Here is a 57671-nt window from a genome sequence, read left to right as displayed (position 1 = left end):
TGTGGCGGCTTCGCTCGGAAGAGGTTGTGTACGTGATCATCCTCGCCGTCGAGGTTCGTCAGTTCGACACCGTAGTTGTCCGTGAACTCGCTGATGATTCCGCGAATAAATTGGGTTCGCTCCTCGGTTAGCGCTCCACGCCGATACTTCGTGGTGAGTATCAGGTGGTAATGCAGGGAGTACGTTGAGTGCGCTCCCGAATCGAGGTCGTATTCCATTGGGTTCAGTAGATATCATGCTACCCTAAAAAATATTACGATTGCGTGGGCCTGTAGGCCTACAACCGGAGAGTATATGAGAACCGTGCGGCGCTGTATCCCCCTGCTCGTGCCTTCGGCGCTCGGTGAGGAGAGGGCTTAGCGCCTCAATCCAGATAAAGCGACCTATTATGTAGTTCTATCTCTATAATATGGTGAAAAACGGAAGGTATCTGAAACAAACATCTTTGTCATATAGAATTACATATCATAACATGGTCCAGACTACCCTCCCCGGCGGCCCACGGCAGTATCTCAGGATCTTCAGACACCACGTTGTAGAGCCGATATCGGACGCACAGAGCAGAGTCTCCCGGGAGCGCGAGGAGGTCGCCGCCGAGCGATCGGCCTTCGAATCGTTCAGGACAGCCGTCTCTGACCTCCGTCCCGCCACGGCGACGCCATCGAACCGACAGCGGTCCGTGGTCAGCGGTGATGACTGTCTCAATCAGGTTGAGCGCCTGGCCGATGCCTTCGAATCGACCGTGATGAGTGTCCCACACTACGAGGCGGTCTACGGCGAGTCGCTGTCAGAGCACATGCTCGCCGAACTTGGCGACTTCACCGCGGCAGTAGTCGACTCATCCACGAGCACGGTCACGCCACACCAACGCTCGGCCCTGCTGACCGCCGTCGATTGCGCGATCGACGATCGGACTGCCTACGCCGACGTGCTCGACGAGGAAGCCACCGCGCTCGCGACAGCTGGCAGTGCCATCAAAGAGATCGTCGAATCCCTCGACGACGTGATCATCCAGGACTGGTACAAAGAGGAATTCGAAGTCCGACTCGACGAGATCGTCCGGGACCGACAGTCGGTGATCCACAGTCGGATCTCCCCGTCACCGGTCGACGGCCGTTCGCTTTGTATGCACCTCTATGCCGATCAGCCCTGGACGTTCCCGGTTCTGACCGCCGTCACCCGGTTGCACGACGCCGTCGTAGTCGAGTGACAGAAAGCTAGCGGAAGCCCACCCCTTCACAGTAGTTGCCGAAGTGGCTGAGAGACCGATTTCTCCGGTGGCACCGTACGACAAGTATGGTCGATACCGCCGAGGCACGGCAGGTCTGCCGTGCCGCAAGATCGCTTCTCTATCCGTCCTTGGACTTCGGGGTGAAGGTCAATGGTACCTATCCGAGTGAGGACTTCGCCAGAGTCCTCACTCGGAGTGGGTTCGAACGAGGGTTCACCAACACCAGTGCTGGCACCTCCAACTTGCCAGAGGTGACGATCTCGACCTCGAAGACCGGAGTCCGCCAGCGAAGTCACTCCTGTACAACTTCGGGCAGATGGAAGCGGACACCATCGACGCTCAGTTCGATGGCGTCCGCGATCAGGTCATCACGCAGACACGCAAAGCACATCGCCTTCCCAACACCGCAGAAGTTGCGGTAGACCTCCATGAGTGGCTCTATTACGGCTCGAAGCAGACACCGATGGTGTCACGAATCAACTCTGACCACGGGACAAATCTCGCCTACGTCTTCGTGACACTGTGCATTGTGTCACCGGCAGCGCGGTTCACGCTCGCGTCCGAACACGTTGCTCGGACCGATACACCGTCTCTGATTGAGGCGATCCGCGAGGTGATCGAGACGGCGCGTCAGGCCGTCTCGATCACCCGCATCTACTGTGATCGTGGCCTCTATCGGGTCGAGTTAGTCGACGAACTCGCCGATCTCGGTGTAGAGTTCGTCATGCGCGCACCCAAAACGCCGGGGATCAAGCGCGTTCTTGCCGAACACGATGAAGAGAAATTCGTCACCGACTACGAGCTGGTCAGAAAGCAGTCCCCGACGATGCGTGTACCGGTGACGCTCGTCGTCGTCCCGCACCACTCGCGGGACGACGACTCGCTGTGTCTGATCACGAATCAACCGAGGACGGTAGATGAAGCGGTGCCACTCGCACAAGCGTATCGGCGTCGCTGGGGAATCGAAACGTCCTACCGGAAGATCGGTGAGTTTCTGCCCCGGACTACGTCGCCGGTGTTTGCGGTGCGGTTGTTCTACTTTTTGTTCGCTGTGACGCTGTACAATCTCTGGATCGTGGTGTGTCTGCTACTTTCGGAGCAACGTCGGGTGAAGACTCGACCAGCAGTTTCAACGGCGACGTTTCGGTTCTTCCTCGGGCCAGTGACGTACGGATAAGCCTCGTCGGGGCGGCAGACCCAGGCGAGCGCTTGGGTCAGCACGCCCCTCTGTACTGGCGAGACTGACAGTCGCCATGAATTTCCCATCTCCTCGCTCACCGCCTACTCGAATCACTGCTCAAACAACCGGCTCAAGCCGGATTTCAACAATCTCGTCATACCTCAGAGAACACACCGCAATTTGAATCGGCAACTACTGTGAAGCCGTGGGAGGAAGTCAACCGGCGTCCGGTGGCGTCGCCACGGCTCAGTGATTCGCCACCTTCGGCATCGAAATGGACCGCGAGCCGCCCGAGAAGTGCGTCGGCATCGACGTGGCGATTCGTAAGTACGTCCACAACACCGACGGCATGGCGGTCGGATCGCTCGACCTCTCGGACGAACGCGACCGCTTGGAGCGCGAGCAACGGAAGCTCTCGCGCAAACAGCACGGGTCGAACAACTACGAGAAGCAACGGCGGTGCATAGTGGAGTGTCACACCGACCTTCGGCGGAAGCGCCGCGACTTCTTGCACAAGCTCTCGGCGTACTACGCTCGGGAGTACGACTTCGTGGCGGTTGAAGACTTGAAGATGAAGGGGATGCTCGAATCATCGTCGAACAGTCGCAACATGGCATCGGCAGCGTGGCGAACGTTCCTCTCGTTGCTCGAATACAAGTGCGACTACGAGGGTACGCACTTCGTCGCGGTCAACCCGAGAGGGACGACGAAAAGTGCGCGGCGTGCGACGTCTCGACGGAGAAGCCGCTATGGGTCTATGAACATTCCTGTCCTACCTGTGGGTTCGGGGCAGACAGGGACGCAAACGCGGCGTGGAACATCCGTTCTCGCGGTCTACAAGATGTAGGAGTGGGACACTCCAAACGAACGCCTGTAGAGACTGCGCTCCCTGTGGACACCTCTGTGTCTGCAAAGTGCGTCGTGGAAGCAGGAAGCCCCGTCCTCAACGAGCGCGTCAGCGCGGATCGGTCGAGGTAGTTCACGAGGGACGTGTTTCTGAACTATCAAGTCGAATAGTAGCGGAAAGTGGACGCCAGAAAGCACAGAGGATGTGCTTTCTGGTAGCGAATGTTGGCACACTCACAACGTGTCTCCTTGGGATACAAGAAGACATATATCCATTCATTGCCTGTCAATAAGTAAGTAATGGATTATACGTATCTAGGCCGTTGTTAAATATTAGTACTTCGTAGGATCGCTATACGGAGCTTGATTTCGGCGGGTTCACTCACTCAGCCAGCGAGCAGAAACCGAGTAACAGCGGTTAATTTGCTGGGTATCTGACTGCTCGACGAAGATTGTAGACTGCGCATTTGAGGACCATTTCCCGGAATTCGAGGTGCCAGCTTCGCGCACGCACGGCGGAGCCGAGCGTGCACTTGATCGAGGAGGAGACGGTTTCAACCATCCAGCGGCGATTGTACCAGAGACGGCTCATCAGGGCGTTGCGCGCAAGATCCAGCGACGAGTAGATGCGGTGTTTGACCAGCGGGCGAATGCCATCTTCACGGAGTTCGTCCCGGAACGGTTTTCAATCATAGGCGCGGTCAGCAGCCAGTGACCGCAGGTCCTCGGCATTGCGCCGAGCGACCTGTGGGCCGATCTTGGCGTCGTGTTTCTTCGTGGTCGTGCAGTGAACATCGGAGACGTACAGCGTTTTTCACGTCTACGAGGGCAGTGACTTTCAGCGAGCGAACACGGTAATGCGCTCGCTGAGCGTAGTGGCGCGAGGGCTGGTCACGGTCGAAGCCAGTTGTGTCGATTGCGGCGTGACCAGAGCGTTTCTCGGCTGATGCGCCGAGAAACGCTCGGTAGGTTTCCATCGGGATGTTCTCGAACCAGTCACGGAGAGCGGTGAAGTGAGGAAGCCGCGTAAGACGGAGTTCTTCAAGGATTTCGGGCATCTCGCTTAGAAGGTCGATTGTCTGGCGGTAGGACTTCCCGAGTTCGATACGAATGGCTTGGAGTGCAAGCATCGCCCACTCGGCGGCCGGTGGCTGCCGACCGAGCTTCCCGGTCGGTAGCTTCGGCAATCGTGTCGCCTTGGTAGAAATTCTTCACGAACCCGAGACGCCGAATCCTGTGTTTGTCTTCGGCGTCGCGGAGAAGCTCGTTGAGCTTCTCCTCTGAGATGTGACGCTTGATCTCTTTGCGTCGCTCGCGTCCCATCGCCAGCACATCGGACCGACCCCACAAAAGATTCCTCACTCATTACAGCGACGCGTGGGCTGTCCACGCGTGGTTGAGGATCGTACGCTGGTGACAAGCCGCCGGTGTTCACGCTGGTTGATTGCGGGTCGGACGACCGGTATGTCGTGCCAGCGAAATCCGCTGAGGAATCGACCGTCCGACTCCTGCTTGCCGACCACGAACAGGAGTCGTTGACCGTCTATACGGACGGATTTCGGGCCTATGACTCGCTAGAGGACGACGACGCGTTCGACCGCGAATACGTCGTCGACGGCGACGGTGAATACGCTGATGGCGAGGTACACGTCAACGGCTGCGAGAGCCACGCGTCGCTGACACGACGGTGGCTCTCGCCCCACCGAGGCATCGCCAAAGACAAGCTCACACCGTATCTCAGAGCGTTCCAGCTCCGCCGACGAATCCTACGCGAACCAGGTCGAGACGCTCTCAAAGAAATCGTTCGAACCGTCCTCTGATTCACCAACAACGTGCTTCACATGAGCGACTCAATTTTTTGCACCCGAAATCACAGAGAGTATCGGGACCCCGAGGTCCTTGTGTTCCACCGGTCAAAGTACTGCCGAGAAACCTGTAAAGATCGCTTTGGTCTAAATCTTCCTCCCTCATAACTGCCTGCCACTTAGGTGTCGAGCATCAAGAACGTTTAGCTCAGGGAGTCCTGATCTATGTCTCGGTCGAAGGCGGCGGGCGCGCCCCGGGTTGCGGTGCAAAGGTGGCCAGTGGACCGCTTTTGAGCGCGCTCCTCAAGCAGTGCCGCCAAAAGGATATCACTCTCTGGACTAATAGCTATTGTCATCTGTCTCTTGTTTCTGTAGATTCGGCACTATCTAGTTCTGAATGACCTCACCAGCGTTTTGCCGTCGAGTGCTTGGTTTGGCCGTTCGTGGTTGTAGTGGTGTCTGAAGCGTCGTAACCACTGTTTCGCGCTGGATTGACTGCCCCGCCAAAACGAGTGAAAGCGATCGATTCGCATGGTTGCAGTCTGGAACCACTTTTCGATACGGTAGTCGAGCCGACAGCTCAGATCGTGGTGTGAGAGGGCAGTCAGATAGCCGCCAGCATCGACGAGAAACACTGAATCGCGACATCGTGTTTCTGAGTGAGTCGATGTAGGAACGCCGCCGCGGGACTGACCCCGCGGCGGCTGAACACGTCGATTTCGAGCAGTAATTTTGACTCTGTGTCGACAGCAGCGTAGAGCCACTTTTTTCGCTGTCAACCTCGATTTGTTTCTCATCGACTGCGACCCACGACGGCGACGCCGTCGGCGGGTCGCTCTGTGCTTCAGGCAACGTATGAACCCAGCTCAGACCGCACCGTGGGAACGATCGATACCCAGCAGGTGTAAGATAGCGGCTGTTTCCCTGATCGACAGCCCCGCCGAGTGGAGACGCACCCCGAACCGCCAGACGGGTGTCGGGGTACGCTCGTTCTCCCAAACGTCTTGACTATCCTTATCTAACGTTTCGCTGAGGAGGTCTGCGAGTTGCATGGACACTTCTCGCTACGGCCTTCTCGCTTCTCAAACTCGCTCAACTAGACAGTGCCACAAGAACTAACTTCTTAATTTCCTCGTCAATACGCTTGATTAAGAAGTTGACCTCGGTCTCAGCGATAATACAGAAATCGAAACTGAGGACTTCGGTATCTGAACTCTGTGAGACCAGTGAAAGCTCTCCCCATGAAAAAACAATTCTGTACAACCTCCGCGAGAAGTTCGACCTAACGTCGGTTGAACAGGTTGGGAACACACTCCAACAAAGAGGTGTTCTAAAGGTTCTTCCCGAGCAGGTGGAGTCTGCGACGACCACTACCTGCGGCCCTACTACGGTGATGAGGACGAGACAGTTGGCCCCTTTCACTCAGAGGGAAAGCGTTAAAATGCGGTGTTCTACGCCTATGCGAGTTCCTCAATCTGACACACACGCTCAGTTTCGCCGCCGGCTGGCTTGACCGATTCCTCAACGTCAATAGCTGGGTTAAACCCTAACGCGAATATCGGCCTCAACATGTTCTTGTTCGCGTTTTATTTATTCCTTCGATTCATCAATATTTACATTCCAACGCTGAACTCATCGTTTCGTACCGGTCATTACGGCGGGGCGTCGAGCGTTCTGGAGAACTACTCGATGCGCCAGCCATCAACCCTGTTGGCCCAATCGAAGTCAACGAGGTTTAGATCACTGCGGGGCTGAAAGCCGCAATACGCGGTAGCAGAAACCATAATGAGGACAAGCACCGATGTTCACACTTGTTGATTGCGGCAGCGATCAGCGACACGTCGTCCCAGCAAAATCCGCTGACGAATAAACCGTTCAGCTCCACCTCAACGACCGCACGGTGGAAGAGCTGACTACTTACACTGACGGATTTCGAGCGTACAATCCACTGGAAGACAGCGAGAACTACTAGCGAGAAGAAGTCGTTCACAGAGGGGGCGAATAGGTGGATGGAAACGTACACGCCAACACTTGCGAGAACCACCGTAGCGCTAGCGACGCGTGGCTTTCGCCAGACCGAGGAGTCTCCAAAAATAAGCTGACACCGTATCTCAGAACGTTCCAGTTCCACCGACAGATCCTACGCAACCCGGTCAAGAAGCACTCAAAGAAGTCGTTCAAACTATCCACTGGTTCAATAACAACGATCGTCATGTGAGTGAAAGTATCTATCAAATTTGGGGTTGCAGTAGTAAAATATTAGACTTAGAGATAAAATATATCATCTATTCTTAGCAAATAAATTGTTTCGAAGTGTTGAATAGTGATCTAATCGACTCATATCACGAATAGAGGGACGACACCAAGAAATCAATTCTGTCCACGGAAGTCGATCTCCTCAACTCTATTAGCTAGTGTCGGTACATAGGTGAACAAATGTTGAGGAAGCACGCGGGGACCCTGCTAGCGGTGGGTTCAGCTACTGGAAACACGTTGCTATACACTGTTTTCGGCTCGAAGAAGCCACAGTTACCGCAAAACACCGAATCGGCAGGGCGTATAGTCAAATTCGTGACGAACTCGACTTAGACCGGGCTGACTTGTTGGAGTACAGTACGCCTCTGAACACTGAATGACCGAAACTTCACATTCGACAACGAAGCGCTCGCTCGGCGATGCCGTACGGGTGCTGGGTTTGTATCGACAGTTCCGTGAGAGTCGTATATTCGCTGTCTCGAACATACAACCGCTCTATAAGCCACTATGACTGAGACACAGTATCTATTCAAATCGATAGCTGACTTATAAATTATAGAGTATAATCATATTAAGCACATCGTTAACTGTAACTGGCTTTCCATCTAGATGTTTTCCAGAATTTAGTATAATTATAATCTTTTGTATGTCTGTGATAGTAATTTGTCCATCACCATCCAGGTCATACCGATTAGGAATCGTTGATTCTGTAGGGCTACCTACTGGACCATCTACAATATTGTCCTCCGTAATTTTAAGCAGATACAAGCTCACGGCCAAATTCCCTGCGGATTTTCGACTGGATGTGTATATATTAACATCAAAGTACGTATCTCTTTCAAATTCGGAGTTAGAAATATTAAATATGAAGTATTCACTTCTCGGACTGTGACTTGCCTTAGTCGTGTATTTCTCGTTATGTGCTGTCACTTGGACTAATTCAGCGGTCCAACCAGGAGGTATCCTCCCATCTTTCGGAATTGCTATCGCGGATTTATTATATTCAATTGAGTTGATAGAAGAGTCTATATCCTCAGAAAAATTGTATTGTACTCCATGTATTTTTGCGTCCGTAGTCGCAAGAGTCTTACCACTGCTGTCAACAAGCTTCACTCTGTATGCCGAAAACGTCGTGTCCTCAAACATTTCTAGGTCACCATTAGCAATTACGCCAATATCTACACTATAAGGTTGAGATTTTACTAATATACTCATATTTGGTGTTGAGTCAAATCCCATGTCTTGGTGAATCCGTGCAGCGTTTATATACACTTGCTCTATGTTCCAAGCTACGCTGCTGTTTACTGGGCGTATAGCTACAGTCCGGTTGGTTGTTGCTTCCTGAACTATTAGCCGCCGACCAGTGTCTCCACCAAACCTAAATGTACTCTCTCCAACTGTATGGACTACAATTGTCTCTGTGTACGGTGGGCCGCCAAGCCCTCCACTGGCGCTGTCACTGTGCTGTAAATCGATATTGCTACTTGCAGTCGCGGGAGCAGCTACTGCACCCGCCGGTAGAATTACAGCAGATAGTACGGAGATGATCATACTAACGACGAGAGCGAACACTAGCATCCCATCAGGCAGGTTGAGTATCCTCATTGACTATATCCACTGCTTAGCTGTCACATGAGTATATAGTCATTAACAGACAACCACAGCGTAAGGCTCTCTTTAAGAATCGCTCATCCGTATGAGATTTTTGATACTTCTGAGCGGCCATTATGGAGTCAAAAAACAAGCGCATCGCGTCAGCGGTGCTCGGCACGAATGACGCTAATATAAGTGTTTGGATCGGAATCGGTCTCCGGACCTGTTAGAGCAGGTCGCTAGCGTGACGGTGTTACCTGTCCTCGCTGCCGTTCTGACCGGACGGTCAGAAACGGTAGCAACCAAAAGTTTCAGCGGTATCTCTGTAAGAATTGCGGCCGCACGTTCAACGACGAGACGGGCACGATTTTCACTCATTCGAAGGTCGCGCTGCGGCGGTAGCTGGTCTCAATTTACGTCTTCCTTTGGTTTGATACGAATCTCCACCAACTACAGTGCGGGATTGGTGTGACACACAGAATGATGTACCAGCGCATCGAGCGCTTTACCAGAGCCTTGATGCGCCTTCCCTTGATCCGGTCGATCCGGTCGAAATCGACGAAGTGTACGTCTTTGCCGGGAAGAAAGGCTGCGAGCGCGACCACTGTCACGCTCGCTTGGCCTGTCCATGCGCGGGTGTATTTCTGGCGGCGACAAGCCACCCGTGTTCATTCTGGCAGATCGCGGCACTAAATAGCGATACGTGATCCCAGCGAAAGCGGCAGACGAATCGACGATTTGACTCCTGCTGTCCGACCGCCGAAAAGAGTCGCCCACGGCCTATACCGACCGCTTTCGAGCGTACGAACCACTCGACGAAGGCGACAGACTCGACCACGAATACGTCGTCTACGGTGACGGTGAATGTGCTGACGACGAGGTGGACGTCAACATCGCTGAGAATCCCGCTATCTGAACAAACCACGTCGATGTTCTTAGATTTTCTGGCGGTCCTGTTGCTCGCCTCTCACTGAGAGTGAAAACCCATAGCAAGCAGTCGAATCAGTCACTGCCACATCCGCCGTGCGGGGGCATCTTCACACGACACACCAGTTGCTCATCGTGCGCTGGCCCGCCCAAAGAGAGACGCGGAGCGTCTCTCAGGCGCTCACCTCCGGTGGGTCGCACGGTTCGTTCTTCCTGAGCATATTGAACAACGCCAATAACAGCTTCCGCGCTGTTGCCACGATTGCTACCTTGTGCGGTTTATTTCGCTTGTTGCGTAACCGCCAGTAGAACTGACTCAAGTACGGGTCCTTCGCGTTATGAACCGCGGTGTTCGCGCACTGGACCAGGATCCATCGCAAGTAGCCGTTTCCTTCCTTGCTGATCTGGCCCTCTCTCCGCGAGTCGCCAGACTCGCGGATTACTGGGTCTAACCCGGCATGACTCACCACTTCAGCCGCGCGGTCAAACCGCTTTACTTCACCGATCTCGCTGTAGATCATCAAGCCAGAAAATGCCGCTATACCAGGCGCAGACATCAACGTATTCAGCTCATCTACCTCAGCCGCTACCTCTTCGATCCGCCGCTGCATCCGCTTGATCTTCACGGTGAACTCATCGATTGCTTCCAACCACTGCTCCAACAACAACTCCGACGCATCGTCGAGCATGAGTTCGCGGAGGAACTCACGCCCTTGATCGCTCCACAACGACCCGTCGTAGGTGACGCCGTTCTGATCAAGCAGTGAGTTGACCTCGTTTTTGAAGTCTGAACGCTTCTCTACCAACTTCTTACGACCGCGCGCAAGCGCGCGGTAGCGCCGGCATTCTTCAGGTGGGACGTAGCTTTCGGGCACTTCGCCCAACCGCAGATACCGCGCGAGGTTTTTGACGCCCTTCCGATCGTTCTTCTGTTTCTGGTCTTCGAGCCAATCGGCCTTGGCCGGATTGGCGAGCGTCACATCCAACTCTTCATCAAGCCTGTCGTAAATCGTGAAGTAATTGCTTCCCGCTTCGAGTGCAGCACTACTTCCAGCGTACTTCTGTGCGATTCCGTCGAGGTCCGCGTTGGCGACGCGGACCTCTTCAACGACTTCGCCTTCGTCATCGAGGACAGCGACTTGCGCTTTGCGTTTGTGGAGGTCAATGCCCAAGTAGTGATCAGTGGTTGCGGTCATGGTGTCCTCTGGAGTCCTGAATGCGTGAAGCGGAACGACATCGCTCCGGGCTTGCAGCCTTGGCCGACCACGGTCAGCCGTTGCGATCCCAATTCTCCTGTTCCTTCGCATCCAAGGTCTGTCACCTGCACGCGCTTTGGTGCGCGGTTGACGTGGCGACCTTCGTAACTCCATTTCGCACTTCACGCTCCAGTGGTTTCAACGGGATTCTCATGGAGTCATCGCTGACCTGCGAGAGCTGTCGTAGCGTCTCAAAAGACAAGTTGATACAGTATCTCAGAGCGTTTCCACTACGTTGAAACTGTATCGGAAATCTGGTCGAGGGGCTCTCAAACGCGCCCTTTGAGCGACGTGATGAAATCAACAGTGTGCTACATGTGGGCGTATCCTATTTTGAATCGAGTAATCTGCGAGCTCCTCAGCTCACGGTTGTGGATGGGATTACGAAGCATAGCTCGTGCCAATTGTATTTGATCCCATGAAAGTGCCGTTGGTGGCGTAGTGTTAATGGGTTTTCAATCGGGCACTCAGGAGCCGACTGCAAATTAGCCACCTCTGGCATCTATTTTTTTTGTTTCTCGTATGATAAGGTTGTCGTTTCATAGGCAACATAGCGCTCTCATAGGCACTGTCTAGTTGAGGGGTTGAGAAGTGAGCAGGTCGTAGCGAGAGGTGTTCATGTCACTCGCAGACCTGCTCAGCGAAACGTTGGAAACGGGGCAGTGTTTAGTTAAGCGTGAAAAGTGAGGCGGGAGAATTTCTTGCTAGTTCATGGCAGAAATCGCCCGCCTCACCGGTCATAGAGAGTGGATTGATTTGGATTTTGTGGAGCGCGAGCAGACACCCGAGCCAGCGATGGCTCTGGGTATCCAATCGCACGTTGCGGACCTCTCGCTGTCGAATACCGTCGAATTACTCGGCTGTCTGGGTGTCCAACGGTCGAGAAAAGCGATCCACGATTGGGTCCAGAAGGCCGATCTACAGCCAGAATCCGGGAAAGAGCCGAATCAGATTGCGCTTGACGAAACAGTGATTCGGATCAACGACCAGCAGTATTGGCTGTACGCCGCTGCTGACCCAGAATCGAAGCAACTGCTTCACGTCCGGCTGTTTGCGACGACAACCACCGCCCTCACCGAGATCTTTCTCAACGAACTGCGGCAGAAACACGAGGTTGAAAACGCCGAATTTCTCGTCGATGGTGCTCAACACCTCCAAACTGCACTGCAACGAGCTGGCCTCCGATTTCAAACACGTCGCCACGGAAATCGGAACGCTGTCGAGCGGATTTTTCGAGAGCTGAAGCGTCGAACCTCGTCGTTTTCGAACTGCTTCAGCCACGTCGAACCAAAAACAGCCGAAAACTGGCTCCAGACTTTCGCTCGCTGGCACAATGCTCCAAACTAAACACTACCGGAAACGGATAGCCAAGGCGTTTAGGAGAACGAGCGCACCCCGACACCCGTCCGGCAGTTTGGGGTGCGTCTCCACACGGCGGGGCTGTCGATCAGGGGGACGGTCGCTATCTTAGAATTATTGGATGTCGACCGTTCTCACGGTGCTGTCTAGAACTGGGTTCATACACTGCCTGAAGCCCAGAGTGACCCGCCGACGGCGCAGCCGTCGCGGGTCGCGGTCGACGAGAAACAAATCGAGGTCGATGGTGAAAAGAAGTGGCTCTACGCCGCTATTGACACAGAATCGAAGTTACTGCTTGAGATTGACGTGTTCAGCCGCCGCGGGACCGACCCCGCGGCGGCGTTCCTGCATCGGCTCACCGAGAAACACGATATCGACGAGACAGTGTTTCTCGTCGATGCTGGTGGCTATCTGACTTCCCTTTCTCGTCACGATTTGAGCGGTCGGCTTGACTACCGGATTCGGAACCACATCGAAAAGTGGTTCCAGACTGTGGCTATGCAAATCGACCGCTTTCACTCGTTTTGGCGGGGCAGTCAACCTAGCGCGAAGCAGTGGTTACGACGCTTCAGACACCACTACAACCACGAACGGCCAAACCAAGCACTCGACGGACGAACGCCAGCTGAGGAGGTCCAGAACTAGATAGTGCCTAAGAGACATATCTGATTGGCTGGCTCTGTTGAAATCCTCGGAGGGTTACAGGTTCACATAGTAGTCTGATCGTATGGAAGTTCTCCCGAAGTCGCGGTTGCTCCAGTTCGTTGAGCAGGCGTACCACTTGGCTCGGCGAGCTGTTGCCCGCTACTCCTCGAAGTTCTCGAAACGTCGCTACACACTCCACCAACACATCGTCTTGGTCTGCCTCAAAGTTCGGAAGAATACGACGTACCGGATGCTTCTTGACGAACTCATCGAGATGCCCCGGATTCGAAGAGCCATCGATCTTGAGGAACTCCCGTCGCCCTCAACGCTATGCAAAGCGTTCAACCGACTCGATATGGCAGTCTGGCGTGTTCTTCTTAATCTCTCAGTTTCGCTTCTCCCAACCAACGGTGTCGTCGGGATCGACGCTTCCGGGTTCGACCGTAGTCATGCCTCGAAGCACTACACGAAGCGAACGAAGTTGACAATTCAGCAGTTGAAAGTCACGCTTCTCGTGGACACGAGGGTGAATGCTATCCTTGACGTACACGTGACGACAACACGAAAACACGACTCGAAGATCGCGCCGTCGCTCATCAAGCGGAATACCGATTATGTAGCGGTTCTCCTCGGCGACAAAGGATACGATGACCAGAACATTCGCACGTTAGCCCGTGAAACTGGTGTTCGACCGCTCATCAAGCACCGCGAGTTCTCGTCTCTTCACAAAGCGTGGAATGCTCGGTTGGATGCCGATCTTTACGGTCAGCGCAGTCAGAACGAGACGGTGAACTCTCGCCTTAAACGGAAGTACGGTGCGTTCGTCCGCTCACGGTACTGGTGGAAGCAGTTCCGTGAACTCGTTGTCGGCTGTCTCACTCATAACATCGACAAGGCAGTCTGAACGTTAGATATAGAGGGTGTACCTCACAGGCGGGTGAGAAACTCACTGATCTCCGTCATTAACGGTGTGACCGATACAGAGATCTCTTCTATTGGAGAGAAAACCCGGGTTCAAAATACATACATGGATACTGGACACATTACGACTAATGGAAGAAGATACGACGCCCCGAGAGAAGGATAAACACGGGGCTGACTGGTATCGGACGCTCGTTGAGGAGGTAAATGATCTCGCAACAGTCGTTGATTCCGACGGGACGATAACCTACGTCAGTCCGGCTGTCACACGGGTGCTCGGCTACGACCCCGACGACTTGATTGGTCATGAAGGATACGAGTTTGTCCATCCCGAGGACCGAGAACGAAACGCCGACGCGCTGGAGACAGTACTCTCGGACCCATCTGAATCCAAGACTGTCGAGGTCCGATTCCGCCACGCCGACGGCTCTTGGCGCTGGATCGAATCCACAATGCGGAATCGACTTGACGACGACATCATCGATGGGATCCTCCTTAGCAGTCGGGATATCACGGAGCGAAAGGAGTACGAGGCCGAAGCCCGGGAACTTGCCGAAGAGTACGAAGCCCTGTTGAACAACGTCGAGGATGCCATCTTTCTCATCAACGTCGAAAAACGAGAGGAGAGTGTCCGATTTGAATTCGAACGCCTCAGTCCCTCCTACGAGCGGCAAACCGGAATTACGACAGAGGACGTACAGGGCCAGACACCGCGTGATGTGTTCGGCGAGGAGCAGGGGGCAGAGTTAGAAGCGAACTACCACCGCTGTGTCAACGTTGGCGAGCCTATCTCGTATCAAGAGGCGCTCCGGGTAGATGAGGGAGCACGTTTCTGGCAGACGAAACTCGCGCCGGTGGTCAATGACGGTGAAATCACGCGCCTGATCGGGATCACTCGGAACGTGACTGAACGCGTCGAACGAGAGCGACAATTACGTCAGCAGAACGCGCGCCTCGAAGAGTTTGCAAGTGTTGTTTCCCACGATTTGCGGAACCCGCTCAACGTCGCACAAGGTCGTGCAACGCTCCTCGACGAGCAGGTCGAAAGTGATCATCTCAAGCCACTTGTCCGAGCGCTCGACCGGATGGAGGCAATCGTTGAGGACACGTTGACGCTTGCTCGTCAGGGCGACACGATTAGCGAAACCGAGTCGGTCAGCCTGACTGACCTCGTCGGGAAGTGCTGGGGGACAGTAGACACGGAGGACGCAAATATCGAGATCGTCGATGAGATGACTTTCGAAGGTGATCCTGATCGGCTACGGCACGTGTTCGAGAACTTGTTCCGCAACGCTGTTGAACACGGCGGGTCCGACGTGACCGTCCGTGTGGGTTGTCACGATGAACAGGGAATCTACGTTGAAGACGATGGGTCAGGAATTCCAGTCGAAAAGCGTGACGAAGTGTTCGAGCCGGGTCATTCGTCAGCACGGGGTGGGACTGGTTTCGGGTTGACCATCGTAAAACGGATTGTGGAAGCCCATGGCTGGGAGTTATCTATAACCGATGGAACCGATGGTGGAGCGCGGTTTGAGATTGAGATGGCGAAGCAGAAAGACTTCGCGTGAGTGCGTAGACACTGTCTGTCACCTATGCATCGAACAGTGCGGTAGTAAATCGATGGTAGCGTGTATGAGGTGCTCGCTATGTATTCAGCAGGATCCCTAAAACCTATCACCGACTGAGGGTTTCAACAAGGCTGATTGGCTCTGTTGAAATCCTTAGGAAGTGATATATTCTGATCAGGTGTGGTCAGTACAGATAACATACTTACTACGGCCGAATGTAGTCGGATATGTGCAACGCCGCCACGCCCTCCTCACCGCGACCGCCGTGCTGTCCGGTTTATCCAGCTGCATCGCCCCGTTCACGTCCAGCGGATCCCTTAGTGAGGTGAGCGTCGAACTTCGGAATGCGGACGACGGAGCGCGGACGTTCCACCTCGCGCTCGAAACCGAAGCCGGCATGCTGGACTGGGACTCACACCGTGTCGACGCGGGCGTCGACGAGCTAGTGACGATGGCTCCGGACGAAGACGTCTCCCCGGTCGCGTTACAGGGAGTCGTCGAGGGTTTCGCAGGGAGTGTCGATGTCTTAGGCGTTGATGACCTCGACGAGAACTACTGTCTCCAATTCCATTTCTGGTACTCGCATCCAAGCGACGAGCGACCACAGTTGGCGCAGGTCGCTGACATCGAATGCTAACTATGAACGTATTCTGCCGATAGATTCACAGCTCTCATCGACCGGCTGTTTCAGGTGAGAATATGTCTGAAGAATAGGATTTCAACAGAGCCATCTAATTTATTTTTCACGCTTCACTAAATGTTACCAGGACCGAATACACCGGATTTAAATAATAGTATAACCACAAATCTAAATGGCAGTACAATTAGACAGGGACCACTGTCCATGTACTGCCCTTTGTTAGAATGGAGTAATTATTATACTCAGTACATCACAAAGCCGGTTAGTTGAGACGTCTGCTTGCTGAAGGTGTGTCTACGACCCAGCAAGCAGACGGTGAAATCCACGAGGACCAGCTCCTTAACTTTCTCGTCAACACGCTTGATGAGGAGGTAACGCTCAGCCTCGGTAGCAACGCAGAAATCGAGACTGAAGACATCTACGAGGTCCTCGTCGGCGCAGGCGCCGACGAGGACCTCGATCTCCGAACTCTGTGAATCCAGCGGCGACTCACCACACGAAAACACGGTTCTGTACCATCTCCGCAAGAAATTCGACCTTGCGTCCGTCGAGCGAGTTGGGAACGCGCTTCTCCAGAAGGACGTGCTGGAGATCCTCCCTGAGCAGGTGGAGGTCGTCGCCGACCTCCACCTGCGGCCCTACTACGGTGACGAAGGTGAGACAGACGGCCTCTATCATTTAGAAGCCAAGCGTGGAACCACCGCGTTCCACGCCTACGCGACACTCTACGCGCGTGTGAAGAACAAACGCTACACGCTGGCGGTGCGCCGTCTCGTTGACGGCGCACCGCCAGCACTGTCCTCGCAGAGTTTCTCAGGATTCTTGACGGCCTTGACCTCAGCGTCAAGGCCGTCTATCTCGACCGTGAATTCTACGATAGCAAGTGTCTCACGCTGCTTCAGGCACACAACCACGCCTACGTGATGCCGATCGTCCGGTGGGGAAAGAAGATCAAGCAGGAACTCCCGGAAGGATGGAGCCGTGTCATCCAACACGATCTGACGGCGAAACTCGACGGTCACATCTGGACCGTCGAGTTTCCCGTCTATATCGACTGTACCTACCAGAACGGGCGATATGACGAACACGGCGTGGCGCGTCACGGCTACGCCGCTGACGCGCCGTTCATTGACACGCCACGTGAAGCCCGATACCACTACGCCAAACGCTTCGGTATCGAGGCCAGTTATCGGCTCTCCGAACAAAGTATTGCGACGACCACAACGCAGAATCCGGTCGTACGGCTGTTGTACGTTGTAGTGAGCCTCCTTTTACAGAACGTGTGGCGGTATCTGCACTGGGAGTTTGTGGCGACGCCCCACCGTGGCGGGCGTCGCCTCTGGAAGTGGCCGTTCACGGAGTTCATCAGGATGATGTGCCGGGCAGCGTGGACGGCCCTCGCGGTGCGTCGGGCCGTCCCCACAAACCGGCCACCTGACGACCGGTTCCACCGGTAGTCACCGACCAAGCACGCCTCCACGTGAGTGGCGACGCCTTGTGAGGTACTGATACTATATGACAAACATCTTATTACTTACTGAATTGTATTTCAACCAACTCGACCACATCAATAGATGTTGGGCACGGTCCAGTTGAGCGAGTTTGAGAAGCGAGGGAATCGTGGCGAGAAGTACCTACGCAACTTGCAGATCTGTTTAGAGTGCCATGTTGAATAGATGCTGTGCCATGGTTAGAGAGGTTCACAGAGCGGTTCTATGTTAGAGATGGTGAACATGAGGACGATTTCACGGAACTGTCGATACCAGCCGAGCGCTCGCACGGCATCGCCGAGCGAGCGCTTCGTTGTCGAATACGATGTTTCGGTCATCCAGCGCTGAGAGTAGCCTTTTGCCCGGATAAACGCGTTATGTCCTCGCGTCAACGGTCTTGATCCACGCTGTAAGATGAGTGGCTCGACACCGAGGGCGTAGAACTCGTATTTCGTGCTCCAGTTGTGTAAGACTTTGTCGGTAGCCACTGATAACAGGTCGTCCGCGTTCCGGCGGACGACCTGTAACCGGTCTTCGTATCGTGTTTCCGTCGGGCGGAAATATGTACACCGAGGACAGCAAGAGACTCTCTGTCGGTTAGTGTCGTCACTTTCAGCGTTTGGACGGGACTTCCCGACCGCTGGCGGTAGTACGACGAGCTGAGCGGCAGTCGAAGAATGTACTGTCGAGTGCAGCGTGGCCGGACTGCGAATGTTGCTGCGCTGAAACGCGCAGCAACGCCCGCCAGACCACATTTCCAGCCGGTTAAACGATTTGTAGAGAGTGGTGAAGTCAGGCAAATCCTCCGGATATAGGCCAAGGGTGTCACAAATCACAGTCATGTGCTTCAGCCGGTTCGGCGTTTCTCGGTAGCTGTGACCCTCTTCGAGCCGAAAACAGTGCAGAACGACGTGCTTCCAGCGGGCGAACCCACCCTTGGCGGGCTCGCCCGCGTGCTTTCCCAACGCTTGTTTAGTTAGGTCGCGACACTTCACCCTTCTAGCCCGTGATATCAGAGGATTAGATCGCTATTCACCTATGGAAACGCTACCTAGACAATCCACCGTTTTCGACAAAATAATTACGCCGTCGTGTAGTCTGGCGCTCTTCCAGCCGGCAGGCGGGTAATATCTTCAGGCAGTGCGGTCGCGGTCTGGCGATAGTTGTCGCTCACGCTGGTCTCGACCGGCCACTGAGAGCCGCCGGGCGGGCGGCCCTCAGTTTTCTCGTCTACACACTCACATCAGGTGGATCGTATACCTCGCCTCGGTCTAGCATGTGGTAGATTGACACTAGCATTTTCCGAGCGCAGGCTACGATGGCCTTCTGTGAGTTCTTCCGGCTAGCTAGCCGCTCATAGAAGCGGCTTAGGTACTCATCGTTACAGGTGTGAACTGCTGTGTTCGCAGCCTGGACGAGCAACCACCGGACACGACCCGATCCACGTTTCGAAATACTCCCCTCGATCCGCGAGTCGCCTGACTCGCGGATCACCGGGTTCAATCCGACATAACTGACGACTGATTTATCACCGTCAAACCGGCCTATTTCGCCTAATTCAACGTAAATCGTCAACGCCGTATAGTAACTCACGCCAAGAATCGTCATCAGCAGCTGGGTCTCCTTCAGTGACCCAGCGCGTTCTTCGATCGTCTCCTCCAAGTTACGAATCTTTTCGTTGAGTGTCTCTACCAACTCAATGTACGACTCTAGCAGCGAATACCACGGCGCCGGGAGCGAGAGTTCCCCGAGTGATCACTGTAACCTCTGAATATTGTTGGGAAGAAACGTCTCGATCCAGTCAACAGCGAAGCTAAGCTTGTGACTCAGCCGAAGGAACGTCTCGGTGACGAACTCTCTGAAGTGGTCTTTCCCATCGAAGATCTTTGGTGAAATCTCGCGCTTGAGGTCTTTCCACAGCGGTTCGATCGCGTTCAGCGTCGGTGAGTACGGCGGGATGAAGAGAAACTCGATGCCGAGTTCGTCGGCCCACTGTTGGGTGAGTTTCGCGTGGTGAGAGCCGTAGTTATCGGCCACGAGCAGAATCCGACCCCGCGGATTCTGCTCGCGGATCTCTTCAAGCGCCTCAACGATCGTTTCCTTGATTAACCGCTCTTTGTACGTGATCACGCTCTGGCCAGTCAACGCATAGAAGCCAATCGACCGCTACGGCACCGTTACTAACGGTTTCTCTATCTGGACGGTGCGGTCGTACGACCACATCCGCTGAGAGTTCTCGAACGGCTGTGGCCACGCCTCATCGAAAAAATCCCAGCACGACAGGGTCTTCGTCCTCCTTTTCGTCTTCGTCTGTGTCCTCTCCGAACGCCTCGGACAGGCGCTCGGCGAGAATCGCCTCTGCATCGTCGGGACTGCGGGGGTCCATCGGCCGTGGTTTGGCGTAGTGCATGCCCGAGGCCCGCAGTTTTCGGGCGAGATGGGTCGGGTGGTAGGTAACGCCGTAGTGGTGTTCGATGAGTGTGTGAATCTCGCGTGGCGTCCACGGTTGGCCCTCTTCGAGGACTGCACAGAACTCGTCCCACTGTGCCGGGGTGAGCTTCGGCGGCCGACCGCCGCCGAAGCGTGGGCGTAGCCCCTCGATCCCGTTTTGATTCCACGCGCGTGCCCAGCGACTACTCGTCGGCTGAGAGACGCCGACAGCTGCTCCAGCCTGCTGTTGGGTCTTGCCTTCATAGAGGTTCTTCACGAAGCAGAGTCGCCGGACGAGATGCGTCTCGTCCGCCTTCTGGGCGTCATCGATCGCTTGGTCCAGCTCCGCGTTCAACAAGTGCTCAACGACTTCAAACCGACGTGATCCGTACATCACAGAGAATACGCTATCTGAGTATTCATCCGTTGCGCTGATGACTCCTGTGCCCGAGGCCGCGTCCACGCACGAGCACAAGTGTTCCTTGCACTGTGTCTGCGGATCGTCGTCGCAATCGCCAACTACGAGTGAGGATACAATCCTGGTCAAGAGAAACTCACGCTATAGACCGGTTCTATGACACGCTCGTATTGTCCAACTGTGCACGAAAATTGTCTCGTGAAGAGCTCGGAGAATGTTAGGCCCTGAGAGATTCTACCGGCCGATCATTCGCAGCCTTCCAAGCCGGGTACACCCCACTCAGCACACTCGCAAAGACAGCAAACACAAACCCATACAGTAGATATCTGGAACTAATCCACTGAAAAACTAATAGACCATCGCCGATCAGAACATCAAACAACACGAATCCAATGATAAGCGAAAGCACTGCTCCGGCGAGCCCACCGAATACCCCAAGGAGAGCTGCTTCAGCAAGGATCATACGCAGAACCTCTCTCCGGCGGACGCCGACGGCTCTAAGCACGCCAATTTCTCCCCGGCGCTCGATTGTACTCATTAACATAACATTGAGTATAGCTACACTAGCAACGAGTAGCGAGATACCACCAATCCCTAACAGACCAAGACGGAGTGCAGTAAAAAAGGACCGGAGTTGCTCCTGAACGCTAGCAAAACTCTGGACGCTCAGTATCTCTTCCTCTTCGCCTCTCACCTCCCGATTGAATTGAGCATCAATATTGTTGGCAAGGGTTTCGGCATCATCTCCGCTGCTTGCCATAATTGTAATAGAGCCGTAATATTCTTGTCCACTAAGTGCAGACATTGGAAGAACGAGTTCTCTACCACCGAACCCACCAAACCCACCACTATCCGCGCCAATAAACCCAATTATTCTGTACAGGTTACCATTGTATTCAACCGGATCGCCCATTTCGAGCCCAAGACGCTCAGCAGTATTCTCACTGATTAGTGCTCCTGATCGGAGTCGTTCCGGAGATTGCCCTTCCGAAACATTGTACATTGCATCCGCATTAGTAACTGCTGTTACCGTTACTCGAACTTCCTGCCCGTTCCTCGCAGTGATGACCGTTGAGTTCGATTTTTGTGGGATAACTGTCGCTTCACCAGCGATTCGCCGCATCTCCTCTACTTGGTCATCAGTTATCCCGGCAGTGTCGCTATCTTCGCCGGGTGAAACAGTTACTTCGTTGGCGAGATCACCTAGACTCGAAGTTGCTTGCTGTTGTAGTGCAGCACCGGCCATACCGATAGTAGCAATGGCGACTACTCCAATCACAATTCCCAGAGCGGCTAACCCGGTACGGATCCGATTTCTGCCAAGGTTTCGCCAAGCCATTAGTGCACTCGGGTACTGCCGAAGCAGGTTGGAAGGCTTCATTTGTCTATGTTTTCCGGTCTCTAACTTCGCCGTCAACAATTCTGACGACACGGTCAGTGAATTCCAGCATTTGATTATCGTGAGTTACCGCTACAATGGCAACGTTCTCTTCGTCTTTGAGCCTGGTTAATTCTTCAAGTATTGTTCGCCCAGTATCCTGATCTAAATTTCCTGTAGGCTCATCAGCTAGAACAATATCCGGCTGGTTTATCAGGGCTCGAGCAATCGCCACGCGTTGTTTCTGTCCACCTGATAATCGATCAGGGGTATGATCAAGCCGATCTGAGAGCCCGACACGCGATAATAATTCAATTGCACGGTCATGCCGGTCTACAGATGTATCCCACATAGAAGGGAGCTCCACGTTCTCGGTCGCAGTCAACATGGGTAAGAGATGGAATGATTGAAAAACAAACCCGATACTAGACCTACGCTCTTCAGTAAGCTCGTCTTCGGTGAATACACTAACCTCTTTACCATGATGTCTGACTGATCCTTCTGTCGGTGTATCAAGCAGACCGATAATATTCAACAAAGTACTTTTTCCAGACCCAGAAGGGCCTATGACAGTAACCATTTCACCATGGTCAGCGCTGAAGTCGACTCCTTTGAGTGCTTCGATGATTTCATCCCCATTACGATACCGTTTTATTACACCCTCCAGTTCAATGACTCTCTCATTCGAGGTCATTTATATAGTATGTATCCAGCCACTGCGAGGGCCAGTAGGCTAATTACAACTACGATCCAGATAGGGGAAATTGCGCTGATAGTTCCACCAAACAGCCCGGAATCGTTTGATTCCTGATTACTATCACCGCTATTAACCGAGCTGTTGCCCATCCTTGCATTAGATGTATTTGTTGATTCAAAATGAATGTATTGCGTTCTTGTTATCCGTTCATTGTCTGTGATATATGTAATATTAATTGGTATTTGAGAGACGTTAGATTGTATCTCAGCAGTGAGGTCAAACGTGGCAAACTCACTCGCCTCAACACTGCCAACGAAGTACTCACCGGATGGAGAAGTCGGGCTAATTCCCTCCGTATCGGCGACGGTAATTAAGACAGATTGTGTGTCAGAATTTCCAATATTGGCGGCTTCGCCTGAGACAGTAACCTGACGGCCCGACTGAGTTGTACTAACACTTGTAAGTCGTATTTCGCCGGAAACATCAGACTGTTCGCTTAGTGAGGTCTCGTACTCTCTTCCGGCAGCAGTGTATGTCGCGGTATATGTAACTTCCCCATCAACGGAGCTAGAAATGTCAAAATTCGTTAATTTTCTGGATTCGGGGCTAATATCTTCCACTAAATTGCGTGATAGAACTTGATCATCAGCCATTGCGGTCACCTCGACGTTATTTAGGTCCGTGTTTCCAAAATTCGTTAATTGCAAAGTAGTCAGACCAGACTGGTTACTTGTGCGGTTTACTCTCAGACCAGCTTCAACAACTGGTTCAACGACTTCGACATCAAATGTTTCAATAGATGTGCTTGTCCCACCACTAGCAGTTGAGTAAGTCACTCTAACGGTGAGATCTTTGATTCCCTCCTCTTTAAATGTCATATCATAGTTGAATACGCGCTCGCCACCAGAGTCGATAGCAGCTTCAACTTTCCGGACATTGCTAACGACCGCCCCTTCAAGAACTGTCATCTCGACCCCAGTAATTTGGTTATCATTTCCGTTGACAACAGTTAAATTAACCGGCGTTTCGTTTCCCGCAGCAATATCAGTGTCAGTCGAAAGTGAAACTTTAGTTTTGTTATTGTCTCTCACATCAACATAAACTGGCTTCTCAATTACAAACAACCCTCCATCAGGCCTGTACCCACGCATCACTACTGTGAGTTTTTTTTCACCAGTGCTCTCAAACTTCGTTGCGAAAGGGATCGAAATAGAGCCACCGGGACCAATTTCACCAAGATTGTCGGCCTCTGAAAAAGTTGATGGGCCCCGAACACTTACCGCAGTTACGTCAATTCCTCCAGCGCTACTCGGGGAGTTTCTAAGATTTGCAGTAATTATTGTCTGTTCATTTGGCTCTGGGTTCTCTGGAGAAACAGATATATTCCCGATCGTAGCATATGTTGATTCATTGGTGTTGGATGCCGTTTGGGCAGCTCCCGTAGCTACCAACGGAGCCAAAGGGCTCACAATGAGGAGGGCTACAATCATGCCGACCTGTGCGGTATCAGCAGAGACCATGTTTTATATCAATTTATGGACATTCTTTACACATATGTCTTTTGTTCTGGATCGACCTCGATAGAAAATTCGTACAACTAACGAGTGCTGAAGTGCGTGGAATCCAACTATCAGATTCGCGCCGGTTGTGGCGTTTAGGCTGCCAATCTGAACTCAGAGGGAATCGACGGCGGACCGGGAGAACGCTCGTTTCCCTCTACTGTGAACCGCCTCGGGGTCAAGCTCCGAGGCACTCGCCTTGCTCATCTGTAATCACACAGGCCCTACCAAACTCTACCGAAGACGGATCTATGTCCTCACAGGCGGTGAGCTACCCCTACCTCAAGGAACGAGCGGCTACGCCGTGAGTGAGTAGGTAGGGGTAGCTCATCCACGTTAGTACCCAAAGTAGATAGCTAATGATTTTAATATTGCATACGAAATGATGATTAAAGCAACAAGTGCCAACAGTATAGAGCGTAGAATCCCTAATGGCAAGACCGTCGCTACGCTGTTAGCCAATTTTCCGACGCGAGATTGTTGGTTTTCCACTGTGACTTTTCCAGCAGTTGTGTCATTAATACCGACAACTTTGTTGCCAGTCTGATCAAATGCATATACGAACATAACACTCTCCTGCCCACCTGCTGGAATTTCGACTCTTTTTGTGTCAGTAGTAGAGTTATTTATCGACAGTCCAGCTACAAATTCTGCCGTTGAGTCAGATGGGTTCTTAATTGTCGATTCAATTAAAACCGAGGACCCTGCCACAACAGATGTTTTGTTAATTGTTGCGTGTTGGACTTTGACCCGGTCTCCCACAGAAAGGTTATCATTAGGTCTCGAAGAGGACGTTTCACTTGTATCATTTGATTCTTGAGTTGCATTTGTTACAGCTATAGCAAATTGCGAGAATCCTGGAGAAGTGAGTCGGAAACGTGCCATATCGCCGGTATTACTTGCGCTGGGAACTGGGGAGGTAGGTATCTGTTCCCAAGTGTTTCCTTTTTGTCGTAGTACAGTCACATCAGATGGCGCTGCCCCCAAATCACGGATACGCTGCGTACTCACTCCTGCAGAAAGGGTCGCCTGCTGAAATGCTGACTCTGGTACGTCGTGCTCAACAGAGAACCCACCTACGATTTTTCTGTCTGAACTATCTGAGAGATCGGTCACAACCTGTGGGTCAGTTGTTGCGACTTGCAAACTAAAATCATCATATCTAGATGTAACAACTCCCATACTATCAATACTAAGGTTATTGTTCGCTGCTAATACACTATCTTGTGGACGAATACGTACTTCTTTGCCAGGGCTTGGATTATTAACTTGGATACGACTACTAGTTTCTGATGTATCTTGTGTCTGCGTCACTCGTGTATCCGGGTCAGTAACCCTACGGATGTTATCCATCTGGTCGGGAGTGATGTTCTCAACACTTTGGTTCGGGAGGTCAAGCGTTGCTGTCTCAGTTGCAGATTGGCCTGTATTGTCCGTCACGGTTAGTGCTACCAGATGAGTACCCGGAGACAAGCTTCTTTGGACTCGCATTCCATGAGCAGTCGTTCCATCTGCAAACTGCCAAGTATAATTTGCGATAGGGTTTTTGCTAGAGCTGTGTCTAGCATCGAAAACGTATGTCTGATTTTCAGATATTTCAAAGTCAATTGATATAACTGGCGTTGGGGGTTTTTTCGTGGTACCATTGCTAACTGCCGTTAAATCTGGAGAATAAGTGTTCCCCGAATCGTCTGTTATGCTATTAGGTTTGAAAACCAGTGTTCCGTTCGAGCTGTGTGAATATGTAGTGGCATATGTAAACGAGGACTCCTTGTTTAGACTGAAGTCCGACATATTCAATGTATCGCTTGTTGCCCCCTGCACTGAGATATCGATCTGACTCAGCCGCTCGGATGCCGTGAGGGATACAGCTGTTGTCCCTTTGTTTGTTCGAACAGCTGAAAACGAATCAACCTCGGGCGGGATACCATCCATCCCATCAACTACATATCTATTTGTGACGTTGTTCATTCCTGGTTTATACGTGTTACCAATCGTATCAACAATAGTCGCACTGGGCTTGACACGAACTAGAAGTTCTTCATCATTAACCGGCGAGCCCATCCGAACGATTGCAGTGGCATTTGAACCGTTTTCTGTGGTATTAAGACCACTTATTGGGTAAGTCCGAAGGGTGTCTAAGTCAACATTCTTGGCTTCAAAGTCCGATACCTCCGTTGCTGGCAGATCTGCGCCCGCAATTTGTATTTCGTTTTCTTGAATTGAGCTTTCGGCTACGTTCGTATCATCAGTGAAAGACAACGCTACAGATGTGTCATTAATGCGGCGGGCTCCAGCGAACGTTGGTCCTGTATTAGACAGTACAAACATTGGGCCTGGCCGAACGATTCGATTCCCGATCCGTCCTTCAGTATCTCGGATAGTAGCATTTTCATATAGACGAACTGTTAGAGATCCGTTATCCAAGGCGCCATCATTGAGATTTTTTGATAATACTAAGAGTACATAGGCGTTTTCGCCATCAGTTCTGGTTGCAGTATCAACCACTCTTCCTCTGTTAACGACGAAGTCATCTTTGTCAACCGTTGCTGTATCAATACCAGTCCCATCAGTCAAGTAGACTTCCAATATCGTCGTTTCACCAGGCTTCTGGTCCGGCCACTCGATAGATCCCTCATACTGCTCAACCCTTGTTGCGTCAGCCCAAGACGCATCTTGTATCTGTGGAGGATCTGCTGGAGCCTCAACAACGGCATTATATTCTCCAGTAAACTCATTGCCATTCGTATCTGAGATCTCAGTCTCATTGGTAGTAGAGATGGTAACAGCGGTGTTACCTGCATCCTCAATGAAGACATCTACTTCGGCATCAGTTCCATCATCTTCGGCAGTGACACCAACAACCCGGCCTGGACTGACTTGGAAGTCGTTTTGATTGATGGACGACTCGTCAACATCCATATTATCATCAATGTCAAGCTGTACCGTTTGCATGTCCACCCTTCTCTCGTCAACGATTTGCGGGGGAGCAAAATCTGCTTCGTCACTTTGCTGTAATTCATTTTTTGTTATATTTTTTCCTGCGCCAATATCCACCCCAAATGCAGCAACTAGTAGTATTACGGATAGGATTATAGACAAAGATCGTAAGGTCGTAACTGAAGGCCCTAGCGAATCCTGTCGGAGAACCCACAGCAGAGGCCTGGGGCGTTGCATTAATTGTGTATTTGATACTGACCACTAAAAAACATACGTGAATATTCCGATATCAGAAAGTTATCCCATACTTCGGCAGCAACCGATTGCCGACCCCTCCCCAGACACAGTAGGGCGAGATCTGTGCTATCTTGATACAGCGAGAGAATCCCGCCTTCCGGTGAGTGACGAGTGTTCCGACCCCACAGGTCGGAACCGAGAAGCGAACAGGGCGGGAGTGAATCGCGTAAGCTCTGGGGGAGGTCATCACTACTCGAACCTTTCAGCTGATAGCACGTTAAGCCCCCTCCCTCAAGGAGCACCGCACTCCACACAAGCGGCGTGATTTCCTGCACAAACTCTCGAACTACTACGCTCGGGAGTACGAACTGGTGGCGGTCGAAGACCTCGACGTGAAGGGGATGCTGAAATTGCCGCGTAACAGCCGTAATACGGCATCTGCGGCGTAGAACACCTTCACCGATATGCTCGGACACAAGTGTAAGCGTGAGGGCATACACTTCGTGGAAGTGGAACCTGACGGCACCACCAAAGAGTGCGCTCAGTGTGGCGTCGAAACTGACAAGCTGCTGTGGGGTGCGTGAACACTCCTGTCCAGCCTGTCGAGGTGGAAAGGGACGCAAACGCGGCGTGGAACATTCTTCTTCGCGGACTCTCAGAACTAGGAGTGGGTCACTCCGAAGGAACGCCTGTGACTCCATGAGAATTCTGCTAAAGTCCCTGGAGCGTGAAGTATGTCAGGGAGTGAAAGGTCGATCAGTCTCCTACGCCAAAGAGCGAGGGCCTGTGACGGACCAACCATGCGAAGGAACTGGAGAATTGGGATCGCAGCCCGGCTGCAAGCCCGAAGAGATGACGTTCCGCTTCACGCGTGCCACTCCAGAGGTGACCAATGACCGATCACTACGTGGGCATCGATGTCCATAAGACAGAGTCTCAGGTCGCAGTTATCGACGAGATGGGAGAAGTGACTGAAGAGGTTCGCGTCGAGAACGCGAACCTCGAAGAAATCGCACAGAAGTACGCAGGAAATGAAGCTGCGCTCGAAGCGACCAGCAACTACTTCACGATCTACGATACGCTCGACGAGTATCTCGATGTGACGCTCGCCAATCCGGTGAAAGCGGATTGGCTCGCTGGACAGAAACAGAAGAACGACCGTGTAGATGCGAAGCAGCTTGCACGGTTTCTCCGGTTGAACGAAGTCCCAGAGAGTTACGTGCCGTCAAGGAAGCTCAGAAGGTGTCGTGCGCTCGCACGTAGTCGGAAGAAGCTAGTCAACAAACGCACTGATTTCAAAAACGAAGTCAGCGCGTTGCTCGATCAGACCGGAAACGTGTATGATGGGAAACTTTGGACGGAGGGAGGGCGTGAGTTCTTGGCAGAACTCACGCTTGAAGAACCGTATGAGATGGTTTTAGACCAGTGGTTGGAGGCAGTTGATGAGTTCACGGTGAAAATTAAGCGACTTCAGCGGAAGATTGAGACGGTAGCGACAGAGTTAGAGGAGACAACGCTGTTGATGTCTGCTCCCGGTGTTGCTGCGTATTCGGGCGTAATGATCCTCTCCGAGCTGGGTGAGGTCGACCGATTTGATCGGTCGAGCGAAGCAGTGAGTTATGCCGGACTCGACCCGGTCGTCCGCGAGTCTGGGGACTCGCGGACTGAGCATGGGATCAGCAAGGAAGGAAACGGGTATTTGCGCTGGATTCTCGTCCAGTGTGCGAACACAGCAGTTCATAACGCGAAGGATCCGTACTTGAGTGAGTTCTACTGGCGGTTGCGTGAGACACGAAACAAGCCGCATAAAGTAGCGATCGTAGCAACAGCTCGCAAGCTGTTGGTGTCGCTGTTCCATATGCTCAGCCGTGAGGAACCAGACGATCCGCCGGGGGTGAGTGCCTGAGAGACGCTGTAGCGTCTCTCTTCGGTCGGGCTGGAGCATCATGAGCCACAGGTGACGCCATACAAGATGTCTCCGCACACCAGAAGGTCATCCCCTCACAGTGCCATAGTCTGGTGGTTTCTTGCTTTCTCTAGGTTGACACCGCGAGCAGCCCCAAATCATTATATCGCCAACGGTGGTTAGTTCAGGTAGCAGAATTCTCAGAGATGGAGACTGCGCTCCCTGCGGGAACTGCGGTTGTTCCTGCAACGCGCGTCGTCGAATCAGGAAGCCCCTGCTTCAAGGAACGAGCGACCATGCCGCGAGTAGTAGGCAGGGGTAGTTCACCTCGTATTCCCGCGCGGGAAGCTGCGCCGTTGTCGGGCTTTGCTCAACTGTCTGAGGAAGCTTCGCTGTCTTTCCGTTCACAGCGCAGAGGATGGCACTAGTCGCATAGATCAATGGTCACGTATACAAACCCATTGTCAGTTACATCAATTCCGATCCCCATGCGGCCAATCCCTTTCCTGAGGATACGGTTTTTGTGTGCTCCCTGTTCCATCCACTCCATAACCAGTGCCTGCGCAATTGCATTCTCGTCAGCTACGTGCCTCACTGTACCATCTTTATAATAAATACTATTGAGCTTTATATTACCAATAACTTCGAGTTGGTTACCTTCCGAAGATATAGCATGAGTTCCTGATGCTGACCGGAAACGGCATATGTCCGACAATCCACTATTGCGGTAGCGATCTGTACTTGAGATTCCATCAATAGAATGGGCAGAGCGATTTACCTCAGCCATTCTGCTACTGTGCTTTTTAGCAACTTCGTCTAATTTTTCAGACGTTCTTCCACTTGTTGATAGTCCGTTCAATCCTGCTTCTCTTCGTTTTGTATTTATAAGAATCGATATATTGTTTTTTACAGCTGTCTTATTGATATCGGTTGAAGAAGTCTCTACCTGATCAACAGACGGTTTTGGTGTGTTCGGTTTTGTAACAGTATGAGTCTGTACAGGAGCCTGTTCATTTGATTCCGATGTGCCAGCATCTCTATCGAGAATTGTTGTTGAATCATCCAGTTGCAGTCCGATAACAAAGCCAATCCCGACCGCTGCGAAAAATACGGCCAGCCCGACCACCAGTATAGTTTTGTTTCCCATCTATTTATATTCTCTCGTGAAGGGGTAGTAAATATTGTCCTGCAGAGCTGGTCCGGAATCCACGCACGCTTTTGCGTAGTCTCACATCCGTCTTTAACCGGGGACGGCAGGATCTCGTTGAGATAGTCTTCAGTCTCGCGGAGGCTTTTCTCCAGCTCGACGCGGGACAGAATCAACACGATCTGTACCCACTCGACGTACCCGCCGCGCCGTGAGTGGTCAGCGTAACTTCTGGACATCTGGAAGGAACGTCTCGATCCAGTCACTAGCGAAACTGACCTGCTGACTCAACCGGTGGAATGTCTCGGTGAGGAACTCTCAAAAGTGTCTTTATCCTCGAAGATCTCAGGAGAGATGTCTCGTTTGAGGTTTTTCCACAGCGGTTCGATCGCGTTCAACGTCGGTGAATACGGCGGCGCTCTTCTGTAGCGGATTGTTGGTGAGTTGGAGCAGTAGCTGGAAGTCACAGCGGGCAAGGGTGGCGCGGCCGCGCCACCCGACGAACGATGATGCCAATCAATGTGTTCGTCTCGGAGCGTCGGGCCGCGAATCTGCTGGCACAGATTCGCTGGCATGACGGCGTCTATTGCCCGCGCTGCCGTGCCGAATCGACGATTCGGTACGGCAGCTATCGGGTGTTTCAACGGTATCTGTGTAAGGATTGCGGCCGGACGTTCAACGACAAGACTGGCACGGTCTTCGAACACTCAACGATACCGCTCAGGAAGTGGTATCTCGCCGTCTACACGTATATCCGGCTGAACACGAGCATTCGACAACTGGATGCTGAACTCGCCGTGTCGTACAAGACAGTCTACCGGCGCGTCCAGCGCTTCCTGCGGGCGCTGGACGCGCCTCGGCCACAATTAGAAGGCCCAGTGGAAATCGACGAGTTGTACGTCAACGCAGGAAGAAGGGCCGCGAGCGCGACGACTGGTCGCGCTCGCGTGGCCTGTCCACGCGCGGTCGTGGAACGTATCACGAAGACAAGCCACCCGTGTTCATCCTCGCTGACCGCGGTAGTGGAGAAACCTACGTCCACCCGGCGAAAGCCGCTGATGAGTCAACGATTCGACTCCTGCTCGACGACCGCAAAGAGGAGTCGCTGACGGTCTATACTGACGGCTTTCGAGCGTACGAGCCACTCGACGAGGACGACGCATTCGACCGTCAGTACGTCGTCCACGGCGAGGGTGAATACGCTGATGGAGACGTGCACGTCAACACCTGCGAGAGCCACGCGTCGCTGGCGCGACGGTGGCTCTCGCCGCATCGAGGCGTCTCTAAAGACAAACTCACACCCTATCTCAGAGCGTTACAGCTTCGAAAACGCGTCCGCCGCAAACCCGGCGACGAAGCGCTCAAAACCATCCTCGAAGCTGCGCTATGACGCCACCAACAATCGCTTACCCAAGAGCGTACGGCGGAATGAAGAGGAACTCGATGCCGAGTTCGGCGGCCCGTTGCTGTGTGAGTTTCGCGTGGTGAGAGCCGTAGTTATCGGCCACGAGCAGAATCCGGCCCCGCGGATTCTGCTCGCGGATCTCCTCCAACGCCTCGACGATTGTCTCTTTGACCAACCGCTTTTTGAACGTAATCACACTCTTGCCAGTCAGCGCGTAGAAGCCGATCGACCGCCACAGAAACGTCACTAACGGCTTTGCGATTGTGACCGTCCGATCAAACGACCAGAGTCGCTGTGAATTCTCGAATGGTTGGGGCCACGCTTCATCGAAAAAACCCCAACACGATGGGGTCATCCTCCTCAGTATCGTGGTCGTCCTCGCCGAGCGCCTGACCGAGGCGCTCGGCGAGAGTCTCGTCTGCGTCGGCCGGACTGCGCGGATCCATCGGGAGCGGTTTCGCGTAGTTCATGCCTGCGGCACGGAGTTTCCGGCTGAGATGCGCCGGGTGGTAGGTAACGCCGTAGCGATCTTCAATCAAGGCGTGAATCGCTTGCGGTGTCCAAGGTCGACCCTCTTCGAGGATATCACAGAATTCATCAAATTGGGCGGGGGTGAGCTTCATCGGCCGGCCGCCGCCGAAGCTCGGGCGGAGTCCCTCTGGACCGCCATCATTCCACACGCGAGCCCATCGACGCGTCGTGGATCGAGAGACCCCGACGCGTCGCCCTGCCTGCTTGCGGGTATCCCCCTGATAGAAATTCTTGATGAAACACAACGCCTGACGAGACGGGTCTCGTCCGCCGACTGTGCATTTTCGATAGCCTCCTCGAGTTCTGTTTCCGACAAATGTCGCACTAACTCTCCGCTTTGACTGGTGTTCATTGAGAGCTGTACGCTTCCAGAGGGGTCAACTCTTTTGCAGACCACTCCCGGCGCGGGCGGGTACGTCTGGATCGTCAACGTGCTGTTTGGCAAGGTCTCGACACATCCACGCCAGCCGTCTGAGCGATACTATATCGCTAGACGGCATCCATTTCAGGGAGAAAGTGGCGGAATATATACAAGAGAGCCCCCTGTAGTCTTCCTCAATCGGACGCAAAACGAGGCAATTCAGCAACTACTGTGAAGGCCGTGGTATTACGCTTGTTCAGTGTAGCTTTTAGGCGACTCTTTGGCGGAAAGGACTTTACACCCGTATAGGTAAATCGTACAGAAGTATCTAAGCAACCAAGTTCCAATAAAAATATAGTTCTAAGGACCGGAGTTATTCCGGTTAGTTGTTACGGCGGACTGCGAGCAGCGCCGCGGCGACCAGCGCGACCAGTGCGATCACAGCGGTGAAGCCGGGACCGTCCTGGGACGTGGTAGTCGGTTCGTCAGTCGGCGTGCTCATCTCCGTGGTCGGCTGCTCCGTAGGCGTCGGCGTTGCCGTCGGCTCGTCCGTCGGCTCCTCGGTCGGCGTCGGAGTCGGCTCCTCGGCCGGCGTCGGAGTCGGCTCCTCAAGGGAACCCTCTTCAACAATCTGGACGCTCACACGGTCGGTACTGTCACCATCATCGGATTCGACGGTGTAGTTACCGGGCTCAACGCCTTCAGGAACTTCAAGAGAGAGGTTCCACTGGCCATCCGTGCCCCATTCTTCCGTGCTGTCAAGAGTGACAGATTCACCGGAAGCATCGAGCAGCTCAACTGTAATCGTGGTATCCTCAGGATCACGGTTGCTAGTACCATTGATTTCGAAGGTCCCGCCAACTTCAGCAGGACTGTTGATACTTTCAATGGACGTAAGGCCGTCTGCAAGTCGGAACGTTTCCGTGACCATCAGGTCATCGCTAGCCGTATCGTCAATGCTGTTGGCGACGATCCGATCTCGAACCTGATTACCGGAACTCGAACCCGTTGCGTAGGTGTTCTCGATCCGGTCTGCAAAGTCATCTTCATCGAAGTTATTATCACCGAATTGGCCATCTCGGCCCGACGAGATGATGTGACCGGAGACGGTTCCTTCGCTCAGGGTACCGATATTGAGTTCTTCCTCGTCGAATGTCCCGTCACTGTCAACGGAAACCACGTGCGCCTGGGCGTTGCCTCGCTCATCGACAAAGGCGATGACAACGTTGCTCTTACCAGGTGCCGTACCTTCGACATCGATCTGGCTATCCTGGGTGGCAATGTCCCCATCGTAGGTGATGAACGTACCGTTCAGTTCCGTATCGGTGACACGGATCGACGAGGTACTGCTAACGCCACTGTTGAAGTCGGAAGTACTCAGTCGTGAGTCGACTTCACCGTCGCCATCAATGTCAGCGTCGGTAGCGTCAATGACACCAAGACGGTAGGTACCGGGGAGCGACAGGATGTCGTTCCCACCGGTCTCACCGTCGGAAAGCGTGACATCCTCCACGTCGAAGGAATTGTCACTGTCAACGCTGATTACGGTGCCACCGTTGTCGAACTCACCACTGGTGACGAGTTCGAAGTCATTGTTATCACGTGCGTAGATGGCCACATCGTCAACACCTTCGTTTGCGGTACCGTTGACATCAACTTCAGAACCAACGACATACGCACCGGTTGGGCTCTCAAGAGAGATCTCTCCTTCAGTCACTTCGAAGGATGGCTCATCGTCAACAGACACATCGGTATCTTCTAAGTTGGCGTCGATGTGTGCACCATTCGGGGCGTAGTCGACAGTAGTGCCGCTTGCTTGGTAGAGTTCAGTGTCAATACTAGCTGAATCCAGGTACTGCGTTTCGATGCTGCCGACACCTTCCCCGCCATCAATCTCAACGATGGCATACGCGTACTGAACGTCATTGATGTCGGCATTCGCGTCGTCGGCCTCAGTGGACGAGATCGCTTCAGGGTTTCCGTTTTCAACTAGAACACCAGATTCCGAAACATCGCCGACGTTCCGGAAGATATCTGCTGCCTGGTCAACGGAAACGCCATCGCGGAATTGATTACTGCTAATAGCAACTGCGTGGTAGTTTCCTTCAGGGCTATCTTCGATCGTGAAGCCGAGGTTCTCACCCTGAACGACTTCCTCACTGTCAAGATTCAGCGAGGCCGTACGTTCCGAGGTAATGGTCACAGTTGTCGACTGGCTAGCATCACCGAAGTCGAGATCTTCGACACCAGAGATGGTGAACGTGTAGTCACCAGCGTCGACGGCGGACGGGTCGAAGGAGATGGTGCCGTCACCGTTACGCGTCTGGACTCCGGTGACGATCTCATCCGTAACGTCAAGTCCGTTCTCGTCCTCAACAGACAGTTCAACGTCTTCTGCATCCTCGAAGTTGTATTCGACGAATGCAGCTGCTTCAGTCTGGTCAGTCGTTAGGACGCCACCGCTGACATCCGCTCCATCGTTGTTCTGAATTTCGAACGTGTTGATTTCTGGCTCCTGAACGGTAACAGTAAAGCCAGCGCCGTTGCTGTAACTCCCGATCGCCTGATCTTGCGGGATTGGCAGGCGAAGCGGGACGCCTTCGTTCGCACCGGCAGTCCGCTCAATTGCGGCAGGCGAGATCTCGTCGCCGTTGTCGCCGACGAACGTGATGTCATCCTCGCCCTGGAAGATTGTTGCTCCGTTTCCGACCTCACCGACACTGGTCGAAGTGTCGTACGGACCCGCACCGCGCGAACCGGTTTCAGGCGGTTCAGGGCTTGTATCCGACGAGACGGTAACCGTGGTACTCACCGAGTCAGTGGCACTCGTTGAGTTGTCTCGAAGCTCACCATTGGCATCAACGGTGTAATCGTCATCACTGGCACCAGCGTCAACTTCGTAGGTGACAGTTGTCGTAACTGAGTCACCACTGTTAACCGGCCCCAGAAGCCCGAAGATGACGGATGGTGGGCTTCCATCAAGTGCCGGTCGGCCATCACCACTTGCGGAAACCGCAGTGATACCGGATGGGGTATCAAGGGAGATGGCGCCGGCTGGACCCGGATCATCTCCGGTATTTTCGAGTGTATACGTTACTTCGAACGTGTCGCCAGGCTGGACAGTGCCAGCATCGGTAGAGGCGGAGAGTGACGCCCCAGGGGCTGCAGCAGCCGGTGCGGAGATCGCAACGACTGACAGCACCATCAGGGCCGTCATCGTAATCGCCTGTACGGTCTTACTTGTGTTTGTCATGTTTGATTTACCTCGTTAACTATTGAACGCAACAAGTACGTCTAGCACTTGGTCGTTGGTGATTTCACCGGAGTTGAAATCAACAAGAGCATCAAGGACTCCGTCCTGATCAACAACTCCGTTAGCATTTCTATACTCGTCAACGATCGGCGGAGACTGTCCACTTTCAACAGTTAGCGTTGCAGTCTGGCTGTCATCGGCAGTGTACACGCCATGCGTGTAGTTACCCGGTGACAGATCCGTCGTACTGATATTCTCGAATCTCACTTGCGTTGTTTCTGACGCGTTGAGGGAAACTGGCTGGCTCCTGAGCGTCGTACCGCCGACGCGGAACTCAACCGTCTTATTACCCTCAACCAGTCCGCCGTTCGTGATGTTTGCCGTCACGGTGATGGTGTCACCCTGGGCAACGGTCACATCCTGCGGGTTAAGATCCGAGACCTGGAAGTCAGCCGGACCCGGCTCGGCGCCCACCACAACAATGTCGTTCGTGGTGGTACCTTCCGGAATTCCCGGGCCAGTTGCTGGTCCGGTCGTTGCTGTACCTCTCAGACCAGTAACCGTCTCAGCGACGACCTGGTATACGTTACCTGAGCGGAGGTTTGTGAACACGTACGAACCGGTGGTTCCAATCTCGGAGGTTCGTCCGGTACTTTCGAACTCTTGGCTGGTGCCGTTGTACTCGAAGAGTTCAACTGTAGCCTGGCCCCGTGCCAGTTCCTCTTCGTCTTCGTTCACAACGTCACCAGTCAGCTCAGCGGACGTGAAGACAGTCACTTCCGCCTGCTGGCTTCCGGTCGTGTTGTACACGTCATCCTCGCTGTTGTTCGTTTCCGCGGTAACGTTCGTGGTACCGCTTTCGGTTGCCTGGAACTCGACCGTTTCCGTTCCATCAGGTCCAGTCGTCACGGTCGCGTTGTTCGGCTCCAGCGGGAGGTTATTTGTCAGCGAGACATCTACCTCTTGATTTGGAGCAGGCTGGAAAGCCTCGGTCGAAGCTTCAGGTCTAGACTCAACCGTGACCTCAGCGATCACCGTTGAACCGTCTGCCACTTCGATCGACTTCTCGTCGTTCACGGTGACGTTCAGGCGGAATTCTTGAGCCGGCCCACCTGGGAACACAGTGAAGTCGTGGTTTTCGGTTGCGTTTGCAACCACATCCTGGCTTTCGTTGGCCGCCACGTAGCTGCCAGTCGAACTGGTTTCGTTAAGTCGGTTGAACCCGTTTGCCTTCACGTACAGGTTAACCGGACCTTCTGAAGCTGTGATCCCCTCAATCGAGTACTTGCCTTCGGAGTTGACAGGGCTGACCAGGAACGGTGCCTGCTCCTGGGCGTAAGCGAGAGTTTGGTTTTCGCCAGGGTAGGCTGCATAGACAGTCGCGCCCTCAACAATATTGCTCTCGTTGTCAGTGACCTCACCCTGGATGTTAGCGTTACCACGTGCCTCGCGGAAGGTCGCCGTAGTGTTCACCGTGTTGCCTGCCTGATCGGTGAAGGTGATGTTGAACTCGCCCACCTGGCCGCTTGTGGCGGTAAACGTAGCGAGTCCACTGTCATTCGTCGTCTCAGTGGTGCTGGTGAAGTTCACGTTACTCGACGGCGAGGAGGCGTCAATATCAACGCCGTCAAGCGGCACGAACGACCCATTTTCTGTGTCGTTGGTGGTAACTAAGACGGTGTAAGACACTTCGTCTGTGTCATCCGCGATAGCCGCCGAGTCACTCTCATTGATGAATATATCATCAGCGTTTATGTTACGTGTGATTACCAAGTTCGCAGTCGTTGTTCGGTTGGAAGTAACGGCCTGGTTGGCGGCCTGTGCGGTAGTGAAGCCTTGCCGTTCAACTGTGACATTGTAGTCACCGGGCTCAACAGCAACAGTGTACTCACCGTTGGAATTACTATCAGTGGTGAATGTCAGGCCGTCACTGGTGCGAACAGCGGTGATGTTCGCGTTTGGAACATCGTTGTTATTCTGGTCTGAGATACGGCCGGAGAGGAAGCCTTGGTCACCAGAGCCGGTTCCAACGACGAAAGCATCCTCAAATGAGTTCTCGGCGTTGTTCCCGCCCGTATCGGTCACGTTAACCGTGAGGTTGTAGTTGCCTGTCGACGTTGGGGCTTCGACAACCGCACCATCGATTGTGATCGTTTCGTCGACATTCGACGAACTCGGCTGGAGCGAGAAGGTGATGTCACCATCGTTGTTCACCTGTCCGTTCTGGCTGACGGAAACACTGTTGGTGTTCACACTGTTGAGGTTTGAGAACTCAACACCGTCTTGTGCGCTCACAACGAATTCGACAGTCTGTCCTGAGTTGTTATCGTTCAGGTTGTTTGTGTCGAACGTTATATCTGTACTACTACTCTGGCCTGCAGTCAGGCTCAGATCGGCGTTCCCACTAGCACTAAACTGTAAGCTAGCGGGAGCGTTAGCCGCAGCAGCGTTCCCCGAGAGCGCGACGGTACCTCCGAATACGGAGATCACCATCAGCGCCGCAAGGAACAGACTGCGGAGCTTTTCATTTGTGTTTGTCATATCTTGACTCTTGTTGATTGATTACATCGCAGCAGTCTGCCAACAGCACTGGAATATGACTCCAGTACCAGAGGGCAAGCCTGCCACATGGGTAGGGGCACTCCAAAGTGGAGGTTGGTATTATAAATGCTTTGTGTGTTGTATTGGGGTGCTTGCAGGCATAGTGCAGAAATATGCATAAAAAGCAGTAAGTTGATTCAGCTTTGCACGCGGAAGCGGGAGCGTAACAATAGGTAGTAGCGAGGGCAGATGATAGATACTATCTCGTGCACGCGCTCTTTCAGCGAGGCTCAAGTCGCTGTCACTGGCACAACACCGTCACGCGGAAACCTCAGTCGATCACATCGGGTTAGAGGAAGCGTCTGCTTGGGAGGAATGTGGAAGCCACCCAAGCAGACAGCGAGATAGAGGAAGAGCACCTGCTTAATTTTGTCGTCAACAGCTTTGACGAGGAACTTGCGATAGGTCTCGGCGAGAACGTCGAAGTCACCACGGAGAAACTGTATGAGGTCCTCGCCGGCGCCAGCGCCGGCGGGACCTCGATCAACCACGTCTGCGAAACGACCGACGACTCACCGCATGCCAACGCCGTCCGGGGACATCTCACCGATCAGTCCGAGCTTGATCCGGTTGAGGCGGTTGGTGACACTCTCTTCCAACGAGATACGCTTGAGACACTGCCGGATCGACCGGTGGAGGTCTGCACAGACCTCCACCTCGATCCCTACTATGGCGACGAAGACGAGACAGAAGCGCTGTACTCATCGCAGGCGAAACGGGGGATAACGACGTTTCACGCGTACGCGACGCTCTACGCGCGGGTACGAAATAAGCGGTACACGCTGGCGGTGCGCCAGCTTGTCTCTGGCGACACCACCAGCGATGTCCTCGCCGAGTTTCTCAACCTCCTCGACGGCCTTGACCTCAGCGTCAAGGCCGTCTACCTCGATCGCGGATTCTACAACAGCACCTGTCTCGGACTGCTGTACGCGCACAACTACGCCTACGTCATGCCGATCGTCAAGTGAGGAGAGGCGATTCAAGAGGAACTGGACAGAGGCTGGAGCCGCGAGATCGAACACGATCTCGCCGGCGAGGTGACGTTCCCTGTGTTCATCGACTGCGTCTACCAGCAGGGACGATACGACGAGCACGGGGTGGCGCGTCACGGCTACGCCGCTGACGCGCCGTTCATTGACACGCCGCGGGATGCACGAGAGCACTACAGCAAACGCTTCGGCATCGAGTCGAGTCGAGTTACCGCTTAGCCAAGCAGAGCCTCGCATTCACCAGTTCTCAGGACGCTGGTCTACGGCTGGTGATGTTTGTCGTGAGCCTGCTGCTCCAGAACAGCTGGCGGTATCTTCACTGGAGGTACGTGGCGGCGCCCCGCCGCGGGGGCGCCGCCTCTGGAGGGGCCGTTCACGGAGTTCTGTGAGATGGTGCTGCGGGCCGCTTGGACAGTGCTTGGTGTTCGCAGGGCTGTTCCAGCGAACCAGCCACTCGACGACCGGTTCTTCCGGTAGCTGTCCACCCGTCCGGACAGCGGTTATGAGTGGCAGCACTGTCGCGTCGGCGGCAGTCCGCCGCCGACAGCGACGGTCCATCCCGAAGACCACACTCACCAGTGCCTCGAAGACGTTGCACGACCGGTTCGATCTGATTCACCGCTATCAGACAAGATTACGCGGCTATCGATGTGATCGACTGAAGTTGGGGTAAGCACCTCGCTACAAAAAATAGACGCACCGATCGATAGGTGATTCGCTCTTACGGAATGCGATAGCACATCTAGACGTTCTTCGAGGAGCCGAAGCAGGATTTGGGCTTGGAGGCTGCGAGATACAGACCGACGAATACCAGCCATCACCGCCGACAGCGGCAGCTTCTACTTCGATTAGCACCTTTGACCACTGTTGACGACTCATCTCAATTGAATAGGAGACTCAGGTCAGGTGAACTGGCGATGCTTCGTGAGGCGCTGAGTATGCATACAATGGATAAATTCGCGTCTGAGCGTCAGTTAGTCCTCGTAGGAAACGAAGACGCTGCTTCGTATTTTACTTTAACCCGTGTTTTTAGGCTTTATAGTATGGTTTGCTCTATAGATTTCTAGAAGACTTACTAAACAAAAATACAGTAGGCAAATAATATGGCCATACAGACGCCTGTTTGGCCATCTTGTTGAAAGGTGGCTTGTCTGGCGAACTTTTATTATGGATGGCAGTATTATTCTACATATGGCAATTGGGTTCACTTGGTGGTCTGCCAGCGGAGGGCCTGGTAAGACAACAAATGCGATGCAAACTGCGGCAGCAATCGGGCGTGACGGATATAATGTCCTCGCTGTAGACCTTGATCCACAACGAGGGGCATTAACGCATTACTGTGGATATGGCGAACTCACGTACGACGATGAAGACACTGGATACATCGTCGAACCAAATATTATGGATGTTCTGTTCGACAATATAGGACTGGATGAAATTATTGTCGAAACCGAGCATTTTGATCTCGTGCCAGGACACGAGGATATGGGGAACTTTGAATCAGCGGTCGCTGATTCACCGCGGATGGCAGCAGATCAATTTTTCGTGGTTCGTGACGCGATTGAAGAATTGAGCAACGGTTACGATGTGGTGATTGTAGATACACAAGCAACCCACACAAAGCTAGTTGACAACGCGCTCGTCGCGGCGCAGAACATCATGGTGCCGATCGAACTTACCCCGAAAGGGAAAGCCTCTCAGAAAGAACTTGAAGATACGTTAGCAGCAATCGAAAAGGGGTTCCGAGGAATGAATGTTGACGTGACGATTTGCGGGACGGTACCCTGTCGTGTTGGAAACGCAAAGATCTTCGAAGAATATCGTGAGCAGATGGAAAGCGAGGGAATCCCAATCAGTCCCTTCTCAATTCCCGAGCACTCCCTGCTTCGCTATACCTGGGATAAGCGGATGGATCTCTTCAGCTTCATTGAGTCCGACGAGACACGAGAACTACGATCGTACGAAGAGCACGTCCCGCTAGCCTACAAGGTGATTGGGCGGTGGATGGTTGGGGAGTACAGCTACGAAGAAGCGATCGACCGCTGGGATGATGTGAAAGATATGAAGATGGGAGACGCAACCCCGGAGAAGTTGCTTGAGGGTGCAGATCCAACAACGGAGGTGGATGCCTAATGGGGAAAGAAGGCCGGTACAATTTCGATTCAGGTTCAACAGACGCACTAGGCGACGATAACAGCGAAGAGTTAGAGGGGCAACCCACAGCTGAGGAGGAGACAAAGCGTGGCTCTCAAGAAGAAGAGAAAATGCAAAACACGAAGCAGTCTGTGGGGACTTCAGCAACTGGAACAGAAACAGAGACAGCAACTGAAGAAGATGAAACAGCGCCCAACAAAGAGGCAGAGTCGGAGACCTCGCTTCCTCCTGCGGGTAAAGCTGGTGATCTGCGAACGGGAGAAACGCATCATACGATCCCAGAGGAATTTTCGATGTCGAATCTCCCGATCAAGCAGCGCCGTTCGAATGTGAAGGAGTATCGAGATGTGGATCTCACAGTGACGATTCAACAAGAAACAATGGATGATATTCGGGGAGCGAAGCGAGCGTTAGAAGACGAATTCAATGGGGAAGTTCCAAAGACAGATGTCTATGAAATTGTACTGATAGCCGGTGCGAATGATGACCTCTCGCTCCTCGATGCTGCCCATATTGTTGGTTACGGAATTGAGTGAAACTGCTTCGGGGGAGTCCCAAGACACTCGGCCTACCGCGCCCGTAGACTTACCCACCGCTCAGGGTCGATATCATCACACTTGTACTGGTGCTTTCAGATGGGTAGCACTCGTTAGTGCTAGATGCTTTTTCAGAGTTCTGTGAGGTTTTTGGAATGCTTTCACCATTGGTGGCGAGCTATCGGTTCCCTCAGGAGGGCACTGTCTAGTTGAGCGAGTTTGAGAAGCGAGGAGGCCATAGCGAGAAGTGTCCATGCAACTCGCAGACCTGCTCAGCGAAACGTTAGATGAGGACGGTCAAGACGTTTGGGAGAACGAGCGAACCCCGACACCCGTCCGGCGGTTTGGGGTGCGTCTCCATACGGCGGGGCTGTCGATCAGGGAGACGGTCGCGATCTAGACCTGCTGGGTGTCGATCGCTCTCACGGAGCGGTTTGGAATTGGGTTCATACGTTGTCCTCAGGAGTGACGTTTCAGTTCGGTATCAATATACGAGACCAGGGAAACGCGTGCCGCCGCAGCGGTGTTATGGCGATCTGTGGTCGTTCGACCGTACATCGCGCCGTTGACCGTAGCCAAGATGTGCTCTGCAACCCGTGACGAGTCAATGTCACGGAAAGTGCCTTCGTCGATACCACGGTCAACGATGCTCCGTATGGTAGCTGCCAGTTGTTTATCGATCTGCGTAAATTGCTCGCGAAATGTCTCATTCGTCACCGCCTGTGATCGAAGACTAACCAGTACCATCTGAAGCCGTCGTTGCTCCTCGTCACGCTGAAGTGGGAGAAGTTCCTCGATGGCGTGCTTAAGGTCTTCTACCGGTTCATCACCTGTTTCTGTATCAATCGTCTCTTCGAATCTATCCACGGTGAACTTGAGGAACGTGATCATAAGGTCGTCTTTCGTGTCGTAGTGGTGGTAGATCGCGGCCTTTGACTTGCCAAGCTCATCGGCGATCCGGGAGATCGACAGGCCGGCATAGCCGTATTCGAGCAGGGCCCGATAAGTGGCTTGCATAATCTCTTCTTCGGCAGTGCTCCAACTCTCTTTGCGTTGGTCGGTAGTCATTGAGACATCAAGCTTGTCGAGGACTCTCGTTGACTCAAGGCTCTAGATCCCATTCCTGTTTAAAATGACTCATATTGTATTTGGCACGGTTTGCTCTTCCAACTTCTTCACGAAACCGTTCGATATGTTCGAATAACTGTAAAAAAGACTGTTTATTGTTATGCTTTCCCTGTTCAAGACTGGGAATGATTGTTTCACATAATATTTCGACAGCTTCGTTCCGGACAACTAGATATGGATGAAGTTCCAATAGGAATGTCTGAACTGAGTTCCGTCGTCCGATCACCAGTTCATAGCTAGTGTATTCTCGATCAGTTTGTTCTTTTGTTCTATATTTAACACCAACTTCATCACAGAATTCAGCCAATAGTTCAATACTTTCAGTTGACTCTGTTTTTATCCGACACTCAATAGCGATCCGGTATCCGACAGCTCGATCAGATGCCTTCCCAACTGTGACTACAATACCACTGTGGTTGTCAACTAATGCAGCGATGTAGGGACGTACCCATTCTATTTTTTGTTTTTCCATGTGCGACATTAAGTCGTACTATTTGTATGTTTATATGCCTGTATTGTCTAGCGGGAGAGAGACGATTGTCTTCGCGGTCGTTATCTCGATATGGGCGAGACAACCGGGCAAAGCAGGTGGGTCGAGGACGTTGAAGGTCAGTTACCCACGACTGAAGTCGTAGACTTCCTCCGTGCATCTCTGTGACTCTGACACAAGACATATATGCGACTCCGGGTAGTAGCTAATACAATGAATAGAGTGGTATCCAACATAATAACAGCACTCCTCATTTTCTCCTTAGTAGTTGTAGCTGTCCCAGCTAGTGTCTCTGCAAGTCAACCAGCGGAACAACAAGTGTCGTTTGAAGACCGATCCGTTGGAGTTGAAGAAAACAGCTCAGCTACGACAGAACTATCCATTCCTGACGGAAGCACCGCTACAGTGACCGTGCAGAATCAAAATTATCAAGCCCAACTAAACATCACTGATCAGAATGCAGACGGGAGCATATCATTAAGCGTACTACCAAATGCCGCGCGCAACGCTCCCGAGTCCGCTGCATATCGGGCCCAAGGCCCAGATAGTCTGGATATTATTTCTCCAGTCGAAAACCCCCTTGGCCCAGGAACATATGATATGATAGTTACCTTGGGGAATAGTTCATCCACTATCGAACTGAAAGTATATGACGTTGAATATAGGGCTGGAGAGGCAACTGTCCTTCCAAAGAATCAGCAGGTCACATCCCAGTCAATTAGAACCAGCTTCCAATTCAATGAATCAGTGGCCCGAGGAGATACGGTTGTTGTAAACTATGGGTTTAGACCTGAGCTATCCACCACAATGCGATCTTCGCTTCCAGGCAACAACCTAATTTATCCTAGTAATAGCTCAGAGAGAGCAGAGACGACTCATACTGTCCAATATAGCTCCGACGAATTAAGTAGCTTCTCTACCGTTGAAGTTGATTATCGAGGTGGTGACGGAAATATCCCCAAGACGCTATCCAATGCCAATATCAAGCACATCGGAATTGATACCACTGGTGATGGGATCATCAACAGAGATCTAAGTAGTTCAGTGACGACTGTTCGGATTAACAGCCAAGGAATTATTACGATTGGATTTAATGACAGCGTAACTCTGCCATCTGACAGTCGGCTACTCGTACAATTCGCTGGGGTACACAATCCAAGCCATGATTCGGCCGATACCGTTCAAGTGAGCGTTGGTGATTCAACCCAGACTGGAACGATCCTGTATGGTTACGAAGGTAACGGTACGCTCGGCAACGGTGTCAATCTAAAAGCAAGCACCAACGGGCCCACTGAAATCGTCGCACCGTTACCCTTTAATTACATTTCAGACTCGGATGGGAATATGACTGCTGCACTCAGCACGGATGGGTTTAGTAACGTACAAAATGAGTCACTAAATATTATCATGACCGTATCCCGCTCTGAAGGACCGTCAAACGTTACTGTTCTTTCGAACACCATTGAGGTTGTAGCACCATCGGCGAATATAACGACCAAGGACGAAATCAATCTAAAGGCCGATTCAACTAATATATCGGTAAATGGAACAACAAATATAGCACCCATGAATAATATCTGGGTACGTATCCAGTCAACACAATCTGTTCCGTCACCGTGGCTGTATCACTACAAAACTACCGTCACTGAGAATCAAACGTTTTCAGTCCATGTTCCAGCTACTGATCTTCATGACGCGGAATCAATTGAGGTTACCCCTGTTAGTAGAACAGCGCCACTCAATGATGGAAAGCAGATGAATATCTCTAAGTCAGTTACCCACGACTGAACAGTAGTTGCTGATTCGTGTCCGAGAAACTGCCGAAACAGGGCGGTCGAGAGGACGGATGTGCTCCCGACCACCCGGTCCGATGCGAGTGAAAATCGCTTTGGTCTGGATCTTCTTCGCTCATAACTGCCTGCCCCTTGGGTATCGACATCAAGAACGTTTAGCTCAGGGAGTACTGGTCTATGTCTCGGTCGAAGGCGGCGGGCGCGCCCTGGGTTGCGGTGTAAAGGTGGCCAGTAGACCGCTTTTGAGCGCGCTCCTCAAGAAGTGCCACCAACCGGATATTACTCTCTGGACTAATAGTATTGTGATTTGTCTTCCGTTTCTATAGATTCGGCACGGCACTGTCTAGTGGTGCTTCAAGCGTCACTTGAGACGGGATAGAGCCTGCGAAGTTTGATGCGGGCATCATCGGTTGTGAACTGCCAGTCGGTAGAGGAATCCGCTTCGTTCCGGCTCCGTTCCCACGCAGCGACCTCCGCACGGAGCGTCGCTGCGTCGGGAATCCGGCGGGCGAGACACTGAGATACGAGTGCGCTGAGCTCGATTTCTGCCATATTGAGCCAACTTCCGTGCGGCGGTGTGAAGTGAAACCCTAGCTTCGCAAGCAACCGCCGAGCCTCCTTTGGCGGGAGAAACTCGTAGAAGGCGTACTCGGTGTGAGTGCTGAAGTTGTCGAGCACCACCCGGATGCGATCTGCATCCGGGTAGTGCACATCGGCGAGTTGGCGCATTTGCTCGACGAACTCGACCTTGGCTCGTTTCTTGGTCACATCGATGTGACGCCAGCCGACCAGTGGTTCACTGATCACGAAGAGGTTGTGCGTTCCGCCTCTTCGGTACGTGTAGTCAGTGCGAGCGACCGCTCCCGGTTTCGCCGGGAGCGGGTCGCGGACGTGGGTGAGAAGTTGTTTGTTGGTTTCGTCGAAGCAGACGACCGGCTGATCCTCATCATACGGTTCGTGGTAGAGGGCGAGAATATCCTCCATCCGGCAGACGAACTTGGCGTTTTGGCCGGGAGGAATCACCCACTGGGTGGATCGGTGAGGTTGCAGTTCGTTTTTTTGAGAATCTGTCGAACGGTCTCATGTGAGATCGACTCGACATCGATCTCATCGAGAGTGACAAGGGTGTCTGCGAGGAGGTGGAGTGTCCAGCGAGCGCGCCCTTCGGGCGGCTCGCTGCACGCCAACGCAATCAGGTGGGCTTCAGCGCTGCCATCGAGTTTGCGCGCATAGAGACGATCCGGTTTCTTGCGTTCGATGGCACCGAGACGCTCGCGGGAGAAGCGCTCACGCGTGCGCTGGACGGTGGCGCGGCCACAGTCCAGCGCGTCAGCGACTTTCGGGTCGCTCCAGCCTTCGTCGGATTTTAACAAGATACGTGCTCGGGTGAGTTTTTGAGCACTGTGGTTGCCAGCTGAGACCAGCGCTTCGAGTTCTGCTCGCTCTTCCTCCGTCAAATCGACGAAGTACAGTTTCCTGCTCATGAGGAGATTCTAGAGGTCGTTCAGCAGCTTAACGATATCACATCAGGCTTGAAGCACCACTAGACAGTGCCCCTGGGATAGTTGTGTTGACTTTCAGATTCGAAGTTGAATTCTCGAAAGAGCATGAAGAATCTCAGCTAGGTTCGGCAACTACTGTGAAGAGTGAGACTTTCGGCTCGAGCTTTCCGTGATTTCGGCCCACACACCCTGGTAGCGTTCCCACAGCAAGACTGCAGGGGGAAGCGCGATGATAGTGAATACAAACGAGTAGATGACGCTTATTGCCATTAATAAGCCAAAGTCACCCAAGACAGGTGTAATAGCGAGTGCAAGCGCACCTGTCCCGAGCGACGTTGTGAGCATGCTCCCGAGCAGAGCTCCACCTGTGCCCGAGAATGTAATAATCATCGACTCGTAAGCGTCGGCACCAGCGTTGTACTCATCGACAAACCGGTGGGTAGCATGGACAGAGTATGCAATCCCAAGCCCAATTGAGATTGAGAGTATTGTCCCTGTTAGCGCGTTTAATGAGATCCCGAGATATCGCATCGTCCCAAGCAGAAACGCGATTGCAATCAGGATCGGGAAGAGGTTTACAATCCCTAGTAGCGGCTTGTTTTCCAGTACGGCGTACGCAATGATAAGGAACAACCCAGTTAACCCCATGGCGATAATCAATCCCTGAATTGAAGAGTTGAAAATAATATCCGTCACTGCGTCGAAGACGACAAGCTGGCCGGTTGCAGTCGTTTCATAGCGGAACTCTTCCGCAAATACTCTAGCGTCGGCAGCAGCTTCGGCTTGTGAAGCGTCCGAGTCAATGGCGTATTCGACCTGTGCGCTCCGCCGATCTGGAGTAAGATACTGTTCAGCGCGGTCGCCAGCTGGCGAAGCAAACAACACATCGTATATAAGGTCCAGATTTCGATCGGGGATCCCATTTCCGTTCAGGTCGTTACGAGCGACCAGTCTGGCGAATTCTGGATCCTGCTCGGCATACGACTGAATCACTGTCACTATACTTGTCGGCCGAGCAGATCCGCCGTCCCCAACTGCGAGCGAGCCTGGCGCGTCATTGTTCGGTGCTGCGAGCGCCTCGAGGGCATGGTTCTCTTCAAAGTTCCCCTCAACGTACAATTTTACAGATTGATCCTGATTGGTCGAGAAGCGGTCTTCAAGCAGGTTGAGCGTCTCAGTGACAGTATATTCGCTTGGTGCGAACGGCTCTGGAAGTCCAGTCACGTATGCGGGCTGTTCCTCTGGTGGAAGGAAGTCCTCGGTTTCGAAGGAAGTGTCGACGCCACTACCATACACCGCTGCCATCCCACCGGTTACGAGCAACACGACAACAAATGCGATCGGAGCATACCGACTGGCCTGCGCCGGGAACGTCAATAGGTTGCCGAGCGCCGAGTCTTCAGAGGAGATCGGTGCCGAGTTGAACTCGGGGATGTTATAGGCCTCTCGCAATTTGTCGACTTCTAACTTCGCTGCCGGGAGAAACAGCCCGAAGATCAGGAAGGTGAAAATAATCCCAATTCCTGAGGCGATCCCCACATTCCGGATCGGTGTGAGATCAGATATTACGTTTGCGCCGAACCCAAACACGGTTGTAACCGTTACAATGATGAAGGCGATTATCAGTTGGTTATTCGCCTCCCGCATCGCCTCTGTAGCATTGTACCCCGCGACGGCCTCCTCACGGTAGCGGTTGATGATATGGATCCCGAAGTCAACTCCAACTGCAAGTAACAGTACAGGGACGGTAATCATCTGCTGATTAAATGGAATTCCAGAGAAGCCAAGGAATCCAAACGTCCAGATGACGGTCATCAGAAGCGACAGTAGACCTAGAGAGAGGTCGATCGGATCACGGTAAGCGACAATCAAGAACAATAGCAACAACAGGACGACAACAGGCATCACGATGGTAAGTGAATCTCCGATAACGTTGGCTGTTTCAGCGTTTGTTATGCCGCTTCCGAAGGCAGTTATGTCGCCAGGCTGGTCAGCCGCGATAGATCGAATTGTTGTCTGGACTTCTTGGAGATTGCTGTCAGAGAACCCGGCGGGCACATCATGTGAAATGACCGTGATTGACGCTGAAGCACTCGCGCTCGTCGGATTGAAATCGGTCGCAACTGTCCCGGTAAATCGTGGATCCTCCGACAGTTCGCGAACGATTTTCCGGATGCGGGTCGCACTCGTCGATTCGATAGCGCGTCGTTGTTCAGCTGCCGTGTCCGCTGAAGGGTCAATCTGCTGGGCAATGACCGTTGCCGGGCCATTGGCAGAGGCGACACGGAGGTCATCGCGCGACTCAACTTCCTCTAAAATCCGGAGGTCTCTGAGAAGCGCTTCTTTCGTTAAGACGTTCCCTCCAGAGTGGATAAGTTGAGTAGATTCACTCTCCGGTTCAAACGGGTCTTCGAACTCCTGATTAACTGCGTCAAGTGCCTCCTGTTCCTCAAGTCCTTCGGTGAATGAGTCAGTCGCTTCGGTATCTGTGCTGACTAGTCCCATCCCGCCAGCGAATATAAGCGTGAGCACGAGGAATGCGACAATGACTCTACGTGGACTGTCGACGATAGTGTCGTTAACCCGCCGCGTCCATATCTCGATCTGCTCGTCAAATGACATCAGCTATTGCAGCCTCCGATAGGCGACGAGTGCCCCCGTTCCGATAATGAGAAGCACGACAGCGATGATCGGCAGCGGTAGCCCCCCTTCTTCGCTTTCGGTCACATCAATTGGAACGCGGTAGGTTTTGGTGAGATGGCTGTCGCCATCGGTGTCATCATACCGGAAGTCTATGGAGATGGGGTAAGTGCTTCCCACCGTCGCAGATCCGGTGGTAGTCAGCTCGAAGGTCACCGTCTTGGTCTCACCTGGATCAAGTGACTGGACGTACCCCGTGTCAGTGTCACCAGTGTCTAACGGATCATCAGCGAATAGCCGAACCTCTACATCGCTCGCGACTTCGTTGAGATTATTCGTTACCGCAACATCGACAGTACGGGAACCACCTGCCTGTATGGTACGGTTCTCGACCGTGACATCAAAACGATCGCGCTCAGGAGCAATCTCGGCGTCTACAGCAAGCTCCTGGAAAGTCCTTGTCTCGCCCTCGTCAGTACGGTATTTAACAGCCATATCAAGCGAACGTAAACCAGCTTCGGCACTACTGCTGATTGCGATCGGCAGCGAGAAATTCTCGGACTGGCCAGGATCAAGCGTTCCTACAGCGGTTGACTGCTCCGTTGGAATTACACTCTGGTCATCGCCAGTATACTGTACCACGACGCTACGTGCCGGCAGGGGTCCGTCATTGCGCACGGTGCCGATCAAGTCACCGTCCTCACCAACACGGAGTTGCGACTCCACGTCGGTGAATGTGAACTCCTGCTCGGGAATAGACTGAATAGTAGTCGTAATCGGGTCTGACATCCGACTAACCCCATTGGAATCATCATAATTTACCGCCAAATCAGCGGAGTATCCTCGTACGGCAGCGTCTGATTCGAGTGCAGCTGTATAATTGACAGTACGGACCTCGCCTGGTTCCCAGTCACCAACAGATGCCGTTGAAGACGTGTCACCGGATTCGAATGTTAGGGAGCTACTCTTTGACTCCACATTCACACTTGCTCCTCTCGCGGTTTCTGAGCCAGTATTCTGGAGCGTGAACGAAATATCGCTATCATCGCCGACCTGGGTTGTCGCATTTGTTTCGACAATCTCAAACCGGGCGTCTTCCTTGATTTGGATCGTTATTGAGCCCGTCTCAGTTCGTGTGGAGTCACTTCCTTCAGTGAGTCCTCTGGGGCCATAGCGAATATGACGGGTGTACGAATACTCATAATTAACCGGGAGTGTGTACGTTCCCGGTTCAGCATGGTCCGGGACTATGACAGAGACAGTTCGTTCGGTACTTCCAGTTGGGAAGTTACCAACAGATACCCTTCCGGTTTGGACATCAATTGGTGCATTCTCGTCATCTACCTCAAAAGTTAATCCTCTAGCGGTCATGACTTCATTTTCGTACTGCGAAGGACCATGCTCGATAATCAGACCGCGATTAACAACTGAAACTGTGAGTTCATCGGTAGTGTCAGCCGACAGCGTCCCAGATGAAGTTGCAAAGGAGATCTTTGGGTTCCCAATAACATCTCCAGATTGTGATGCCTGGGCAGTCGCAATAGTGGGGACCGCACTAACAACGAACCCCATGACCAGAACGACGGTCAGAGCGGTAACTAACGACTTCGGGTTGCGAAGCATATTCTGTGTCATATTGGATTTAGCTGAGTACTCAGTCAAAGTGAGCGAAGATGTATGAATCCACTGGTTCCGGTCGGCGAAATGACCAAATCAGGAACCACCTCATGATTAAGCCCCGAGGCTGCCCTCTCGAAGTTTAGTTCCGCCAACTCGTCGGTCTTGTCACCATCTAATGGCACCCACCCAGGCGTGAATCGGACGCTCGGATCAACGATACAGATGGTAGCGAACTTGTACGCACAGTCAGTTCCTCGGTCTGGATCGGTCTGGGAGACGTGCGGTGTCTCACTATCGCCGTAGTAGAGCCAGTTGTGAACGTCGATCGCAACGTCAATGGGCCGTGAAAACCCGAGCGTGGATCGCATGGTCGAGCACAGCATCGCGGACGCAGTCGAACTGATCGTCGACCCCGTCCGCTTCTAGTCCACGAAGGTGGTACAGCAGTGCTCGCGCTAGCGGATTCCGCGCTTCCGTCCCAACATTGTCACCACGAGCGAGGTGATACGCTTTCGCGCCAGCGTTGGCAAACTCGTTGTCGAAGGCAATCCGAGCGAGGACTCGCTGGAAGTCCTCGCTCGGGTATGTGGCGTTAGCTGCAGTGCCAAACTCAAGTTCCGGAAACAGTAGTGATGACGCCGCCCGACTCACCTGCTTTGCTTCGGTTGTCTCGGCCATATCGAGATAACGACCGCGACGACAATCGTTTCTCTCCTGCTTCAGTAACTACTGTTCAGCCGTGGGTAGCTCAAGTTTGTGCAGTTTTACGACACGGCGATTGTCATCGAAAACGAGGGCGTTACCGACGCGTTCCGGAAAAGTATTGGACCCGTTCGCTCGAATCTGAAAAGCGTCGCTGGATTCTCCGCGGCGTGGCTCGTCCTGCTGAACGTCTTCTTCATTCCCGAATACCTGCTCCAGTTGACAATGACAGATTCTGGCCCAGCCGACGTATTACCGATCAAGCTTGGAATTCCGATCGCTGTCCTGCTCCCCATTGGGATCGCCCTTTCAGCGGTCAGCTTCGCGTACTTCCACACGGTGTACACAGCCTACTATATGCGATTAATCGCTGCCTCAGCTGATACTCTGGACTCAGTATGACCATCCACCAACAATTACATATACTAGCTTCGAACAGCCACCGCGCAGACCGGATCCCTACGATCGCCACCCACCGAAACTAACCACCTATGTCACGGATTCTCCCGACACGAACTGACGCAACCGTCGAACGAAGCGATACTCTGGCCGTCCTGAGTCTCGACGACGACGGAACGCGAGACGTGATCGAAGTATTGTCTTCCGAAACCGCCTACGAGATCTTTCGGCTGCTCAACGAAACGCCCGCGACGCCGTCACAGATCGCTGATCAGCTCAATCAGAGCGTGCAGAACGTCCATTACCACCTGGAGAATCTCGAATCAGCTGGCATGATCGAAGTTACGGACACCTGCTATCTTGATACAGCGAGAGAATCCCGCCCTTCCGGTGAGTGACGAGTGTTCCGACCCCTCAGGTCGGAACCGAGAAGCGAACAGGGCGGGAGTGAATCGCGTAAGCTCTGGGGGAGGTCATCACTACTTCGCTTGACTGGATATTCAACGCCGACCCGAAGCAATTAAGTCAGCGTACTGTCATAGGCTATGTATAGTGAATCTGGTCACGACGCGCACCATCACAGCGGCGCTCACCAACGACCGTGAGGGTGTCGTGCAAGACCTCGATTCACTCGCTCGTTCCGGCAGTAAAATCTGGAACGTCGCTCGGTGGACGGCTGGCCGCATCTGGGACGAAACCGGTGACATCCCCGAGGAAGGACCGCTCAAGTCCTACATGAAGAACCAACCGTGCTGGAAAGATTTGAACGCCCAATCAAGCCAAGCAATCGTCGAAGAATTGACTGGTGCTTTCCAGTCCTGGTTCGAACAAGACGACCCAGACGCCAACCCACCTGGCTACCGCAAACACGGTGACGAACGACCACGCTCAACAATCACGTTCAAAGAAGACGGCTTCAAACTCGACACCGACCACCAGCAAGTCCGCCTCTCGAAGGGGAAGAACCTAAAAGATGGGTGGAGCGACTTCGTTCTCTGCGAATACGATACCGGGCCAGACACAGACCTGACTGCCGTCGAAGACGTACAACAGGTCCGCATCGTCTGGACCGGCGACCACTGGGAACTCCACTTTGTCTGCAAAGTGGCCATCGACGCCGCTGACTCGTCTGGTGAGAAGACGGCTGGTGTTGACCTCGGGATGTGTAATACTGCGGCTGTCTCAGTCGGGGATGAGACACTGCTGTATCCGGGGAGCGCGCTGAAAGAAGACGCCCACTATTTCCGCCAGGAAGAATACGACACGGAAGGCGAGAACGGCCTTAGCACCTATGCAGGGTGGGCACGCCAGAAGAAATCTCGCCGGCAGACCCACTTTCTACACGCGCTCTCGAAAGATATCGTGGAGCAATGTGCAGACCGTGGCGTGGAGACGATAGCGGTCGGGCATCCCAAGAACATTCGTGCGGATGAGGACTGGGGTCGCCACGGGAACAAGCGCCTGCACGACTGGGCGTTTGATACGCTGATTCAGCACATCGAGTACAAGGCTGAAGAACGTGGCATCGACGTGGAGCGTGTTGATGAGTACGAACTTGCGACGTCGATAACGTGCTGTGCGTGTAGGATGAAAGCCGACTCGAACCGTGTCGAACGTGGTCTGTACGTCTGTGAGAACTGCGAGTTGGTTGCTAACAGCGACTTGAACGCGGCGGAGAATATGCGAGCGACGGTAACTCCGAGTCCCTCTGTGGATAGGAGTAACGGCTGTCTGGCCCAGCCATCGGTGCGCCTGTTCGACAAATCGACGGGGAGAGTCGCCCCACAAGAACAGGTCTGCCCGTAGACCGGCAAATATCCCAACGCTTGCGGTGCGGTTCGGGAAGCCGCGCCCGTCAGGGCGCGGAGGAGGTCACTCGGAGAAAGGCCAGGAAATGAGCGTCTACGTCGTTTCTGAAGATCCGATACTGCTCTTTCTCGGCACCGACGACGATCGGCCAAGTCTCAAACGTGCGTTCAAATCCTTCGCCTCACTGCTTGGTCCACCGTCGATCCTGCTTGCCGCCGGCAAATCTATCTCCCAGTTCGTTACTGCCGAATGAGTGAACATACCGACACATCGGTCCGAAGAGCTTCTACTGCCGGCGACACAACTACGGATGACGTGGTACCGACGATCAAGACCCAAGACGATGTTGATGGCTGTGGATGTCTTGATTGCCGTAATATCGAGATATCCACAATTCGTCGAAACGTCCTGGATTCGTTAGTCTGGTCCGTTCGCCTGTTTCGATCCTATCCGTCAATCATTGTTTTCGCGGGTGTGATCATTTTGGCCAAACGGCTTCTCGAAACGGACAGTATCAACATGCTCCCGATGCCCTCAATCGCCGTGGGTCAACTACCCCACCCTACTTCACTCAGTCTGACGACTTCGCTCGTTGAGAGTGGGGCTTGTCCGTGTCCTCCATCTCGAACCCGACAGGGTGGGCCGTAAAGCCGCCACTCGACGTCACCGTTCCAGACTTTAGGGCAAGTTGACTGTTGCCCGTCCGCCGAGACGACTGTTGGCCTCGGCGGACGTACCGCATACCAATGTTCTTCGCCGCGTTGTAGTCTGCGTTCGCTTCCGACCCGCATTTCACGCACTGGAAGTCGGTGCGAGTCGGGCGATTCTCCCCTGCCGTGAATCCACACTCGGCGCACCGCTTGGACGTGTACGCCGAACCCACTTGTTTCACCGAAATGCCTTCCGCTTCGGCTTTGTACTCGACTTGTTCGTACAGCGTTCGGAACGCCCACTTGTGGCCCCACGACGCACCCGTGCGCTCGCGAATATGAGTTAAATCCTCGAATACAATCACGTCACACTCGTATCGGAGTGCTTCGTCTACAATGGCGTTCGACGCTCGGTGTAGTACGTCACGGATGTACCGTAGTTCGCTGCCACTCGATTGTTCGAGTGTCCGGTGGGCGCTTCGCGTGCCTGTCTGTTGGAGTCCGGCGCGTACCTTCTCGAACTCGCGGAGGTCGTGGGTCAACTCCCGCCCGCTGACGAAGGAGGCGGTACTGGTGACGGCAAGGTTTTCGATACCGAGGTCAACCCCGAGAACCGTTCCGTCCTCGGCGGTGTTCCGTTCGGTGTCGGTCTTGTGTCGGCGGAAGCCGATGTGTAAAAAGTAGTTGCCGTCGCGGGCGGTGAGTGTACTTTCCGTAACGCTCCATTCGTCAGAGTCGAGGTACTGTCGTTGGTAGCCGTCGTCGGCGTCAGGGAGAGCAAGGTCACACCGGACGCGACTCTCCGTTGTGGAGAGCGACACGGTATCATCATCAAACAGCGTCATGGTCCGGGTGTCGTACTTCACTGTCGGTGCGGTGAAGGTGGGCTTGCTGACCTTCTCGCCGTTAGACCGGCGTTCGATACAGCCGGTGATGGCTTGGGCGGCTTGGTGGGTGGCGAGAATCGCGTGCTGACTCCCGAGGTCGGTGTGCTCGCGCACGTCGTCGTAGGCGAGGGGTTGTACGTCGCTCTTGGCGTTGCATTTGCCCCACGCCATATCCGTGGCGAGTTGGCAACCACGCTTCCACTCAGAGATGGTTTTCTCAAGCAGCTCGCGTTGCTTGCTATCTACCGAGAGGCGGGTGATTGCTGTCCGGCGCACATAGTCGTCTGCCACAGTTTCAATGTAGATCTGTGGCTATTTATAAATTGGTTTCTGTGACCTATACGAACGCGCTCCTCCCCCTCCCTACTCGCTCCCTCCGGTCTCTCCTTGAGGAAGGGGACTCCGCGCTACCGCTTCAGTTGATGCCGACGCAGTGTTCGGGATGCTCGGGCTTCCTCAGCGGGCCGTTAGGCGTTTTGATGCCGAGTCTGGCGTACCACTTCCCAGTCGGTTCCTGCTTAATTGTGACCGTCTTGATTTCGGCGTCGTCAGGCAGGTCACGGTAGAAGGTGAGCGGGATTTCTCCGAGTTTCGAGAATGTGTTTGGGAATTGTGTGGCGCTGTATCCTCCCTACTCGCTCCCTTCGGTCACTCGTTGAGGAAGGGGACTCACCCCCCTCAATTCAGTAAATTCTCTCGCTGAATCAAGATAGTAAACAGTTACTTCAGAGAGCACAATCATAGTTAACCGCAATAGGAATCAAATAGTATGGAAGATAGAACCCCCCTCTTTGCCGACAAAACTGATGAGACCAAGACAGCAATCTTGAAAGCTACATTCACTGCTCTGGCCGAACACGGATATGCAGATCTCACGATAGACCGAATTAGTGAGCATTTTCCCAAGTCAGAAGGACTGGTTTTTTATCATTATGATGGAAAAGATGAGGTCCTACTAGATCTTCTTGACTACTTACTTGAGCGGTTCGTACAGATCGGAATGCCTGTTCCCGATGATGGTGACCCTGAAACTCAACTTCGGAGCCTCTTTGATCAAGTCATCCCTCAGGACAATGAGCAACAAGCCCGAGACTATGAAATTGTATTGACGGAGTTGCGAATGCAAGCAGCGCAAGACAAAAAATTCCGAGAGCAGATTGATAGATCGCAAAATATCTTTCGTGACAGGGTAAAAGAAATCGTGCAGAATGGTATTGAATCTGGTGATTTCAGAGATATAGATCCTGATATGGTCGCTGACTTCTTGACAGCATTATTTAGTGGCGAAATATTTGAACGAGTGACAACGGGTGCTACTCGGTCTATTCGGTCAGAAATAGATAGCTACATTGACTACAGACTTTTGACAGATAAAGAGTCCGACCATGATGTGGGAGATTGATTTCCTCCCGAGCCTGAAGACGCATTCGTAATCTGCGTGATTCTCACACCCACACTTCTGACACTCGAACGACTCTTGCTGGGGTTGTCGTCGTGGGTAAACCCACACGTCAAGCAACGCTTCGACGTGTTACGCGGGTCAAGCGGACACACCACCTTGCAAGTGTTCGATGCATACACTCGGACCTACACCACCCTGCAAGTGTTCTTTTTTAACCTCTTCTCCAACGTCTGCGCTCGGACACACCACTGTGCAAGTGTTTTGGTCCAGTAATTGGTCTTCGCTCTTGTGAAGCACGCTGTTGATTTCCAGAAGGCAGCGTCGAGAGCATGTTTGAGCGCTTCGTCACCTGGTTTTCTGTAGAGTTCGCAGCGGAGCTGAAAGGCTCTG

The 57671-nt window shown here is 53.1% G+C and carries 33 protein-coding genes and 26 pseudogenes (2 of these 59 only partly in view); 28 read left to right on the top strand and 31 right to left on the bottom strand.

Annotation, left to right across the window (positions count from 1 at the left end):
* Window positions 1–218 (bottom strand): annotated as a pseudogene (gene tnpA / locus P1L40_RS22310) (IS200/IS605 family transposase) (it extends 186 nt beyond the left edge of the window).
* Window positions 219–472: 254 nt separating this feature from the next.
* Between tnpA and P1L40_RS22305 the strand changes: the two are divergent.
* From P1L40_RS22305 to P1L40_RS22295, 3 genes and pseudogenes are all read left to right on the top strand, one after another.
* The gene (locus tag P1L40_RS22305; RefSeq protein ID WP_284011640.1) at window positions 473–1210 is read left to right on the top strand and encodes a DUF7260 family protein; all 738 of its coding nucleotides are present in this window, start codon (window positions 473–475) and stop codon (window positions 1208–1210) included.
* 337 nt (window positions 1211–1547) lie between these two features.
* Complete coding sequence (locus P1L40_RS22300; RefSeq protein ID WP_284011639.1) at window positions 1548–2408, top strand: transposase; 861 nt, start codon at window positions 1548–1550, stop codon at window positions 2406–2408.
* A 256-nt stretch (window positions 2409–2664) separates the two neighbouring features.
* Window positions 2665–3389 (top strand): annotated as a pseudogene (locus tag P1L40_RS22295) (RNA-guided endonuclease InsQ/TnpB family protein); the annotation flags it as partial.
* A 286-nt stretch (window positions 3390–3675) separates the two neighbouring features.
* Here P1L40_RS22295 and P1L40_RS22290 read toward each other — a convergent pair.
* Together P1L40_RS22290 and P1L40_RS22285 are read right to left on the bottom strand one after the other, a co-directional pair.
* Window positions 3676–4444, bottom strand: a pseudogene (locus P1L40_RS22290) (IS5 family transposase).
* Window positions 4395–4580 (bottom strand): annotated as a pseudogene (locus P1L40_RS22285) (IS630 family transposase); the annotation flags it as partial. The pseudogenes P1L40_RS22285 and P1L40_RS22290, both read right to left, overlap by 50 nt.
* A gap of 50 nt (window positions 4581–4630) precedes the next feature.
* Here P1L40_RS22285 and P1L40_RS22280 point away from each other — a divergent pair.
* Window positions 4631–5077 (top strand): annotated as a pseudogene (locus P1L40_RS22280) (IS1595 family transposase); the annotation flags it as partial.
* Between the two features lie 368 nt (window positions 5078–5445).
* Here P1L40_RS22280 and P1L40_RS22275 read toward each other — a convergent pair.
* Window positions 5446–6114: pseudogene (locus tag P1L40_RS22275) on the bottom strand (IS6 family transposase).
* A gap of 67 nt (window positions 6115–6181) precedes the next feature.
* Between P1L40_RS22275 and P1L40_RS22270 the strand changes: the two are divergent.
* The 4 pseudogenes from P1L40_RS22270 to P1L40_RS23650 form a co-directional block, all read left to right on the top strand.
* Window positions 6182–6499: pseudogene (locus P1L40_RS22270) on the top strand (ISH3 family transposase); the annotation flags it as partial.
* Between the two features lie 111 nt (window positions 6500–6610).
* A pseudogene (locus P1L40_RS22265) lies at window positions 6611–7249 on the top strand (transposase); the annotation flags it as partial.
* 249 nt (window positions 7250–7498) lie between these two features.
* Window positions 7499–7680: pseudogene (locus P1L40_RS23655) on the top strand (IS5/IS1182 family transposase); the annotation flags it as partial.
* 14 nt (window positions 7681–7694) lie between these two features.
* Window positions 7695–7829 (top strand): annotated as a pseudogene (locus P1L40_RS23650) (IS5/IS1182 family transposase); the annotation flags it as partial.
* A 35-nt stretch (window positions 7830–7864) separates the two neighbouring features.
* Here P1L40_RS23650 and P1L40_RS22255 read toward each other — a convergent pair.
* Window positions 7865–8923: a hypothetical protein gene (locus P1L40_RS22255; RefSeq protein WP_284011638.1), complete on the bottom strand. Its 1059-nt coding sequence runs from the start codon at window positions 8921–8923 to the stop codon at window positions 7865–7867.
* Between the two features lie 183 nt (window positions 8924–9106).
* Here P1L40_RS22255 and P1L40_RS22250 point away from each other — a divergent pair.
* Window positions 9107–9821, top strand: a pseudogene (locus tag P1L40_RS22250) (IS1/IS1595 family N-terminal zinc-binding domain-containing protein); the annotation flags it as partial.
* Window positions 9822–10011: 190 nt separating this feature from the next.
* Here the strand turns inward: P1L40_RS22250 and P1L40_RS22245 are convergent.
* Window positions 10012–11034, bottom strand: coding sequence for an IS110 family RNA-guided transposase (locus P1L40_RS22245; RefSeq protein WP_284011637.1), 1023 nt, complete (start codon window positions 11032–11034; stop codon window positions 10012–10014).
* A gap of 771 nt (window positions 11035–11805) precedes the next feature.
* Here P1L40_RS22245 and P1L40_RS22240 point away from each other — a divergent pair.
* The 6 genes and pseudogenes from P1L40_RS22240 (at window position 11806) to P1L40_RS22215 (ending at window position 17684) form a co-directional block, all read left to right on the top strand.
* Window positions 11806–12441, top strand: a complete 636-nt coding sequence (locus P1L40_RS22240; RefSeq protein WP_284011635.1) for an IS6 family transposase — start codon at window positions 11806–11808, stop codon at window positions 12439–12441.
* A gap of 33 nt (window positions 12442–12474) precedes the next feature.
* Window positions 12475–13098: pseudogene (locus P1L40_RS22235) on the top strand (IS6 family transposase); the annotation flags it as partial.
* 82 nt (window positions 13099–13180) lie between these two features.
* The gene (locus P1L40_RS22230) at window positions 13181–14002 is read left to right on the top strand and encodes an IS5 family transposase (protein WP_284011634.1); all 822 of its coding nucleotides are present in this window, start codon (window positions 13181–13183) and stop codon (window positions 14000–14002) included.
* Between the two features lie 148 nt (window positions 14003–14150).
* Complete coding sequence (locus P1L40_RS22225) at window positions 14151–15587, top strand: PAS domain S-box protein (RefSeq protein ID WP_284011633.1); 1437 nt, start codon at window positions 14151–14153, stop codon at window positions 15585–15587.
* A gap of 229 nt (window positions 15588–15816) precedes the next feature.
* Window positions 15817–16224, top strand: coding sequence for a hypothetical protein (locus tag P1L40_RS22220; protein ID WP_284011632.1), 408 nt, complete (start codon window positions 15817–15819; stop codon window positions 16222–16224).
* Window positions 16225–16517: 293 nt separating this feature from the next.
* Window positions 16518–17684, top strand: a pseudogene (locus P1L40_RS22215) (ISH3 family transposase).
* 233 nt (window positions 17685–17917) lie between these two features.
* Here the strand turns inward: P1L40_RS22215 and P1L40_RS22210 are convergent.
* From P1L40_RS22210 to P1L40_RS22175, 8 genes and pseudogenes are all read right to left on the bottom strand, one after another.
* A pseudogene (locus P1L40_RS22210) lies at window positions 17918–18733 on the bottom strand (IS5 family transposase).
* Window positions 18734–18947: 214 nt separating this feature from the next.
* Window positions 18948–19469: pseudogene (locus P1L40_RS22205) on the bottom strand (IS110 family transposase); the annotation flags it as partial.
* A 3-nt stretch (window positions 19470–19472) separates the two neighbouring features.
* On the bottom strand, window positions 19473–19862 hold the full coding sequence (locus P1L40_RS22200; protein ID WP_379776976.1) for an IS630 family transposase: 390 nt from the start codon (window positions 19860–19862) through the stop codon (window positions 19473–19475).
* A 112-nt stretch (window positions 19863–19974) separates the two neighbouring features.
* Window positions 19975–20541, bottom strand: a complete 567-nt coding sequence (locus P1L40_RS22195; protein WP_284011766.1) for an IS630 family transposase — start codon at window positions 20539–20541, stop codon at window positions 19975–19977.
* A 241-nt stretch (window positions 20542–20782) separates the two neighbouring features.
* Window positions 20783–21946, bottom strand: coding sequence for an ABC transporter permease (locus tag P1L40_RS22190; RefSeq protein ID WP_284011630.1), 1164 nt, complete (start codon window positions 21944–21946; stop codon window positions 20783–20785).
* 4 nt (window positions 21947–21950) lie between these two features.
* Window positions 21951–22637: an ABC transporter ATP-binding protein gene (locus tag P1L40_RS22185; RefSeq protein WP_284011629.1), complete on the bottom strand. Its 687-nt coding sequence runs from the start codon at window positions 22635–22637 to the stop codon at window positions 21951–21953.
* Window positions 22634–24160: a COG1361 family protein gene (locus P1L40_RS22180; protein ID WP_284011628.1), complete on the bottom strand. Its 1527-nt coding sequence runs from the start codon at window positions 24158–24160 to the stop codon at window positions 22634–22636. Before P1L40_RS22180 ends, P1L40_RS22185 begins: the two co-directional genes overlap by 4 nt.
* Window positions 24161–24535: 375 nt before the next feature.
* Window positions 24536–27256, bottom strand: coding sequence for a PKD domain-containing protein (locus P1L40_RS22175; protein WP_284011627.1), 2721 nt, complete (start codon window positions 27254–27256; stop codon window positions 24536–24538).
* Window positions 27257–27690: 434 nt separating this feature from the next.
* Here P1L40_RS22175 and P1L40_RS22170 point away from each other — a divergent pair.
* Window positions 27691–28070 (top strand): annotated as a pseudogene (locus P1L40_RS22170) (RNA-guided endonuclease InsQ/TnpB family protein); the annotation flags it as partial.
* 198 nt (window positions 28071–28268) lie between these two features.
* Window positions 28269–29282: an IS110 family RNA-guided transposase gene (locus P1L40_RS22165; protein ID WP_284011626.1), complete on the top strand. Its 1014-nt coding sequence runs from the start codon at window positions 28269–28271 to the stop codon at window positions 29280–29282.
* 424 nt (window positions 29283–29706) lie between these two features.
* Here the strand turns inward: P1L40_RS22165 and P1L40_RS22160 are convergent, their stop codons facing one another.
* The gene (locus tag P1L40_RS22160; RefSeq protein WP_284011625.1) at window positions 29707–30429 is read right to left on the bottom strand and encodes a CAP domain-containing protein; all 723 of its coding nucleotides are present in this window, start codon (window positions 30427–30429) and stop codon (window positions 29707–29709) included.
* Window positions 30430–30716: 287 nt separating this feature from the next.
* On the bottom strand, window positions 30717–31004 hold the full coding sequence (locus P1L40_RS23645; protein ID WP_379776963.1) for a transposase: 288 nt from the start codon (window positions 31002–31004) through the stop codon (window positions 30717–30719).
* Here P1L40_RS23645 and P1L40_RS22150 point away from each other — a divergent pair.
* Window positions 30936–31819, top strand: a pseudogene (locus tag P1L40_RS22150) (IS1595 family transposase). The gene P1L40_RS23645 and the pseudogene P1L40_RS22150 sit on opposite strands and share 69 nt — an antisense overlap.
* Before the next feature lie 16 nt (window positions 31820–31835).
* Here the strand turns inward: P1L40_RS22150 and P1L40_RS22145 are convergent.
* The 5 genes and pseudogenes from P1L40_RS22145 to P1L40_RS22125 form a co-directional block, all read right to left on the bottom strand.
* On the bottom strand, window positions 31836–32081 hold the full coding sequence (locus tag P1L40_RS22145; RefSeq protein WP_284011623.1) for a transposase: 246 nt from the start codon (window positions 32079–32081) through the stop codon (window positions 31836–31838).
* A gap of 76 nt (window positions 32082–32157) precedes the next feature.
* The gene (locus P1L40_RS22140) at window positions 32158–32610 is read right to left on the bottom strand and encodes a helix-turn-helix domain-containing protein (protein ID WP_419181210.1); all 453 of its coding nucleotides are present in this window, start codon (window positions 32608–32610) and stop codon (window positions 32158–32160) included.
* Window positions 32611–32757: 147 nt separating this feature from the next.
* Window positions 32758–32850 (bottom strand): annotated as a pseudogene (locus tag P1L40_RS22135) (IS5/IS1182 family transposase); the annotation flags it as partial.
* Window positions 32851–33108: 258 nt separating this feature from the next.
* A complete protein-coding gene (gene csg / locus P1L40_RS22130) occupies window positions 33109–35979 on the bottom strand; it encodes an HVO_2072 family ArtA-dependent S-layer glycoprotein (protein WP_284011619.1) in 2871 nt (956 codons plus the stop codon).
* Window positions 35980–35994: 15 nt separating this feature from the next.
* Window positions 35995–38520: a carboxypeptidase regulatory-like domain-containing protein gene (locus P1L40_RS22125; protein ID WP_284011618.1), complete on the bottom strand. Its 2526-nt coding sequence runs from the start codon at window positions 38518–38520 to the stop codon at window positions 35995–35997.
* Window positions 38521–38897: 377 nt separating this feature from the next.
* Between P1L40_RS22125 and P1L40_RS22120 the strand changes: the two are divergent.
* The 4 genes and pseudogenes from P1L40_RS22120 to P1L40_RS22105 form a co-directional block, all read left to right on the top strand.
* Window positions 38898–40046, top strand: a pseudogene (locus P1L40_RS22120) (ISH3 family transposase).
* 714 nt (window positions 40047–40760) lie between these two features.
* Window positions 40761–41702 carry a ParA family protein gene (locus P1L40_RS22115; RefSeq protein ID WP_284011617.1) on the top strand — a complete coding sequence of 314 codons (942 nt, stop codon included), beginning with the start codon at window positions 40761–40763 and terminating at the stop codon, window positions 41700–41702.
* Entirely contained in the window at window positions 41702–42259 is a 558-nt protein-coding gene (locus tag P1L40_RS22110; protein ID WP_284011616.1) for a DUF7970 domain-containing protein, read from the top strand. The genes P1L40_RS22115 and P1L40_RS22110 overlap by 1 nt, the downstream gene beginning before the upstream one ends.
* Before the next feature lie 253 nt (window positions 42260–42512).
* Window positions 42513–42718: pseudogene (locus P1L40_RS22105) on the top strand (IS6 family transposase); the annotation flags it as partial.
* On the opposite strand, the gene P1L40_RS22100 reads toward P1L40_RS22105, so the two are convergent.
* Window positions 42719–43327, bottom strand: coding sequence for a TetR/AcrR family transcriptional regulator (locus P1L40_RS22100; RefSeq protein ID WP_284011615.1), 609 nt, complete (start codon window positions 43325–43327; stop codon window positions 42719–42721).
* A 34-nt stretch (window positions 43328–43361) separates the two neighbouring features.
* Entirely contained in the window at window positions 43362–43859 is a 498-nt protein-coding gene (locus P1L40_RS22095) for a hypothetical protein (protein ID WP_284011614.1), read from the bottom strand.
* Between the two features lie 231 nt (window positions 43860–44090).
* Here P1L40_RS22095 and P1L40_RS22090 point away from each other — a divergent pair, with 231 nt between their 5' ends.
* Window positions 44091–45665: a DUF7827 domain-containing protein gene (locus P1L40_RS22090; protein ID WP_284011613.1), complete on the top strand. Its 1575-nt coding sequence runs from the start codon at window positions 44091–44093 to the stop codon at window positions 45663–45665.
* A 359-nt stretch (window positions 45666–46024) separates the two neighbouring features.
* On the opposite strand, the gene P1L40_RS22085 is transcribed toward P1L40_RS22090, so the two are convergent.
* From P1L40_RS22085 to P1L40_RS22070, 4 genes are all read right to left on the bottom strand, one after another.
* Window positions 46025–47154 (bottom strand): IS630 family transposase gene (locus P1L40_RS22085; RefSeq protein ID WP_284011612.1). Its coding sequence is split into 2 segments (ribosomal slippage): window positions 46025–46722 and window positions 46722–47154, totalling 1131 coding nucleotides; the frame shifts between segments, so codons are not numbered across the junction.
* 150 nt (window positions 47155–47304) lie between these two features.
* Window positions 47305–49794 carry an efflux RND transporter permease subunit gene (locus P1L40_RS22080; protein WP_284011611.1) on the bottom strand — a complete coding sequence of 830 codons (2490 nt, stop codon included), beginning with the start codon at window positions 49792–49794 and terminating at the stop codon, window positions 47305–47307.
* A gap of 3 nt (window positions 49795–49797) precedes the next feature.
* The gene (locus P1L40_RS22075) at window positions 49798–51447 is read right to left on the bottom strand and encodes a COG1361 S-layer family protein (RefSeq protein WP_284011610.1); all 1650 of its coding nucleotides are present in this window, start codon (window positions 51445–51447) and stop codon (window positions 49798–49800) included.
* Window positions 51448–51765: 318 nt separating this feature from the next.
* Window positions 51766–52110 (bottom strand): hypothetical protein, encoded by a 345-nt coding sequence (locus tag P1L40_RS22070; protein WP_284011609.1) that lies wholly within the window; start codon window positions 52108–52110, stop codon window positions 51766–51768.
* Between the two features lie 69 nt (window positions 52111–52179).
* On the opposite strand from P1L40_RS22070, the pseudogene P1L40_RS22065 reads away from it, so the two are divergent.
* From P1L40_RS22065 to P1L40_RS22050, 4 genes and pseudogenes are all read left to right on the top strand, one after another.
* Window positions 52180–52536: pseudogene (locus tag P1L40_RS22065) on the top strand (DUF7847 domain-containing protein); the annotation flags it as partial.
* An 89-nt stretch (window positions 52537–52625) separates the two neighbouring features.
* Window positions 52626–52910: pseudogene (locus P1L40_RS22060) on the top strand (ArsR/SmtB family transcription factor); the annotation flags it as partial.
* A 172-nt stretch (window positions 52911–53082) separates the two neighbouring features.
* Window positions 53083–54339 (top strand): RNA-guided endonuclease InsQ/TnpB family protein, encoded by a 1257-nt coding sequence (locus P1L40_RS22055; RefSeq protein ID WP_284011765.1) that lies wholly within the window; start codon window positions 53083–53085, stop codon window positions 54337–54339.
* A 67-nt stretch (window positions 54340–54406) separates the two neighbouring features.
* Window positions 54407–54595 (top strand): annotated as a pseudogene (locus P1L40_RS22050) (ArsR/SmtB family transcription factor); the annotation flags it as partial.
* A 318-nt stretch (window positions 54596–54913) separates the two neighbouring features.
* On the opposite strand, the gene P1L40_RS22045 reads toward P1L40_RS22050, so the two are convergent.
* On the bottom strand, window positions 54914–56170 hold the full coding sequence (locus P1L40_RS22045; protein ID WP_284011605.1) for an RNA-guided endonuclease InsQ/TnpB family protein: 1257 nt from the start codon (window positions 56168–56170) through the stop codon (window positions 54914–54916).
* A 127-nt stretch (window positions 56171–56297) separates the two neighbouring features.
* Window positions 56298–56474 (bottom strand): annotated as a pseudogene (locus tag P1L40_RS22040) (RNA-guided endonuclease TnpB family protein); the annotation flags it as partial.
* Window positions 56475–56648: 174 nt separating this feature from the next.
* Between P1L40_RS22040 and P1L40_RS22035 the strand changes: the two are divergent.
* The gene (locus tag P1L40_RS22035; RefSeq protein ID WP_284011604.1) at window positions 56649–57281 is read left to right on the top strand and encodes a TetR/AcrR family transcriptional regulator; all 633 of its coding nucleotides are present in this window, start codon (window positions 56649–56651) and stop codon (window positions 57279–57281) included.
* A gap of 6 nt (window positions 57282–57287) precedes the next feature.
* Here the strand turns inward: P1L40_RS22035 and P1L40_RS22030 are convergent.
* Together P1L40_RS22030 and P1L40_RS22025 are read right to left on the bottom strand one after the other, a co-directional pair.
* Window positions 57288–57424: pseudogene (locus tag P1L40_RS22030) on the bottom strand (zinc ribbon domain-containing protein); the annotation flags it as partial.
* Between the two features lie 174 nt (window positions 57425–57598).
* Window positions 57599–57671, bottom strand: a pseudogene (locus P1L40_RS22025) (IS1595 family transposase); its annotated part runs 59 nt beyond the window's last position; the annotation flags it as partial.

This window comes from Haloarcula pelagica (assembly GCF_030127105.1).
Taxonomy (GTDB): Archaea; Halobacteriota; Halobacteria; order Halobacteriales; family Haloarculaceae; genus Haloarcula; species Haloarcula pelagica.
Note: the sequence above shows the minus strand (reverse complement) of the source record. Positions and strands in the feature narration are given on the sequence as shown.

Excerpts from the sequence above, each read along its gene's own strand:
- P1L40_RS22115 (WP_284011617.1), top strand. The coding sequence starts at position 40,761 with ATGGCAATTGGGTTCACTTGGTGGTCTGCCAGCGGAGGGCCTGGTAAG.
- P1L40_RS22185 (WP_284011629.1), bottom strand. The coding sequence starts at position 22,637 with ATGACCTCGAATGAGAGAGTCATTGAACTGGAGGGTGTAATAAAACGG.
- P1L40_RS22075 (WP_284011610.1), bottom strand. The coding sequence starts at position 51,447 with ATGACACAGAATATGCTTCGCAACCCGAAGTCGTTAGTTACCGCTCTG.
- P1L40_RS22070 (WP_284011609.1), bottom strand. The coding sequence starts at position 52,110 with ATGGCCGAGACAACCGAAGCAAAGCAGGTGAGTCGGGCGGCGTCATCA.
- P1L40_RS22160 (WP_284011625.1), bottom strand. The coding sequence starts at position 30,429 with ATGGGAAACAAAACTATACTGGTGGTCGGGCTGGCCGTATTTTTCGCA.
- P1L40_RS22180 (WP_284011628.1), bottom strand. The coding sequence starts at position 24,160 with ATGGTCTCTGCTGATACCGCACAGGTCGGCATGATTGTAGCCCTCCTC.
- P1L40_RS22245 (WP_284011637.1), bottom strand. The coding sequence starts at position 11,034 with ATGACCGCAACCACTGATCACTACTTGGGCATTGACCTCCACAAACGC.
- P1L40_RS22100 (WP_284011615.1), bottom strand. The coding sequence starts at position 43,327 with ATGACTACCGACCAACGCAAAGAGAGTTGGAGCACTGCCGAAGAAGAG.
- P1L40_RS22305 (WP_284011640.1), top strand. The coding sequence starts at position 473 with ATGGTCCAGACTACCCTCCCCGGCGGCCCACGGCAGTATCTCAGGATC.
- P1L40_RS22090 (WP_284011613.1), top strand. The coding sequence starts at position 44,091 with ATGAATAGAGTGGTATCCAACATAATAACAGCACTCCTCATTTTCTCC.
- P1L40_RS22035 (WP_284011604.1), top strand. The coding sequence starts at position 56,649 with ATGGAAGATAGAACCCCCCTCTTTGCCGACAAAACTGATGAGACCAAG.
- P1L40_RS22195 (WP_284011766.1), bottom strand. The coding sequence starts at position 20,541 with ATGTACGGATCACGTCGGTTTGAAGTCGTTGAGCACTTGTTGAACGCG.
- P1L40_RS22255 (WP_284011638.1), bottom strand. The coding sequence starts at position 8,923 with ATGAGGATACTCAACCTGCCTGATGGGATGCTAGTGTTCGCTCTCGTC.
- P1L40_RS22230 (WP_284011634.1), top strand. The coding sequence starts at position 13,181 with ATGGAAGTTCTCCCGAAGTCGCGGTTGCTCCAGTTCGTTGAGCAGGCG.
- P1L40_RS22240 (WP_284011635.1), top strand. The coding sequence starts at position 11,806 with ATGGCAGAAATCGCCCGCCTCACCGGTCATAGAGAGTGGATTGATTTG.
- P1L40_RS22095 (WP_284011614.1), bottom strand. The coding sequence starts at position 43,859 with ATGGAAAAACAAAAAATAGAATGGGTACGTCCCTACATCGCTGCATTA.
- P1L40_RS22110 (WP_284011616.1), top strand. The coding sequence starts at position 41,702 with ATGGGGAAAGAAGGCCGGTACAATTTCGATTCAGGTTCAACAGACGCA.
- P1L40_RS22165 (WP_284011626.1), top strand. The coding sequence starts at position 28,269 with ATGACCGATCACTACGTGGGCATCGATGTCCATAAGACAGAGTCTCAG.
- P1L40_RS22190 (WP_284011630.1), bottom strand. The coding sequence starts at position 21,946 with ATGAAGCCTTCCAACCTGCTTCGGCAGTACCCGAGTGCACTAATGGCT.
- P1L40_RS22080 (WP_284011611.1), bottom strand. The coding sequence starts at position 49,794 with ATGTCATTTGACGAGCAGATCGAGATATGGACGCGGCGGGTTAACGAC.
- P1L40_RS22125 (WP_284011618.1), bottom strand. The coding sequence starts at position 38,520 with ATGACAAACACAAATGAAAAGCTCCGCAGTCTGTTCCTTGCGGCGCTG.
- P1L40_RS22225 (WP_284011633.1), top strand. The coding sequence starts at position 14,151 with ATGGAAGAAGATACGACGCCCCGAGAGAAGGATAAACACGGGGCTGAC.
- P1L40_RS23645 (WP_379776963.1), bottom strand. The coding sequence starts at position 31,004 with ATGCCAGCGAATCTGTGCCAGCAGATTCGCGGCCCGACGCTCCGAGAC.
- csg (WP_284011619.1), bottom strand. The coding sequence starts at position 35,979 with ATGACAAACACAAGTAAGACCGTACAGGCGATTACGATGACGGCCCTG.
- P1L40_RS22300 (WP_284011639.1), top strand. The coding sequence starts at position 1,548 with ATGGAAGCGGACACCATCGACGCTCAGTTCGATGGCGTCCGCGATCAG.